The 56,714-nt window shown below is 72.4% G+C and carries 49 protein-coding genes, 1 tRNA gene, 2 pseudogenes and 1 riboswitch (1 of these 53 cut by a window edge); of the genes and pseudogenes, 22 read left to right on the plus strand and 30 right to left on the minus strand.

Annotated elements, in window-relative coordinates; translation table 11 throughout:
- A protein-coding gene (locus tag OM98_RS01610) for a DUF881 domain-containing protein (protein ID WP_245528699.1) crosses the window boundary here: on the minus strand, positions 1-386 show its 5' portion. It extends 385 nt beyond the left edge of the window; 386 of the gene's 771 nt are visible here — the first part of the coding sequence; it begins with the start codon at positions 384-386; its stop codon lies beyond the left edge, outside the window.
- A gap of 121 nt (positions 387-507) precedes the next feature.
- Here OM98_RS01610 and OM98_RS01615 point away from each other — a divergent pair, with 121 nt between their 5' ends.
- The 4 genes from OM98_RS01615 to OM98_RS15420 all read left to right on the plus strand — a co-directional run bounded on the left by OM98_RS01615 (position 508) and on the right by OM98_RS15420 (position 4,268).
- Positions 508-993, plus strand: coding sequence for a cell division protein CrgA (locus OM98_RS01615; protein ID WP_010532814.1), 486 nt, complete (start codon positions 508-510; stop codon positions 991-993).
- 228 nt (positions 994-1,221) lie between these two features.
- Positions 1,222-2,280, plus strand: coding sequence for an LppM family (lipo)protein (locus OM98_RS01620; RefSeq protein ID WP_010532815.1), 1,059 nt, complete (start codon positions 1,222-1,224; stop codon positions 2,278-2,280).
- A 135-nt stretch (positions 2,281-2,415) separates the two neighbouring features.
- Positions 2,416-2,488, plus strand: a tRNA-Arg gene (locus tag OM98_RS01625).
- Between the two features lie 472 nt (positions 2,489-2,960).
- On the plus strand, positions 2,961-4,268 hold the full coding sequence (locus OM98_RS15420) for a hypothetical protein (RefSeq protein ID WP_139017539.1): 1,308 nt from the start codon (positions 2,961-2,963) through the stop codon (positions 4,266-4,268).
- A gap of 519 nt (positions 4,269-4,787) precedes the next feature.
- Here the strand turns inward: OM98_RS15420 and OM98_RS01630 are convergent.
- The 6 genes from OM98_RS01630 to OM98_RS01655 all read right to left on the minus strand — a co-directional run bounded on the left by OM98_RS01630 (position 4,788) and on the right by OM98_RS01655 (position 11,371).
- A complete protein-coding gene (locus tag OM98_RS01630; protein WP_010532816.1) occupies positions 4,788-6,029 on the minus strand; it encodes a Gfo/Idh/MocA family protein in 1,242 nt (413 codons plus the stop codon).
- Entirely contained in the window at positions 6,019-6,810 is a 792-nt protein-coding gene (locus OM98_RS01635; RefSeq protein WP_083837666.1) for a ThuA domain-containing protein, read from the minus strand. Before OM98_RS01635 ends, OM98_RS01630 begins: the two co-directional genes overlap by 11 nt.
- A gap of 560 nt (positions 6,811-7,370) precedes the next feature.
- A complete protein-coding gene (locus OM98_RS01640; RefSeq protein WP_010532818.1) occupies positions 7,371-7,946 on the minus strand; it encodes a histidine phosphatase family protein in 576 nt (191 codons plus the stop codon).
- Positions 7,947-7,996: 50 nt separating this feature from the next.
- Positions 7,997-9,706, minus strand: coding sequence for an FAD-binding oxidoreductase (locus tag OM98_RS01645; protein ID WP_010532819.1), 1,710 nt, complete (start codon positions 9,704-9,706; stop codon positions 7,997-7,999).
- On the minus strand, positions 9,703-10,590 hold the full coding sequence (locus OM98_RS01650; protein WP_010532820.1) for a lysophospholipid acyltransferase family protein: 888 nt from the start codon (positions 10,588-10,590) through the stop codon (positions 9,703-9,705). The genes OM98_RS01645 and OM98_RS01650 overlap by 4 nt, the downstream gene beginning before the upstream one ends.
- Positions 10,591-10,594: 4 nt before the next feature.
- The gene (locus OM98_RS01655; protein WP_010532821.1) at positions 10,595-11,371 is read right to left on the minus strand and encodes an SDR family NAD(P)-dependent oxidoreductase; all 777 of its coding nucleotides are present in this window, start codon (positions 11,369-11,371) and stop codon (positions 10,595-10,597) included.
- A 206-nt stretch (positions 11,372-11,577) separates the two neighbouring features.
- Here OM98_RS01655 and OM98_RS01660 point away from each other — a divergent pair, with 206 nt between their 5' ends.
- The gene (locus tag OM98_RS01660; RefSeq protein WP_010532822.1) at positions 11,578-13,836 is read left to right on the plus strand and encodes an HAD-IB family hydrolase; all 2,259 of its coding nucleotides are present in this window, start codon (positions 11,578-11,580) and stop codon (positions 13,834-13,836) included.
- A gap of 294 nt (positions 13,837-14,130) precedes the next feature.
- A complete protein-coding gene (locus OM98_RS01665) occupies positions 14,131-14,382 on the plus strand; it encodes a hypothetical protein (protein WP_139017540.1) in 252 nt (83 codons plus the stop codon).
- Positions 14,383-14,496: 114 nt separating this feature from the next.
- Here the strand turns inward: OM98_RS01665 and OM98_RS01670 are convergent, their stop codons facing one another.
- A complete protein-coding gene (locus tag OM98_RS01670) occupies positions 14,497-15,213 on the minus strand; it encodes an ABC transporter ATP-binding protein (RefSeq protein WP_010532824.1) in 717 nt (238 codons plus the stop codon).
- Positions 15,210-16,301 (minus strand): ABC transporter permease, encoded by a 1,092-nt coding sequence (locus OM98_RS01675; protein ID WP_029362626.1) that lies wholly within the window; start codon positions 16,299-16,301, stop codon positions 15,210-15,212. The genes OM98_RS01670 and OM98_RS01675 overlap by 4 nt, the downstream gene beginning before the upstream one ends.
- A 150-nt stretch (positions 16,302-16,451) precedes the next feature.
- Between OM98_RS01675 and OM98_RS01680 the strand changes: the two genes are divergently transcribed.
- Both OM98_RS01680 and OM98_RS01685 read left to right on the plus strand, forming a co-directional pair.
- Complete coding sequence (locus tag OM98_RS01680; RefSeq protein ID WP_010532826.1) at positions 16,452-17,648, plus strand: sensor histidine kinase; 1,197 nt, start codon at positions 16,452-16,454, stop codon at positions 17,646-17,648.
- A complete protein-coding gene (locus OM98_RS01685; RefSeq protein ID WP_010532827.1) occupies positions 17,645-18,265 on the plus strand; it encodes a response regulator in 621 nt (206 codons plus the stop codon). The genes OM98_RS01680 and OM98_RS01685 overlap by 4 nt, the downstream gene beginning before the upstream one ends.
- A gap of 106 nt (positions 18,266-18,371) precedes the next feature.
- Here the strand turns inward: OM98_RS01685 and OM98_RS01690 are convergent, their stop codons facing one another.
- The 4 genes from OM98_RS01690 to OM98_RS01705 all read right to left on the minus strand — a co-directional run bounded on the left by OM98_RS01690 (position 18,372) and on the right by OM98_RS01705 (position 21,709).
- Positions 18,372-19,178 carry an amino acid ABC transporter ATP-binding protein gene (locus OM98_RS01690; protein WP_010532828.1) on the minus strand — a complete coding sequence of 269 codons (807 nt, stop codon included), beginning with the start codon at positions 19,176-19,178 and terminating at the stop codon, positions 18,372-18,374.
- A complete protein-coding gene (locus OM98_RS01695; RefSeq protein WP_010532829.1) occupies positions 19,178-20,134 on the minus strand; it encodes an amino acid ABC transporter permease in 957 nt (318 codons plus the stop codon). Before OM98_RS01695 ends, OM98_RS01690 begins: the two co-directional genes overlap by 1 nt.
- Complete coding sequence (locus tag OM98_RS01700) at positions 20,131-21,063, minus strand: transporter substrate-binding domain-containing protein (RefSeq protein WP_010532830.1); 933 nt, start codon at positions 21,061-21,063, stop codon at positions 20,131-20,133. The genes OM98_RS01695 and OM98_RS01700 overlap by 4 nt, the downstream gene beginning before the upstream one ends.
- Positions 21,064-21,172: 109 nt before the next feature.
- Positions 21,173-21,709 (minus strand): CPBP family intramembrane glutamic endopeptidase, encoded by a 537-nt coding sequence (locus tag OM98_RS01705; RefSeq protein WP_010532831.1) that lies wholly within the window; start codon positions 21,707-21,709, stop codon positions 21,173-21,175.
- 377 nt (positions 21,710-22,086) lie between these two features.
- Between OM98_RS01705 and OM98_RS01710 the strand changes: the two genes are divergently transcribed.
- Together OM98_RS01710 and OM98_RS01715 are read left to right on the plus strand one after the other, a co-directional pair.
- The gene (locus OM98_RS01710) at positions 22,087-22,740 is read left to right on the plus strand and encodes a DUF6318 family protein (protein WP_010532832.1); all 654 of its coding nucleotides are present in this window, start codon (positions 22,087-22,089) and stop codon (positions 22,738-22,740) included.
- 330 nt (positions 22,741-23,070) lie between these two features.
- Positions 23,071-24,030, plus strand: a complete 960-nt coding sequence (locus OM98_RS01715) for a hypothetical protein (protein ID WP_010532833.1) — start codon at positions 23,071-23,073, stop codon at positions 24,028-24,030.
- Between the two features lie 239 nt (positions 24,031-24,269).
- Here OM98_RS01715 and OM98_RS01720 read toward each other — a convergent pair whose 3' ends face one another.
- Positions 24,270-25,103, minus strand: coding sequence for a class I SAM-dependent methyltransferase (locus OM98_RS01720; protein WP_010532834.1), 834 nt, complete (start codon positions 25,101-25,103; stop codon positions 24,270-24,272).
- 89 nt (positions 25,104-25,192) lie between these two features.
- Positions 25,193-26,713: a helix-turn-helix transcriptional regulator gene (locus OM98_RS01725; RefSeq protein ID WP_010532835.1), complete on the minus strand. Its 1,521-nt coding sequence runs from the start codon at positions 26,711-26,713 to the stop codon at positions 25,193-25,195.
- 169 nt (positions 26,714-26,882) lie between these two features.
- Here OM98_RS01725 and aceA point away from each other — a divergent pair, with 169 nt between their 5' ends.
- Positions 26,883-28,196 (plus strand): isocitrate lyase, encoded by a 1,314-nt coding sequence (gene aceA, locus OM98_RS01730; RefSeq protein WP_010532836.1) that lies wholly within the window; start codon positions 26,883-26,885, stop codon positions 28,194-28,196.
- Positions 28,197-28,232: 36 nt separating this feature from the next.
- Positions 28,233-29,900 carry a malate synthase A gene (gene aceB / locus OM98_RS01735; RefSeq protein WP_010532837.1) on the plus strand — a complete coding sequence of 556 codons (1,668 nt, stop codon included), beginning with the start codon at positions 28,233-28,235 and terminating at the stop codon, positions 29,898-29,900.
- A gap of 105 nt (positions 29,901-30,005) precedes the next feature.
- On the opposite strand, the gene OM98_RS01740 is transcribed toward aceB, so the two are convergent.
- Entirely contained in the window at positions 30,006-31,046 is a 1,041-nt protein-coding gene (locus OM98_RS01740; protein ID WP_010532838.1) for a zinc-binding dehydrogenase, read from the minus strand.
- A gap of 182 nt (positions 31,047-31,228) precedes the next feature.
- Here OM98_RS01740 and OM98_RS01745 point away from each other — a divergent pair, with 182 nt between their 5' ends.
- On the plus strand, positions 31,229-32,104 hold the full coding sequence (locus OM98_RS01745; RefSeq protein ID WP_010532839.1) for a helix-turn-helix transcriptional regulator: 876 nt from the start codon (positions 31,229-31,231) through the stop codon (positions 32,102-32,104).
- Here the strand turns inward: OM98_RS01745 and OM98_RS01750 are convergent.
- Both OM98_RS01750 and OM98_RS01755 read right to left on the minus strand, forming a co-directional pair.
- Complete coding sequence (locus OM98_RS01750) at positions 32,091-32,603, minus strand: DUF456 domain-containing protein (RefSeq protein ID WP_010532840.1); 513 nt, start codon at positions 32,601-32,603, stop codon at positions 32,091-32,093. The two genes, OM98_RS01745 and OM98_RS01750, sit on opposite strands and share 14 nt — an antisense overlap.
- Positions 32,604-32,654: 51 nt before the next feature.
- Positions 32,655-33,620 (minus strand): beta-ketoacyl-ACP synthase III, encoded by a 966-nt coding sequence (locus tag OM98_RS01755; RefSeq protein WP_010532841.1) that lies wholly within the window; start codon positions 33,618-33,620, stop codon positions 32,655-32,657.
- Positions 33,621-33,776: 156 nt separating this feature from the next.
- On the opposite strand from OM98_RS01755, the gene OM98_RS01760 reads away from it, so the two are divergent.
- A complete protein-coding gene (locus OM98_RS01760; RefSeq protein ID WP_010532842.1) occupies positions 33,777-34,385 on the plus strand; it encodes a VanZ family protein in 609 nt (202 codons plus the stop codon).
- Positions 34,386-34,405: 20 nt separating this feature from the next.
- On the opposite strand, the gene OM98_RS01765 is transcribed toward OM98_RS01760, so the two are convergent.
- Both OM98_RS01765 and OM98_RS01770 read right to left on the minus strand, forming a co-directional pair.
- Positions 34,406-37,531, minus strand: coding sequence for an AAA family ATPase (locus tag OM98_RS01765; RefSeq protein WP_010532843.1), 3,126 nt, complete (start codon positions 37,529-37,531; stop codon positions 34,406-34,408).
- On the minus strand, positions 37,528-38,688 hold the full coding sequence (locus tag OM98_RS01770; protein WP_010532844.1) for an exonuclease SbcCD subunit D: 1,161 nt from the start codon (positions 38,686-38,688) through the stop codon (positions 37,528-37,530). Before OM98_RS01770 ends, OM98_RS01765 begins: the two co-directional genes overlap by 4 nt.
- A 109-nt stretch (positions 38,689-38,797) precedes the next feature.
- Here OM98_RS01770 and OM98_RS01775 point away from each other — a divergent pair, with 109 nt between their 5' ends.
- The gene (locus tag OM98_RS01775; protein WP_010532845.1) at positions 38,798-40,255 is read left to right on the plus strand and encodes a dihydrolipoyl dehydrogenase family protein; all 1,458 of its coding nucleotides are present in this window, start codon (positions 38,798-38,800) and stop codon (positions 40,253-40,255) included.
- 73 nt (positions 40,256-40,328) lie between these two features.
- Here the strand turns inward: OM98_RS01775 and OM98_RS01780 are convergent.
- Positions 40,329-40,886 (minus strand): annotated as a pseudogene (locus OM98_RS01780) (5'-nucleotidase C-terminal domain-containing protein); the annotation flags it as partial.
- Positions 40,887-40,946: 60 nt separating this feature from the next.
- Entirely contained in the window at positions 40,947-41,150 is a 204-nt protein-coding gene (locus OM98_RS01785; protein WP_010532847.1) for a hypothetical protein, read from the minus strand.
- A 352-nt stretch (positions 41,151-41,502) separates the two neighbouring features.
- Between OM98_RS01785 and OM98_RS01790 the strand changes: the two genes are divergently transcribed.
- Both OM98_RS01790 and OM98_RS01795 read left to right on the plus strand, forming a co-directional pair.
- Entirely contained in the window at positions 41,503-42,885 is a 1,383-nt protein-coding gene (locus OM98_RS01790; RefSeq protein WP_010532848.1) for an NAD(P)/FAD-dependent oxidoreductase, read from the plus strand.
- Between the two features lie 2 nt (positions 42,886-42,887).
- On the plus strand, positions 42,888-43,715 hold the full coding sequence (locus tag OM98_RS01795; protein ID WP_010532849.1) for a uroporphyrinogen-III synthase: 828 nt from the start codon (positions 42,888-42,890) through the stop codon (positions 43,713-43,715).
- On the opposite strand, the gene ribH is transcribed toward OM98_RS01795, so the two are convergent.
- The 6 genes from ribH to OM98_RS01830 form a co-directional block, all read right to left on the minus strand.
- Positions 43,706-44,191, minus strand: a complete 486-nt coding sequence (ribH, locus tag OM98_RS01800) for a 6,7-dimethyl-8-ribityllumazine synthase (protein WP_010532850.1) — start codon at positions 44,189-44,191, stop codon at positions 43,706-43,708. The genes OM98_RS01795 and ribH overlap by 10 nt on opposite strands.
- Positions 44,188-45,318 (minus strand): 3,4-dihydroxy-2-butanone-4-phosphate synthase, encoded by a 1,131-nt coding sequence (ribB, locus tag OM98_RS01805; protein ID WP_010532851.1) that lies wholly within the window; start codon positions 45,316-45,318, stop codon positions 44,188-44,190. Before ribB ends, ribH begins: the two co-directional genes overlap by 4 nt.
- Positions 45,315-47,009 (minus strand): bifunctional diaminohydroxyphosphoribosylaminopyrimidine deaminase/5-amino-6-(5-phosphoribosylamino)uracil reductase RibD, encoded by a 1,695-nt coding sequence (ribD, locus tag OM98_RS16050; RefSeq protein WP_245528700.1) that lies wholly within the window; start codon positions 47,007-47,009, stop codon positions 45,315-45,317. Before ribD ends, ribB begins: the two co-directional genes overlap by 4 nt.
- Positions 47,010-47,108: 99 nt before the next feature.
- A riboswitch (FMN riboswitch) is annotated at positions 47,109-47,236 on the minus strand.
- A gap of 45 nt (positions 47,237-47,281) precedes the next feature.
- Positions 47,282-47,641 carry a DUF202 domain-containing protein gene (locus OM98_RS01820; RefSeq protein WP_010532853.1) on the minus strand — a complete coding sequence of 120 codons (360 nt, stop codon included), beginning with the start codon at positions 47,639-47,641 and terminating at the stop codon, positions 47,282-47,284.
- Positions 47,638-48,000: a YidH family protein gene (locus OM98_RS01825; protein WP_010532854.1), complete on the minus strand. Its 363-nt coding sequence runs from the start codon at positions 47,998-48,000 to the stop codon at positions 47,638-47,640. Before OM98_RS01825 ends, OM98_RS01820 begins: the two co-directional genes overlap by 4 nt.
- The gene (locus OM98_RS01830) at positions 47,997-49,025 is read right to left on the minus strand and encodes a formylglycine-generating enzyme family protein (RefSeq protein WP_010532855.1); all 1,029 of its coding nucleotides are present in this window, start codon (positions 49,023-49,025) and stop codon (positions 47,997-47,999) included. Before OM98_RS01830 ends, OM98_RS01825 begins: the two co-directional genes overlap by 4 nt.
- A gap of 310 nt (positions 49,026-49,335) precedes the next feature.
- On the opposite strand from OM98_RS01830, the gene OM98_RS01835 reads away from it, so the two are divergent.
- From OM98_RS01835 to nirD, 3 genes are read left to right on the plus strand one after another with little or no spacing between them, the layout of a single operon-like run.
- Positions 49,336-50,244 carry a formate/nitrite transporter family protein gene (locus OM98_RS01835; protein WP_010532856.1) on the plus strand — a complete coding sequence of 303 codons (909 nt, stop codon included), beginning with the start codon at positions 49,336-49,338 and terminating at the stop codon, positions 50,242-50,244.
- A 48-nt stretch (positions 50,245-50,292) separates the two neighbouring features.
- Positions 50,293-52,902, plus strand: a complete 2,610-nt coding sequence (gene nirB / locus OM98_RS01840; RefSeq protein ID WP_010532857.1) for a nitrite reductase large subunit NirB — start codon at positions 50,293-50,295, stop codon at positions 52,900-52,902.
- Positions 52,899-53,348 carry a nitrite reductase small subunit NirD gene (gene nirD, locus OM98_RS01845; protein WP_010532858.1) on the plus strand — a complete coding sequence of 150 codons (450 nt, stop codon included), beginning with the start codon at positions 52,899-52,901 and terminating at the stop codon, positions 53,346-53,348. Before nirB ends, nirD begins: the two co-directional genes overlap by 4 nt.
- Before the next feature lie 223 nt (positions 53,349-53,571).
- Here the strand turns inward: nirD and OM98_RS01850 are convergent, their stop codons facing one another.
- Together OM98_RS01850 and OM98_RS16445 are read right to left on the minus strand one after the other, a co-directional pair.
- Positions 53,572-54,798: a transglutaminase-like domain-containing protein gene (locus tag OM98_RS01850; protein WP_245528735.1), complete on the minus strand. Its 1,227-nt coding sequence runs from the start codon at positions 54,796-54,798 to the stop codon at positions 53,572-53,574.
- A pseudogene (locus tag OM98_RS16445) lies at positions 54,772-55,056 on the minus strand (AAA family ATPase); the annotation flags it as partial. The gene OM98_RS01850 and the pseudogene OM98_RS16445, both read right to left, overlap by 27 nt.
- 281 nt (positions 55,057-55,337) lie before the next feature.
- Between OM98_RS16445 and OM98_RS01855 the strand changes: the two are divergent.
- Positions 55,338-55,919: an HdeD family acid-resistance protein gene (locus tag OM98_RS01855; protein ID WP_010532860.1), complete on the plus strand. Its 582-nt coding sequence runs from the start codon at positions 55,338-55,340 to the stop codon at positions 55,917-55,919.
- A 120-nt stretch (positions 55,920-56,039) separates the two neighbouring features.
- On the plus strand, positions 56,040-56,591 hold the full coding sequence (locus OM98_RS01860; protein WP_010532861.1) for a YdeI/OmpD-associated family protein: 552 nt from the start codon (positions 56,040-56,042) through the stop codon (positions 56,589-56,591).
- Positions 56,592-56,714 lie beyond the last annotated feature (123 nt).

Genomic DNA, 56,714 nt, shown 5'->3' on the forward strand with positions numbered 1-56,714 from the left:
GTGGGGGCGTCGGTGAGGGTGATGCGCAGGGCGGGGCCGCGCACCTCGCTGAGACCCACGGCGTCGGCGACCGTCTCGAGCTGCCGGCCGGTGTCGGCGTCGGCGCCCGCGGCGGTGAGCTCGTCGATCTCGCTGCGCTTGGTGGCGGCCTCCTCGTCCAGCGCGGCGATGGCCTGCTCGCGGTCGCGCAGCAGGGAGGCGACGTCCCCGGAGTCCTCGCGCAGGGAGTCCCCGCCGGCCAGGCGTGCGGTGGTCACGAACAGCACCCCGCACAGGGCCATCACGACGGCCAGTCCGAGGCGTCCGCCCCAAGGGCGGTGGGTCTCCAGGCGCTCCTCGGTGTCGGGCCCGGCGCGCTGCGCCTGCTCCTCGGTCCCCTCGTCCACCGTCACCCCTCCGGCGGCCTCGTCTCGCGTGCTCAGGCCGCCCCTATTACCCTAGGCCACGGCCCGTGTCGCGGGCCCGCGCGGCACGGCCCGCGCGCGGCGATTCGAGGAGTACCCACCCATGGCGAGCAAGAAGCGGAAGCCGACCACGCGTGCGAGGTCGAAGGCCGCCGCGCCCTCGCCCGAGGAGCTCGAGGACGACACCGCCGCCGAGGCGACCGACGCCGAGGACACGGACACCGCAGACGATGCGAAGGGCGCCGCGAAGGACAAGCGCGCCAAGCGGTCCGCGAAGGATCCCGTGCGGGCCAAGCGCGCCCCCGGCGGGGAGGTCCCCGAGAAGGCCAAGGACGCCACGCCCGCCTCGCGGCAGCGCTCGGCCGCCGCGGAGGGCGCCCGCACCGGCCGCCGCCGCGTGGCCGCCGTCGCCCCGAACCCCGCCTGGCTGGCGCCGACCGCCGTCACCCTGCTGATCCTGGGTCTGCTGTACCTGGTCGTGTACTACCTCTCGGCGGGCACCGTGCCGCTGCCCATCGGCGACTGGAACCTCGCGGTGGGCTTCGGCGTGATGCTCGCCGGCGGCGGCATGCTGATGTTCTGGAAGTAGCCGCGCCCCGCGCCCCGCGCCCTGTCGGCCCGTCGGCCGGACCGTGCCCCCCGCCACGAAGGCCCATGGTCTTCCCGCGCGCCGGACTCCTCCCGATTCCCGTGGGTACCGGCAACGATCGGGTTGCGTCATCATGGCGGATACTCGCGTGACCTGCGCCACTGGATAGGGTGAGGCGACCAGGGGGCGGGTCGTGCCCCGTGGATCACCGACACCGACGGGGGCGCCATGCACATCATCCCGGCTCGGCGGCGACGACTGGCCGCCCTGCTCCTCCTCCCCTTCCTCCTGGTGCTCGCGGGGTGCGGGCGCCTGAACGCGGACGTCGAGATCGTCGACGCCTCGACCATCAACATCTCGATGGACGTCGCCTTCGAGTCCCAGGCCCTCGAGGACGGCGGGTACACCTCGGCCGAGGACTTCTGCACCGACGCCAGCGGCGAGGAGTCCAGCAGCCTGGACTCGGCTCAGTGGGAGCCCTACGAGGAGAACGGCATGTGGGGCTGCCGCGCCGAGGGGATCGCCACCGCCGAGGACTTCGGCGCCGACCTGAACCTCACCGAGGAGGGTGGGGAACTGACCCTCAGCCTCGGCAGCGGTCTCGGCGTCTCCCAGTCCGATCTGGACCTCTACGGGACCTACTACGACACCGACGCCTTCGACTTCCGTGTCAGCTTCACCTTCCCCGGCGACGTCATCGAGGCCAGCGGCGGGGAGATCGACGGGAACACCGTGGTCTTCTCCGACCCCGTCGAGTTCAACGTCGGGGTCGAGATCACCGCCGAGGCGGGCGGGTTCCCCTGGCTGATCATCGTGATCGTCGCCGTGGTGGTGGGCCTGCTGCTGGTGGCCGTGGTCGCCGTGGCGATCTTCCTGATCGTGCGCAACCGTCGCGGGGGCGGCGGTGTCGGGCACACCCCGGGTGCCTCGCCGCAGGGCGGAAGCTGGGGCCAGGGACAGGCCGCACCGCCGTCCTCGCCCTCCAGGGGTGGGCAGCCGCCACAGGCCGGCCAGGCCTCGCCGCCGGCGCCTCAGGGCTCCGCACCCTGGGGCGGCTCCTCCGCCGCGTCGCAGGGTGCCCCGCAGCCATCGCAGGGCTCCAGGGGCTGGGGCACACCGGCGCCCGCGGACGACACTCAGCAGCCCTCGCCTCCCCTGGCCCCGCAGCCCGGCGAGCAGGGCGGGCCGGCCGCACCGCCGTCGGTGCACGGCCCGCAGAAGCCGGCGCCGCAGCCCTGGGACCACCCCGACCAGCAGCGTGGGCAGCAGCCCGGCGGACAGGGCTGAGACGCGCGGGGGGCGCCCGGACCCGCTGGGCCGGGCGCCTCCGTCCCCGCAGCCGGTGTGAGCAGCTTCATGGGTCCCTGATTGGCCCCGACCGGGCGGAACCACTAGAGTTATGCAGGTCGGTTCGGCCGACAAGCGCCCGTAGCTTAACGGATAGAGCATCTGACTACGGATCAGAAGGTTGGGGGTTCGAATCCCTCCGGGCGCACGTCTGACCAGCGGTGATGTTCGCATCCCGCTGGTTTTTCGTTGTCCGGGACCGTTCGCCGGATCCGGCTCGGGGCCGGGCACCCATCTCCGTGGTGGGTGCCCGGCCCTCAGCGTTCCGGGGGCGCTTAGTCCACGCGGCTGACCTGCTGCGGACCGGCGGCCAGGGCCTCGCGCACCGAGCCCCAGGACTCCAGCACGGCGCGCGCGGCCTCGTCCTAGGCTCCCTGGGCAGCACGCAATTCTTCAAGCGCACGCGGCCACGTCGACCACGAAGCTCAGCAAGCTCGTATGCACCTTATGCAACGGAGCCACGCCGCCGCGCAGGGACGTCGCGTATCGACGACGGGGCCATCTATCTGGTCCGGTTACGAGGCGTCCTCCGTACCGGCTCAGCACGGGCTCAAGTCCGCAAGCCGATCGTCTGTAGTATCTCTTTAGCTAGTCGAAGACAAAATCCTCCGGGAGGCTCAATGCTGACTTCTCGCGAACTGGCGACTGTGATCATTGTTATCGCCGTGCTCACCCTGGCGCTCGCACTGCCGAGCAGCCGAAAATCACTACTAACTTCTTTGCAGAGTTTGATCAAGAGTGCGTTACACCCAAAATTGCTATCTAGCTACCTCGTTATATTCGTGACGAGTGCTATCTCGACAGCAATTGCCTGGCGGATCGGATTGTGGGATTCAAGTCTACTCAAAGAAGCCATTCTGCTCACACTAACCGTTACGCTCCCAATGACTTTCCGATCAATGAACGCAAAGTCCGGTGGGAGCTTGGTCCGCAGAATCACTCGTGAGACCATCTCTCTTGCAGCCCTGATTGCATTCTACATAGACACTGTGCCACTTCCGCTTGGATGGGAAATTTTATATCAGCTGGCGGCCATCGTTCTCGTAATGATCCAAGCTGTGGGCGAGAGGTACCCGAGACATTCGCGCTTCGGCGCTTGCAGTACGCTCATCCTGATATGCATGGGGTTATCCCTCCTGGCCTGGACGACAATTTCAATGCTGCGAACACCACCCGACTGGCATTCATTCTTCCAGTCACTGTTGTTTAGCTTTTGGCTCCCCATCACTATGTTGCCATTCTTTTATCTGTTTTCGATTTTCGCGCTGGCCGGCCAGGTGTTCGCGCGGTTTCGCGCCATCAAGCGACCACCCTCAATTCAACTTAGGATCGCCGTTCTGATTGGCGCGCGGTTCCGCTTAGGACTCTTGTCTCGACTCAACGGGCGATACAATCATGTCAGCAACGCGACGGGCTTCCGCGACGGATTAGTCAAGATGCAACAGTTTCGCGCCGACCTCAAATGCAGGAGTGCCGATGAAGCTGCTCGGCTACGCGAACTGTCGGACTACGCTGGCATTTCTGGTGTTGGCGACAGCGGTCGCCACTTCGACCGCCGCGAATTTGGTGTAACGAAAGAATGTTTGGAGTGGATTTGGGTGGTCCAGAATGGTCAATACAATATTCAGGGCGGCCGCTATTGGGATCACATGACGGACTCAATACTAGATCTAGCTGAACACGACCTCCCGGCCAAACACGGCTTCTTCGTTGAAGTAACAAATAGCGGGCAGGTCTGGCGGGCATGGCGCCGAACACCTGGAGGTGCAGTCCTTGCCGTCGGCGGCCGACAGCCGAGCACTAAGTTTTATTATCAGGGTGAAAATCCGCCTGCCACGTGGCCTGGGTCCGATACTGGGGAATGGTTCAACGCTGAGCACGAATCTGGTCCCCCCGACTGGTCCTACAACGACAACACTCGAGTCTAGCGCCGGTAACATACTCCCGCCCGGGTAGACCCCCATGTGCTACCCCGGCCGCCCACCTCGGTCTTCGCTGAGCTCATGGCAACTGACCGTGCGACAACTCCGTCGAAAATAGTCCCCCACACCAGAAGCGAGAGGACTCTTCCAGCCATTCAAAGCCAGGAGACCTCGGACCCAAGGTAGATTTTCGGCCATCCCGATGGTGAACATGACTGCCTAGTTGGCTCAATCGTGCTACCGTCAGAAGTGATCATTCAAGGTGCATGCCGGAACCCGGTCCTAAGCAGCGAAGCATCCGTCTCTCACAGTCTCGACAAAAATCCCTTGACAGGCGCCCCTTGAGATCAGAGACCGAAGTCGGAACTCCAGGCTTGGAACAAGTTCCGAATGTAAAATTTGCTAGATGCTACTCAAGTCCATTTACTATCGGCAAGCGCCGAGGAACACGAAAACACGAAACCTGCAGGCCTAGAAATACGATTTGTGCGCTTGGTCGATCTTAATTTCGTCGCCCTCATTCGATCATTCCACGCGGCTGACCTGCCGCGGACCGGCGGCCAGGGCCTCGCGCACCGAGCCCCAGGACTCCAGCACGGCCCGCGCGGCCTCGTCGCGCTCGGCGGCCACGGCCTCGGTGCGCGCCTCCTCGAGCAGCTCGTCGATCTCCACCCGCACGCCGCCACGGTCGATCGAGGCGACCGCCGCCTCGACCATCGCGAAGCTCAGCACGTTCTCGTGCACCTCGCACATCGGGGCCGCGCCGCCGCGCAGGGCGGTCACGCACTCGATGAGGGAGGCGTCGATCTGGTCGGGCTCCGGGGCGTCCTCGGCGGCGATCCGGGCCGCGAGCTCCGCCGTCTCCGACTCGTCCTCGGTGCCCAGCACGGGGGCGCTCGTGCCGTCCCAGGTGGCGGTGCCGGTGCGTCCGGCGATCCGCCACTCGCTGTTCCACCAGGTCGGCAGGCCCTGCGTGTTCCAGGTGCCGTGGTAGGCGAACAGGGAGCGCTCCCCCTCGGGCCCCTCCATCTCGAAGGTGCAGCTCACCGTCGCGTCACCCGCATAAGGGCTCCAGGCGGGGTTCACCCCCTGGGCGGTGACCGCGAGCGGGTCGGTGCCGGTGATGTAGCGGGCGGTGTCGAAGGCGTGGATGCCCATGTCCCGCAGCAGCGGATGCGCCTGCTCGGCCCGGTAGCCGCCGAGATCCGTCAACAACTCGAAGAAGGCGCTGGTCAGCACCGTCGGGCCGTGCTCGGCGACGAAGCGGCGCAGCTGCCGCACCTGCGGGAAGAACCGGCGCGACTGGGAGACCATGAACGTGGTGCCCGTGACCTCCTGGTGCGCGACCAGGCTGAGCGCCTCCGGCAGCGTCTCGGTGACCGGCTTCTCCCCCAGCACCGGGATGCCCGCGTGCAGAGCCTGCACCGTCACCGGGTGGTGCGCGATCGGCACCGTCGGGTTGATCAGCAGATCCGCCCCGAGCTCTCGGGCCAGGGCCACGCCGTCGCCGCCCGCGACGACCGCGGAGGGATCGGGGGCTCCGGACTGGGCGATCGAGGCCTCGGCCATGCCGTCCGCGAGGTCGGCGACCCCGACCAGCTCGGCGACCTGGCTCTCGACCACGGTGCGGGCCCACCACTGGCCCATGCCGCCGGCCCCGACCACCACGGCCCGCAGCGGGCGGAGGTCGCGGGAGCCGGCCAGGGCGGCGTTCGGGTCGGCCACCGCACCGACGTCGACGCTGGTGGCGACGGGATCAGATGACACGCGGGGTGCCCTCCCCGTGCTCGTGGCGGAACCAGTCGCGCGGGGCGTTGGCGATCTTCACCGGCTCGGAGGGGCGCTCCTCGGGGCGTGCCCAGACGGCGGCGTTGGCCAGCACCCGCTGGATCTCCGGCTGGTGGTAGACGGGGTACTCCTGGTCACCGGGGCTGAAGTAGAACACCTTGCCCTTGCCGCGGCGGAAGGCGGCGCCGGAGCGGAACACCTCGCCGCCGGCGAAGGAGGAGACGAACACGAGCTCGTCGGGGGCGGGGATGTCGAACATCTCGCCGTACATCTCCTGGGCGGGGATCACGATCGGGTGCGGCACGCCGCGGGCGATCGGGTGGGAGCCGTTCACGGTCCACACCCGCTCCTCCTCGCCCTCGTTGCGCCACAGCAGGTTGCAGGTGGTGCCCATGAGCAGCTTGAAGGGCTTGGAGTAGTGGGCGGAGTGCAGGGGCAGCAGGCCCATGCCCTCGTGGACGCGGCGCACCACCCGCTCGGCGATGTGGTCGGGCACGTCGTCGTGGGCCATGTGCCCCCACCACGTGAGGACGTCGGTCTCCGCGAGCGCCTCCTCGGAGAGGGACTCCTCGATGTCGTCCAGCAGGGCGATCCGCACCTCGGCGTCCACGCCGTCGGCCGCGAGGGTGGCGCGCAGGCCCTCCGCGATCACGGTGTGCATGCCTTCGGGGTAGATGGCCTGGACGGAGGGATCGACCTTCTCGTGTCGGTTCTCGCCGAAGACGGCGATGCGCAATGTCGTCGGGGTTCCCAATGTCATGGATGACCTTCGTGCTCGGGGGTGGCGCCGCGGGAGGCCGCGACGATGCGGGTCTCCATCGTAGGCAGGGCGGAGCGACCAGGTCACACCGCGCAGGCACTGCCTGCCCGCCTTGCCGCCTCGACGCGGCCGGGGGGCTCCTGCCCCGGGTGCGAACACCTGCGCGCCGCCGGTCGGTGGCCGGACATGTCCGCGCACCTCGGGCAAGGTTCCTGACGCACCGTAACCATGATGTGACCGGCATCTCACGGGATCGGCGCTAGCCTCGTGCGGAGGTTCCTTCAACGGCGAGGGAACCTCTTTCTCGTTGCCCCGCTCCTCTCCCTGACGCCCCCGCCCCACTCCGCCTCGACGCCTCCTCCCCCACGCCCCGCCCCGCCCCCACCCGCGGGGGTGCGTCACGTTCGCGTTGGATAGAGGGGTCTTATCCGACATGAACGTGTCGCACCTCGGCGGAGAGCAGCACAGACGTGGCGTACGTACGCCCAGGCGGTCGGCGCTGAGTGCTCACGCCGGGGCGGTCGGCGCGACGAGGCTCAGGTCGGAGCGGACGATGCCACTCAGCGGTGGGGGCGGTGGGCGCCGAGCGCGCGCAGCTCGGCGTTGGCCAGGTGGGGCTGGCCGCGGTGGTCGTGGGGGTCCACGCCGGCGCCGAGGGCCAGGGCGATCTGCAGGACATCGCCGTGCGCCACCAGCACCACGTCCGCCTCGGGGTCCTCCTGCTCGGCGAGTACCTCCGCGACCCGCGCCGCCACCGAGGCGACGGTCTCCACGCCCTGCCCGGGGTCGCGATGGGTGGCATCGGCGGCCCACACCAGCTCGTAGGCCGAGACGGGCCCCTCCTCGTGCTCGCCGAAGCCGCGCTCCCGCAGCCGCGGCTCCCAGCGCGGCGCCGCAGCCCCGAGGGACGCGGCGAGGACCATCGCGGTCTCCCGGGCGCGGGCGAAATCGCTGCTGAGGATCCTCGTTCCCGGGCCGAGGCCCAGCGCGCGGGCCGTCTCCCCCGCCTCCGCCGCCTGGTCGCGGCCGAGGTCGGTGAGCCCCACCTCGGTGAGGGCGCGCTGCTCCGGCGCCGAGACGATCACCCCCTCGACGTTCGCGCTCGACTCGCCGTGGCGCAGCACGTAGGTGGTCATCAGCGGCTCCGTTCGTCGGGGAGGTGCCGGGCTCCCGGGCCCGGCCGGGGTCAGGGGGTGGTGACCTTGCCGGGGTTCAGGTTGCGGCCGGGGTCGTTGTCGGCGAACAGGCCCTGCACCATCCGCACCCCGACCTCGCCGATGTCCTCGGTGATCCACGGCTGGTGCTCGGTGCCCACCGCGTGGTGGTGGGAGACGGTGGAGCCGAGGTCCACGAAGGCCTGCTGCACCGCGTTCTTCGCCTCGTAGTACTGCTCCAGCGCCTGCTCCTCGGAGGAGTAGGGGAAGGCGAAGGTGAAGTACAGGCAGGCGCCGGAGTGGTAGCTGTGCGACATGTGGCAGAACATGAAGCCCGGCAGGTCCTGACGGGCCTGGGTCTCGTAGAACGCCTCGTAGACCTTCGCGTGCACCTCGTTGATGGTCGACCAGGTGGCGCCGGTGTCGCAGACGTCGCCGAAGACCTGGTAGTTCAGCAGGAAGTCGCGCAGGTACGGGGTGTCGAACTTCTTCTGGTCGTAGATCGCGCCGGGGCCGGCACCCAGGGTGATGCCGCCGGCGTTCTTCACGATCTTCTTCACGATGGCCTTCTGCGCCTCCACGGAGGCCTTCGAGCCCTCGAAGCAGACGTAGGAGATGCTCATCTCCTCACTGGTGTCCCAGCCCTGCGAGCGCAGGTAGGCGAACAGGCCGTCCTGGACCTTCGCGGCGACCTTGCCCTTGGCGGAGGTGGGCCCCTTGACCATCGCCAGGCTGAACTCGGTCTCGGGCCCGTCCGAGAGACGGGTGAAGGTGGGCGAGACGTCGGTGGAGCGGGCGATCGCGTGCATGCCGCGGATGCCGTGCTCCCAATCGGGGTACATGTAGGCGATCACCTGGCGCACCGGGGCGATGCGGTGCACCTGCACCGTCACCTCGGAGATGATGCCGAGGCGGCCCTCGCTGCCCAGGATCATCTCGTGCACGGAGGGGCCGGAGTCGCGGCCGGGGATGGCCTTGGTGCGGGCCACGCCGTCGGGGTGGACCAGGCGCAGGCCGCGCACGATCTGCTCGATGTCCCCGTACTTGTCGGACTGCATGCCGGTGGACCGGGTCGCCGCCCAGCCACCGAGGGTGGAGTAGGTGAAGGAGTCCGGGAAGTGGCCCATCGTCCAGCCCAGCTCGTTGAGCTGCTCCTCCAGGTCGGGACCGTAGACGCCGGCCTGCACCCGGGCCAGGCCCGCGGTGTCGTCGATCCCGAGCACCTCGCGCAGGCGGCCCAGGTTCATGGTGAGGATCGGGCGCTGCTCGTCGCGCGCAGGGGTCACCGAGCCGGAGATGCAGGAGCCGCCGCCGTAGGGGATCAGCACCATGTCCTTCTCCAGCACGATCCGCAGCAGCGCCGCGATCTCCTCCTCGCTGCCCGGGTAGACCACCGCGTCGACCAGCCGGCCGAAGTCGCCGGTGCGCACCCGGAACAGGTCCGGCAGGGAGCGGCCGAAGGAGTGCAGGACGCGGAACTCGTCGTCGTCCAGCACGTTCTCCTCGCCCACCACGGCGGCGAGCTCGCCGCGCAGTTCGGCGGGCAGGCGGGAGGTGGGCACCTCGAGGGCGTCCAGATCGGGCTCGACGGGGGCGTCGGCCGCTGCCAGGTCGATGCCGATCTTGTTCTTCGCCAGCGGCGCGAAGGCCGGCTTGTTGTCGAAACGGAAGGTGACGTCGTCCAGGCCCCACCCCCACCACTTGTGGCGCTTGACCTCGCGGGCGCTGAGCGGTGCGGTCATGCGGTCTCCTCCTCGCCCGGGCCGGTGGGGCCCAGGATCTTCGCGTGATGGGTGTCGTAGAGGTCCTGGACGCTGGCGCGGATGCGGCCGCTGAAGCCCACCGCCGTCTCGCCCTCCTCGGCGATCATCGGCTCCCCGAAGACCACCGCGACCGGCGGACGTCCCGGCTTGGGCCAGTTGCGGCCCTTGGGCATCGCCTCGTAGCCACCGATGATCGCGGCCGGGACGACAGGCACGCCGACGCCGATGGCCAGCGCCGCGCCGCCCGGCTTGAAGTCGCCGATACGGCCGGTGGTCTGCCGGGTGCCCTCGGGGAACACCAGGATCGGGACGCCGGAGCGCAGCAGCCGCCGGGAGGTGCCGGAGTTCTTGCGGGAGCCGTCGCGGTCGATCGGGAAGGCGTTGAACAGCAGGCGCACGAACCAGCGCTTGTAGAACGGGGTGAACCAGTAGTCGGCCGCGACCCCGGTGGAGAGGAAACGCGCCTGCGCCCAGGGCAGGCCCTGGGCGAGCAGCGGGGCGTCGACGTGGCTGGTGTGGTTCGCGACCAGCACGAAGGGGCCGCGGATGGTGCGCACCCGGCGGTGCACCTCGGTGGAGGCGGTGAGGTTCGCCCGCACCACGCCGCGGAAGACGATGCGCTGCAGCACGAAGCGGGCGGCGGCACGGCCGCGGGAGCGGTACTTGGCCAGCTCCCCCTCCGGCTTCTCCCAGCCCTCCCCGCGGGAGCGGGCCGAGAGGGACTGCAGCAGCCGCTCGGGGCGCGGCACCGAGAAGCGCGGGGAGCCCGGACCGCCGGCAGCGGCGCCGCTCGCGGGAGCGGCGGATCCGCCCGCCTCCGCGTCCTCGGGGGTGGGGGTGGATCCGCTGGTGTCGGGGCTCATGCGCTCAGCGCTCCCGGTTGCGTCGATGGGACAGGAGGGCGCTGAGGCGTGCGACGACGCCGCGCGGGGTGGTGCGCAGCACCGCGGCGATGAGCTTCCAGCGCAGGCTGGGCACGCTGACCGGCTTGCCGCGGGCGACGTCGCGCAGACACTGCTCGACCAGGAAGTCCGCGTCCAGCCACAGCGGACCCGGGATGGAGGAGCCCTTGATGCCGGCGCGCTCGTGGAACTCGGTGCGTACCCAGCCCGGCATCAGGGCGGTGACGTTCACGCCGGTGCCGGCGAGCTGCACGCCCAGGGACTCCGAGTAGTTGCCCACCCAGGCCTTGATCGCCGAGTAGTTGTTCTGCGTGACCAGCGCACTCACGGAGCCGACGTTGATGATCCAGCCGCGGCCGCGGGCGGCCATGCCGCGACCCGCGGCACCGCCCAGCTTCAGCACGGCGCGGATCATCACCTCGAAACCGAGGTCGTGCTGGGAGATGTCCTCGTCCAGCAGGGAGGCGCGCACGGAGAAGCCGGCGTTGTTGACGAACACGTCCACCGGATCGGTCGCGCTCTCGAGGCGATCGGCGACGCGCTGCTGCTCCGCACGGTCGGACAGATCGGCGGCGAGGATCTCGACCTCGACGCCGTGCTCGCGGCGGACAGTGGCGGCCGTCTCCTCCAGCCGCCGCGGGTCCCGCGCGACCAGGACGAGCGCCGTCCCGCGGGCCGCGAAGGCACGCGCGAACGCGGCTCCGATGCCCGAGGTTCCGCCGGTGATCAGGGCCCTGTGCATGGCCGCTAGGGTACACTAGGGGCGCCCTGACCTGCGCTGGAACGATGCGCGCGCGACGCCTGTGCGCCGACGTCGAGCCCGTGCCGGGCCGCGCAGGATCACCGCACCATCCGACCTGTGCGCAGGGCCGCTGCACCACCCCCGGGCCCACCCCGCGCGGGCGTCCCGTGCCGCCCGGCCACCGCCTCCGTCCATCGAGGGAATCCATGTCGACACCCACCCCCACCGCCCCCGACGCCCCCGGCGCCCAGGACGGCATGCGCCGCATCCTGCTGACCGGCGTCACCGGCTTCCTCGGCCAGGCGGTGCTGCGCTCCCTGCTCGAGACCACCGAGGACACCCACGTCACCGCGGTGGTGCGCCCCAAGGGCTCGGTCTCCGGCCGCAAGCGCCTCGAGGGGCTGCTGCGCAAGCCGGTCTTCGCCGGCTGGGTCGACCGCATCGGCAAGGAGGCCGCGCTCGAGGTCTTCGCCCGCCGTGTCGGCGTGCTCGAGGGCGACCTCACCGACCTGCCGCCGATCACCGAGCGCGTGGACGTCGTCATCCACTCCGCATCCTCGGTGTCCTTCGACCCGCCGATCGACGAGGCGTTCCGCACCAACGTCGGCGGCGCCCGCAACCTCTACCAGGCGCTGCTGGACTCCGGGCAGGACCCGCACGTCATCCACGTCTCCACCGCCTACGTGGGCGGCATCTCCAAGGGCCTGCGCCAGGAGGGGCACTTGGTGCACGACGTGGACTGGGCCGCCGAGTTCGCCGCCTCCCAGGACGCCCGCGCCCGGGTCGAGGCCGAGTCCCGCCGCCCCGAGACGCTGCGCTCCCAGATGCGCGCCGCCCGCCTGCGCGACGGCCGCATGGGCCCCAAGGCCGTGGCCGCCGCCGCCGAGGACGCCCGCCGCGCCTGGGTCGACGAGCGCCTGGTCGACTTCGGCCGCACCCGCGCCCAGTCCGTCGGCTGGACCGACATCTACACCTTCACCAAGGCGATGGCCGAGCGCGTCGCCGAGGAGATGTGGGCCGACACCGGGCACCGGGTCTCCTTCGTGCGGCCCTCCATCATCGAGTCCGCCCTGCGCAAGCCCTACCCGGGCTGGATCGACGGCTACAAGGTCGCCGACCCGCTGATCATGGCCTACGGCCGCGGCGCCCTGCCCGAGTTCCCGGGCCTGGCCGACTCGATCCTCGACATCATCCCCGTCGACTTCGTGGTCAACGTGATCGTCGCCCTGGCCACCCAGGACGTCTCGCGCCGCGGCGACGACGCCTACTTCCAGGTGGTCTCCGGCGCCAGCAACCCGCTGCCCTTCCACGAGATGGTCACCGCGGTGCGCGAGTACTTCACCGCCCAGCCCCTCGAGGACGACAAGGGCCGCCCGATCACCGTGCCCGAGTGGGACTTCCCCGCCGTGGAGATGGTCGAGCAGCGCTTCCGCGCCAAGGAGATCGCCGCGAAGGCCGGCCAGAGCGTCGTCTCCCGCCTGCCCGCCACCCGCCGCACCCGCGAGTGGACCACCTCCCTGCACAAGGCCGCCTCCGGGCTGACCACCCTGCGCAAGTACATCGAGCTGTACCGGCAGTACACGAAGACCGAGATGGTCTTCGACGACGCCAACACCAGGGCGCTGCGCGAGGAGCTCCCGGCCGACTTCCTGGCCGAGCACGACTTCGACGTGACCGCCCTGGACTGGCAGGACTACTTCCGCGACCTGCACCTTCCGGCCGTCACCGAGCTGACCAAGGCCTACTCCCGCGGCAAGGCCGCCCAGCGCAAGCGCGCCGACCGTCCGGCCCCGCCGCTGAAGGAGGCCGAGGACGCGCTCGCGGTCTTCGACCTGGACGGCACCGTGATCGCCTCGAACATCGTGCAGCAGTACCTCTCGGTGGTCCGCGCGACCAAGCCCAAGCGGGTGTGGCCCTCCGAGATCGGCGGCCTGCTGACCGCCGTGCCGGGCTACCTGCGCGCCGAGAAGCGTGACCGCTCCGAGCTGATCCGCCTGGTCAACCGCCGCTACAAGGGGTACCGCACCGAGGAGCTGCGGGCCCTGATGAGCGGGGAGCTGGGCCGGACCATCCGCGCCTCCATCCGCCCCGAGGCCCTCGACCTGATCGAGCGCCATCGCGCCGCCGGGCACCGCACCGTGCTGGTCTCGGGCGCGCTGGACGTGCTGCTCGAGCCGCTGTCGGACCTGTTCGACGAGGTCATCGCTACCCCGATGGACGAGGGCAGCGACGGCGTGCTGACCGGCTACCTCGCCACTCCACCGCTGGTGGACGAGGCCCGCGGCAACTGGCTGCGCAAGTACGCCGCCTCCCACGGCGCGGACCTGGGCAAGTCCTACGGGTACGGCGACTCCCACGCGGACGCCGCCTGGCTGGACCTGGTGGGCACCCCCACCGCGATCTCCCCCGACCTGGGCCTCTACGCCGTCGCCAAGAAGAAGCGCTGGAAGATCCTCGACTGGTGAGATCGGGCATCGCCGGGCAGCACTGAGAAAGGGATGCCGGTGTGCGATCCCACCGGGCCGACGCACCGCACCCTGGCCCCGTGCATCATCCGAGCACACTGGCCCTGCCCGCCGGCGCCCGCGTCCCGAGCAGGCCGGTCGCGCGCCGGCGCCGGATCGCTGCGACCGCCGAACACCTGGGCGTTGCCCCATGGTGCGGATCTCCGCACCTGGCCGGAGCCGGACCCGATCGCCTCGCCCGAGCTCGCTCTCCGGCATGCGCTGGGGTGCCTGGACGGGGAGTCTGCCGCGGTCGTGCTGGAGTCCGCGCTCTCCCTCCGCCTCGTGGACCCCACGGTCGCCGAGGAGACGCCGGCGATGGCCCCGGTACGGGTGCGGCGACGGGTGGGCGAGGTCTCCACCGCGAGCGAGTCCGGCTCGGAGACGCGGACGGTCCGGGCTCTGCGACGCCAGGGCTTTCGCGTGCACCAGCAGGTGTACGTGGAGGAGGTCGGCTTCATCGATGCACTGGCCGGAGGACTGCTGAAAACCTGGGAGCTCGAGTGAATATTGACCGTTTTGGCGGGAACTTCACGGTCCGAGGACCATGCGGGGTGCCCGGCACGTGAAGTTCCCACAACTTCCCGGTGCTACTTTTCTCTCATCGTTCCGCCGTCCAGCTCAGTGTGTGAGCGCGTGCCCTGAGACAGGGGTGGTGATGCGGCCGTCGATGACGGTGACGAGGTTATCCAGGGCGTCGCGATGCACGAGGTCGTGGGTGACGAGCACGGTGGCGGTGTCGCGTTCATGGGTGAGGCGGGCGATGAGCTGCATGATCTCGGCACCGCGTTCCTGATCCAAGGCGCTCGTCGGCTCGTCGACGAGCAGCACCTCGGGTTCGTGGACGAGGCCGCGGGCGATGGCCACCCGTTGCCGTTGCCCGCCAGAGAGCTGATGGGGGCGCTTGTCGGCATGCTCGGTGAGACCGACCGCGTCGAGCAGCTCCTCGACTCGGGAGTCGATCCTCCCGCGCCTGTTCCGGTTGGTGCCACCGCCGAGCCGGCCCATGACCTGGAGTTGCTCGCGCCCCGTGAGCGCCGGAAGCAGGTTCGACTGCTGGAAGACGATGCCGATGCGCTCACGGCGCAGTTCCGTGGCCTCGCGCTTCGAGAGCTGGGCGGCGTCGATCAAGTCCGACTCGTTCCCGATGAGGACGCCGCCGGAATCGGGGCGGATCAGGGTCGCGGCGACGGCCAGAATGCTGGATTTGCCCGATCCGGAGGGGCCGGTGATGCCGGTGACCGTGCCGTTGTCTCCGCGGAGGGTGACGTCATCGACGGCGGTGATGCGGTTGTCCCCGTCGGGGAAGGTGAGGGTGACGTTCTGCAGTTCGATCATCGGTTGCTCCCAAGGGCTGTCAGGGGGTCGGCTTTGGTCACGGAGCGCAGCGCGAACGCCGCTCCTGCAAGGCCCAGCACCGCCATCACGACGGCGGGGGCGAGAGTGGTCAGCGGGCTCACGACGAACGGCAGCGCCTGTCCCGCGAGCGTCCCAAGCCCGACCACGGCCACAAGGCCGACCCCGATCCCGGCGGCGAGCACGATGAAGGCTTGCCCGAGGGAGTCACGCACGAGCGACCCGGTCGTGGCCCCCAATGCTTTGAGCACGGCGATGTCGCCTGCGCGTTGCATCGTCCAGACGGTGAAGAACGCGCCGACGACGAGCGCGGAGATCCCGAAGAGCATCACGATCATGAGCCCGAGCGACCCGATCTCGGACTGGAATGCCTCCAATGCGGTCAGACTCGTCAACGGCGTTTCCGCGACCGTGACCGTGTCGGAACCAACGGCCTCCCAGTCTGCGTCGCCGGTGACGGCGAGCACCGTGGCCTCGCCGGTGCCGCCGACGCGTGTGCTGGCCTCGCTCCACGCATCCGGGTTCATGACGATGACCGGGGTGTGGCTGTACCAGAGATCCTCGCCGATAGCGGCGACGGTGAAGTCGTTGTCGGTGATCGAGATCGTGTCACCGACCTCGACACCGAGGTCGTCGGCGGCACCGGATGAGAGGCCGACCTCGGTATCGGAATCCGGGGTGAGCTCGAACAGCGGGTTCGAACCGGTGGCCGGAGCGTCCTGAGGCAGCCCGTAGAGGGCAACCCCGGTCGGGTCTTCGGTGTCGCCGGCTGAAGCCCGCGACTGGACGATCCCGATCGGTATCACCGACTCGACGCCATCTGCCTGTTCCCACGTCTGCACAGTGTCCTCGTCGAGGGAGGAGGTTGCGAAGCTCGGGTCACTGTTCTCGGGCTGCTGCAGCACGAGACGGTCTCCGGGCAGCTGCAGCACCGAGGAGATGTTCTGGGCGGCAAGTCCTCCGGTGAGGCCTGAGAGGAAGCCGACGAGCAGGGTGATCAGGGCGACGACGGCCCCGATGAGGAGGAACCGGCCGCGGGCGAACCGCAGCTCTCTCCACGCGACGAACACGATGATGCCTTTCCGCTCGAACACTCTGCCCGAGCTGCTCGTCAACCCTCCTTTCAAGGGGTGTGGTCGGGCATCGCCTGAACCGTGGGATTCGCGGTCAAACTTTCGGTTGATGGCCCGGAAACGCGGTTCGCATAGGCTTGAGCCGTCATGCCGCACTCGACCCTCGCCCCGGTGTTCACCGGCCTCCGCTTCGGCCTCCATGCTCTCCTGATCGGGCTCGCGGGCTTCGCGGTCGTACGCGCATTCGTCGTCTTCTCTCCGGTCGCACCATGGACGCTGGTCGTCGGGGTCGCATTCGTCGCGGTCTACCTCGCCGGCGCATGGGCGGCGCGTTCCGGCCGCGCAGCAGGTTCGTCCGGTCGCAGGTTCGCGGTCGTCTGGGTGGCCGCGCTGACCCTGTTGTGGGCGGTGCTGACGTGGTTGAGCCCCGAGGGGGCGTACCTGGTCTTCCCCCTGTTCTTCCTCCACCTCCATGTCCTGCCTGGCTCCGGAGGGGTCGCCGCGATCGTGATCACGACCGCGTTCTCGATCCTCGCCCTCGGGCTGCATCTCGGGTTCAGCGTCGGCGGGGTGATCGGGCCGCTCGTCGGCGCCGGTGTCGCCCTTCTGATCGGGCTCGCCTACCGCGCACTGCGGCGTGAGGCCGAGGAACGCGAACGTCTCCTGACCGAGCTGATCCATACCCGGCAGCAGCTTGCCGAGACCGAACGCGAACAAGGCGCTCTCGCGGAGCGTGCGCGCCTGGCTCGCGAGATCCACGACACCGTCGCCCAGGGCCTGTCCTCGATTCAGATGCTGCTGCGCGCCGCCGAACGCGACACCCCCGAACCCGGCGCCGCGTACCTGGAACTGGCACGCGAGACCGCCGCAGATAGCCTCTCCGAGACGAGACAGATGATCCGCGAGCTCACCCCCGCCCGGCTCGATGACGGTCTCGCCGCCGCGTTGCGCAGGCTCGGACAGGAACAGACCGACCGTGCGTCGTTGCCCGTCGAGGTGGCCGCTGAGGATCTCGATCTGCCGATGGGCACCCAGACCGCGCTGCTGCGCATCGCCCAGGGCGCGGTGTCGAACGCGATCCGCCACGCGGACGCCACCCGGATCGCCGTCGAGCTCGCATGCGAGGACGACGCAGTGTCATTGGTCGTATGCGACAACGGGCAGGGCTTCGACGTGTCCTCGGCCGTCGCCGACTCTCACGAGGCCGATTCCTTCGGACTGCAGGCTATGCGTGAGCGTGTCGAACAGCTTGACGGCGCCCTCGCCATCACCTCGGCACCCGGTGACGGCACCTCGGTCACCGCACGTCTGCCGCTCCCGACAGGAAGCGGGGCGTTCTCATGATCCGGATCGGGCTCGCGGACGACCACCCCGTCGTCCGCGCCGGGCTCCGCGCCATGCTCTCAGGTGACCCCGACCTTGACATGATCGGGGAAGCGGTAACCCCTGACGATGCCGTTGCCCTCGCAACCGATCTGACACCGGACGTGGTGCTCATGGATTTGCAGTTCGGCACCGACCAGACCGGGGCTGATGCGACCCGCCGTATTCGCGCTCTGCCGAACCCGCCAGCGGTGCTGGTGCTCACGAATTACGACACCGACAGCGACATCCTCGACGCGGTCGAGGCCGGTGCTAGCGGTTATCTCCTCAAGGACGCCCCGCCCGAGGAGCTCATCGCCGCGATTCATGCTGCTGCCTCGGGCGAGACTGCTCTCGCCCCTGCGATCGCGGGTCGCCTGCTCGCCCGGATGCGCTCCCCGCAGCCCAGCCTCAGCGCCCGCGAGACCGAAGTGCTGCGGCTCGTCGCCGACGGCGCAACGAACAACGAGATCGCGGCTCAGCTGCACATCAGCGACGCGACCGTGAAATCACACCTCGTGCACATCTACACGAAGCTCGACGTCCCCTCCCGCACCGCTGCCGTCGCGACCGCACGCGACACCGGTCTCCTGAGATAGAGGCGTACTCGGCCTTCTTGCTCTGGATTCTGTGACAGCGACCTGGGCGTAGATGCTCTCGTGTGGGTCGGCCGGTGGGAAGGGCGCCGGTGGTGCAGGAGCTCGGTCAGAGGACGGAGTTGAGGAAGCCCTGGAGGCGCTCGGACTGCGGATTGTCGATGACCTGCTCGGGGGTGCCGCGCTCGATGATGGCGCCCTGGTCCATGAACACCACCTGGTCGGCGACCTCGCGGGCGAAGCCCATCTCGTGAGTCACGACCACCATGGTCATGCCGCCCTCGGCGAGCTCCTTCAGCACGGCCAGCACCTCTGCCACCAGCTCGGGGTCCAGCGCGGAGGTGGGCTCGTCGAAGAGCATCAGCTCCGGGTCCATGGCCAGCGCCCGGGCGATCGCCACCCGCTGCTGCTGACCGCCGGAGAGCTCCGAGGGGAAGTGGCCCGCGCGATCGGCCAGGCCCACCCGCTCGAGCAGCTCCTGAGCACGCAAGCGGGCCTCGGCCTTGGGGCGGCCCAGCACCTGGACCGGTGCCTCCATCACGTTCTCCAGCGCCGTCATGTGGGGGAACAGGTCGAAGCGCTGGAACACCATGCCGATGCGCGAGCGCTGCCGGGCGATGTCCTTCGGGGCCAGCTTCTGCCAGCGGCCGTCGGGCAGCTCCTGCTCGGCGTAGCCCTGGGTGACGCCGTCGATCCGGACCTTGCCGGCGGTGGGCTCCTCCAGCTGGTTGATGCAGCGCAGCAGGGTGGACTTGCCGGAGCCGGAGGGGCCGATCAGCACGGCCACCTCCCCCGAGTGCACGGTGAGGTCGCAGTCGCGCAGCACGTGCAGCTCGCCGAAGGCCTTGTGCACGCCCTCGATGCTGATCAGCGCGGGGCCCTGCTCGGCGGCGGCGGGGGTGTCGGTCGAGGTCATCAGGACTCCACGGAGGGCATCGGGCGGGCAGGGGGGAGGATCGGGCGGCCGCCCTTGGGGGCGGTGGTGCGGCGGTCGTCGAAGCCGCGGCCGAAGTACCGCTCCAGGAAGTGCTGGCCCACCATCAGCACGCTGGTGATGGCGAGGTACCAGATGGCGGCGACCAGCAGCAGCGGGATCGGCGCGTAGAGCTTGTTGGCGATCGCGTTGGTGGCGAAGGTGAGGTCGAGCGTGAAGGGCACCGCGAGCACCAGCGAGGTGGTCTTCAGCATGCCGATGGTCTCGTTGCCCAGCGGCGGCACGATCACGCGCATGGCCTGCGGGATCACGATGCGGCGGAGGATCTTGCCGTTGCCCATGCCGAGCGCCTTGGCGGCCTCCGACTGGCCCCTGCCCACGGAGTTCAGGCCGGAGCGGATGATCTCCGCGAGGTAGGCGCCCTCGTTCAGGCCGAGGCCCACGACGGCCGCCCAGAAGGCTGGGAAGTAGTCGCGGGTCTCGAGGGCGAACAGCTCGGGACCGAAGGGCACGCCGACGGCCAGCCGCGGCACGATCACGGTGAACAGGCCCCAGAACACGAGCTGGGTGTACACGGGGGTTCCGCGGAAGACGAAGATGTACGCCCAGGAGACGCCGCGCAGCACCGGGTTCTCGCTGCGACGCATGATGGCGGCGGCGAGCGCGACGGCGGTGCCGAGGATCATCGCCAGCACGGTGATCAGCAGGGTCCAGCCGACGCCCTGGACCACCTTGATGTCCAGGATGTAGGCGGCGACGGTCGGCCAGTCGAAGACCTCGTTGGTGACCAGGAAGTTGATCAGGCCGAGGGCGAGGATCGCGACGATGACGGCGCTGATCCAGGTGCCGGGCCGGGGGCTGCGGCGGGCGCGGATCCGACCGGGGATCGGGTCCTCCTGGCCGGCGGACGTGGCGGGGGCTGCGGGTGCTGTGCTCACTGCTGGGGGTCCACTTCCGAGGTCTCGATCATGCCGTTCTCGTTGCCCCAGGCCGCGAGGATCTCGCGCAGGGTGCCGTTGTCGATCAGGTGCTGGACGGCGCCGCGGAGGGCCTCGGCGAGCTCCGGCTGGTCCTTGGCGACGACGATGCCGTTCAGGGCGGCGTCCTCGATGTCGCCGAGCTGCTCGAGGGTGCCCCGGGACTTGTCCACCGCGTAGGCCACGACCGGGGAGTCCCCGATCAGCACGTCGGCCTTGCCGCCGGCGACGGCGGTGGCGGCATCGGCGTTGCCCACGTAGGGCTGGTCGACGATGCCGGCGCCGCCGTCCTCGCGGCAGGCCGCGTCGCGCTCGACGACCACGTCGTCCATGTAGGTCCCGACCTGGTGGGCGACGCTGGCGCCGCAGAGGTCGGTGGTGACCACGTCGTAGGGGTTGCCGGAGGCGACGGCGTAGCTCATGCCGGCGGAGAAGTAGGAGACCATCGAGACCTCCTCGAGCCGCTCCGCGTTGATGGTGAAGCTGGAGATGCCGACGTCGTAGGTGGCGCCGATCGAGGGGATGATCTGCGCGAACACCGCGGACTCGGTGCGGGTGGAGAGGCCGAGGACGACCCCGATGGCGGCGAGGATGTCCATGTCGTAGCCCACGGCGCCGCCGTCGGAGCCGACGAACTCGCCGGGGGCGTAGTTCAGGGCGGCGCCGTTGACCAGCTCGCCGCGCTCGCGGATGTCCCCGGGGACGAGGTCGGCGAGCTCGGGGACCTCTTCGAGGCCGCTGAGGTCGATGTCGGGGATCGCGTTGGTCTCGGCGTCCAGGCGCTCGGAGGCGCGGGTGCACGCGCCGAGGGCCGGGGCCACGGCGGTGGCCCCGAGCGCGAGCGGCAGGGCGCGGAGGAGGGTGCGCCGTGGGGGACGGGATGCGTTCACGACTGGAAGCTTATGCAGTCCAATGCAAGGTGACAAATCCGTAGCGGGCCGAAGGGGACGTGGCTCACGCCGCACCCCCGGTCCCACGCGCGCCCGGGACCGGAGGAGCTCAGAGCACGGCGTCGATGAGCACCGTGTAGGCGTTGTCGGTGCCGTGCACGACGACGCCGGGCCGGATCGAGCCGGTGCGGCGGAACAGCAGGGCCGTGATGATGCCGACCACGAAGGCGACGGGCATGATCAGGTCGATGCCGTGGGCGACGGCGAAGATCGCGGCGCTGCCGAGCACTGCCACCCAGGCGCCGTAGCGGCCGAGCGCGTTGGCGAGCAGTCCCAGGCCGATCGAGATCGGGATCCAGCGGGGCCGGACCGCCCGCCAGCCGAGCGGACGCAGGCTGCGGGTGCGCAGCAGCGCCACCCTTCCCACGGCGACCAGCGACGCGAGACCGGAGACGAGGTACTGGACGATGCCGGCGGCCGGGGAGGAGGCGTCGGACATCGCCCAGATCACGCCGATCCCCATTCCGTAGGCCACGAGCGCCGCGAGCAGGGCGATGCCGAGCTCGATCCAGCCGATGGGCGGGCATGAAGTGCCCGCCCCGAGGCGGTCGGTGATCGGGGGCTGCGGGGCAGGGGTGGTGGTCATGGGGCTCCGGAGAGGCGGGGACGCGGGGCGTCCGAAGGGGGATCGCGCCGGGGCTCGGCCCCGAGGCCTCGGAAGGGATGGAGTGCATCACGGTGACCGCGCGGGCACGGGTGGTCTCCTGGCTCGCCGTGCTCGCCGCGGAGGGAGCCCTGCCCCGGGGAGGACCTCGAGCGCTGTGCCCGCCTGCTGCTCGTCGTGATGGACGGGCTCTCGCTGAATCTTGCCCTGTCCAGGGGGCGGCTCGACGAGGAGCAGGAGGAGAAGGAGGAGCAGGTCATCGCCGACACGGTGGCCGCGGCCCTGCACGGCTGATCCGCGAGGGAGGGACCGTGCACGGGGATCGGCCCGGATGCAGGGGCGTCCTCTACCCTGGCCGCGTGAAACGTCCGACCCAGCGCATCGTCATCATCGTCCTCGCCCTGCTGCTGATGATCCCCGTCGGGGTGATCGGCATCGGGCAGCTCGGGGGCGGCTCCTCCCAGGAGGCGCAGACCGAGGATCCCCGCCCGACTGTGAACCCCTCGGAGCAGAAGCCGCGCCCCGAGGTGGCGATGCCGGAGGCGCCGGCCGTGATGCAGGAGCAGAGCGCGGAGGGCGCCGAGGCGACCCTGACGTACATGCTCGGGTCCTACACGTACATGATGACCACGGGCGACACCTCCGTCTGGGAGGGCAGCGTCGACCAGAACTGCGCCGTGTGCACCTCCTTCCTGGAGAACGCCCAGCTGCTCAGCGACCAGGGCGGCTACCTGGTCGGCGGCGAGTTCACGGTGGACGGCACGGACTTCGAGGGCACCGGGGAGCCGCCCGCCACCGGCACCGTCACCGCGCAGTTCGCGCAGGCCGAGTCGACCCTGGTGGACGACCCGACTCGCCTGGCCTACGACCTCGACTCGGTCAGCGGCGAGCTCGCAGCGGACATGGCCTGGGACGGCGAGACCTGGCGGGTCACCGACATGAGCCTGGTGCCCGACGAGTCCGCCGCCTCCGACGCGGGCGGCGCCGCGACCTCCGACGGCGGGGCCGGCTGAGCCTCGGGTCGCTCACGCGTCGTCACCGCGCCGGGCTGATGCTCCGTCGCACCGACTCCCCGCACGCCCGCACGCCCCCACGCCCCCACGCCCCCACCGCCATCCTGCACAGGCGTGACGCTCCACGTCTGTGCCGGAATACGTCGAGATCTGTCACGTCCGTGTCGGTTGGAGGGTCGCTATCCAGCACGAACGTGACGTCCCCGCGGAGCTCGTCAGCGCGCGCCAGACGTGCTGCCGACGAGGCGACCTCGCGGAGCGGCTCCTCCCCAGTGCATTCGCTTCCACCGCGGTCCGACGACGCTGCGGCGGGCGAACCACACTGACGAGGTGTCTCGCCGTCCCGCCCCGCTCCCGGAGACCCTCCCCTGGCGGGTCTTCACGCGAGCGGAGGCGCTGGGCGCCGGCATCAGCCTCGGCAGGCTTCGCGCCTCCGACCTGGTCGGACTGCGTCCCGGACTGTTTGCGCGACGAGGGGATCGCATCGAGGAGGGCGACGCGCTCGCAGCGCTGTGCCGACACGATCCCTCCGTCGTCGGGGTCGGCCTGACCGCCGCACGCCTGCGCGACTTCCCCCTCCCCCGCGAGCACCAGTCCTGGACCATCGACACTCCCCTCCACATCGCCTCGCAGACGGGACGACGGCGCAGCGGCGGGGCACTCATCGCCCACCGACGTGCACTCCCGCATGAGCACGTCGAGTCGACCGAGTACCGGCAGGGCGGCAGCACGCTCCGATCCCCGCTCCGCGTCACCACGCCTGCCCGGACCTGGCACGACCTCGGGGCCGAGCTCGCCGAGTGGCGACTCGTCAGCATCGGCGATCACCTGGTCCGTCATCCCCGGCCAGGCCTCGAGGGGCGGTGGGAGCCCTGGTGCGAGCCTCGAGAGCTGAAGGATCTCTGCACGGGTCCGCACGCTCCCGTCCTCCGTAAAGCGACGCAGCGCATCCGCGTCGGGTCCGACTCCCCGATGGAGACCCTGCTGCGGCTGGCCTTCGAAGGCGCCGGGCTGCCCGCGCCGCTGCTGAACGTCCCCCTACGGGATGCGCAGAATCGGGGGCATCACGAGCCGGACTTCCAGTGGCCCCGCTTCGGGCTCTGCGCGGAATACGACGGGCGGACCCACGCGGCACCGACTCAGGTGTCGCGGGACATCGCCCGCTCCCTCTCAGCGGAGCGCGCAGGCTTCCGGGAGCTGCGCTTCGGCGCGGAGGACGCTGCTGGCGGTGGTCGGCGCGCGGTGGCCCGTCTCCGACAGGCGCTGCACGAGCAGGGCTGGCGGGACTGAGCACCGATGGATCAGAACGGCGGGCCACCCACGCCCACCCAGGCCACACGTGTGTCGGTATTCCGGCAGGTGCGTCACGTCTGTGCTGCATGGCGGCCCTCTATCCGACGCAAACGTGACGCACCCTGACGAGCGACGCAAGGGGCGGCAAGACGGGGCAGCATGGCGGTGGGCGGCGCGGAGTGAGGCGACGTGGAGGGGTGAGCGCGCAGCGCTCAGCACTCACGCGGGGGCGCAACTCACGCGGAGGCGCAGAGGAAGAGGTCGGTGCGGTAGGGCAGGCCGACGACGTCCCCGGGGGCGTGGCCGAGGTGCTCGTGGAGGTACCAGTCGAGGTTCCCGAGGACCCTTCCCCGGGTCTGCGCGCTCGCGGTGATCACGTAGCTGCGGGTGCGCGCGAGGTCGATCAGATCACCTGTGGGCAGGGGGTCCTCCCAGTGCACGACGTGGCGCTCGCGCACCGTGAGCCCCGCCCCGAGCGGCGGGGTGAAGTCGTCGCGCTGCACGTCGCCGGCGTGCATGATCCTCGAGAGCCGGTGCACCCAGGGCACGGTGACGTCCATCGTGTTCCACAGCAGGGCCAGCATGCCGCCGGGCCGCAGCAGCCGCCGCGCCTCACGGCTCGCGGCCTCGGTGTCGAACCAGTGCCAGGCCTGCGCGGCGGTGACGAGGTCGGCGCTGCCCTCCCCCAGGCCGGTGCGCTCGGCGGTGCCCTGCTGGGCGAGAACCGATCCCTCCCCGGGAACTTCGCCCGTCGACCGCAGCACGGCGAGCATTGACGCGGCCGGGTCGACGGCGGTCACGGCGAGGCCGCGGCCGGCGAGGGCGCGGGAGAGCTTTCCGGTCCCGGCCCCGAGGTCGACGGCTTCCCGGGCCCCGGGCACGGCGGCGAGCATCGCGTCCAGCGCCTCGTCCGGGTAGCCGGGGCGCAGCCGGTCGTAGTCCTCCCCCGCACCCTCCCCCGCCGCGGCGAAGGCCCCGGCGAGCTCGGCGCGGCGGGCCTCGCTGGAGAAGCGCGGCTGGGAGCGGCGCGAGCGCGGCGGCACCGGAGGATGCGGGTCGGCAGGGGTCACGGCCGGAATCCTCGGCGAGCAGTACGCACGGGGACGGCGGGACGGGCAGTCGTCCAGCGTCGCAGCGGGGCCCGGCGAGAGCATCTCGCTCAGGCGGGTGCGGGTCCGTCGGCCTCCGCGGGGTCGGGCGCGTGGCGCTCCAGGAACTCGAGCATCGAGACCCGGTCCACACCGGTGAAGGTGCCCGAGGGCATGGCCGCCAGCAGCGAGGCGTGCAGGTGGGCGACGGGCCAGACGGAGCCGCTCCAGCGCTCCTCGAGGGCGGCGGAGGGGCGGCGGCAGCAGGCCGGGTCGGGGCAGGTGGAGGCGTGGCGGCGGGTGGTCTCGCGGCCGCGGAACCACTTGGTGTGGTCGTAGCGGGTGCCCACCGAGATCGAGTACTCCCCACCGGAGCCGGCCTCGATGGTGGAGGTGCACCAGTAGGTGCCGCCGGGCTTGTCGGTGTACTGGTAGTACGGCGTCATCCGGTCCTCGCTCTTGAAGACCCGACGGGCGCTCCACCAGCGGCACACCTGCTGTCCTTCCACCGCCCCGAGGGCATCGGTCGGGAAGCGGACGTCGTCGTTCTGGTAGGCCTTGAGGATCGCGCCGCTGGAGTGGACCTTGAGGAAGTGGACGGGGATGTCCAGGTGGTGGGTGGCGAGGTTCGTGAAGCGGTGGGCGGCGGTCTCGTAGGTGACGGCGAACTCGTCGCGCAGGTCCTCGACGGACAGCTCCCGCTGCACCTTCGCGGCGCGCAGGAACTCCACCGCCCCCTCCTCCGGCAGCAGCAGGGCGCTGGCCAGGTAGTTCACCTCCACCCGCTGCTGCAGCAGGTCGCCGTAGTCGGCGGGCTCGTCCTTGCCCAGCACGTGGGCGGCGATGGCCTGCAGCACGGTGGCGCGGGCGTCGGAGACCCGCCGGTTCAGCGGCAGGTAGATCCGCATGTGCTCGGCGTCGGTGATGGAGCGGGTGGAGTGGGGCAGGTCCGGCACCGAGTGCAGGGTGAAGCCGAGCCGCGCGGCCAGCAGGGACACCTTGCGGTGCGAGAGGGGTCCGTCGCGGTGGTCGATGCGGGCCAGCAGGTCGCGGGCGAGGGTCTCCAGCTCGGGGTAGTAGTTGCCGGCGCGGGACTGCTCGGCGCGCATCTGGCCGTTGACCCTCCGCGCCTCCTCGGGGGTGGCGGCGCGCTGCTCGTGCAGCAGCCGCAGCTCCTGGTGGAGGCCCAGGATGGTCTGGATCGCGGCGTCGGAGAGGGTCTTGCGCACGGGCAGCTCGGGCAGGCCGAGGCTGCGGTACAGCGCCCCGGCCTGCGCTTTCTCCAGGGCGATCTCGAGGGCGGCGCGACGATCGGGGGCCTCGGCGCGCAGCAGGTCCTCTACGGCGACGCCGAGTGCCTCGGCGATCCGGGCCAGCTCGCTGAGCCGCAGCTCCCGCTTGCCGTTCTCGATCACGGAGACCTGCGAGGGGGCGCGGTCGAGCCGTTCGGCGAGCTGCTGCAGGGAGAGGCCGCGCTGCTGGCGGCGGGCGCGGATGCGGCGGCCGATGGTGAGCGCGTCGTAGCCGTGCTCGGCCGAGGGCGAGCCGGCGGGGTCCGCCGCGGGGGCGGGCGAGGGTCGATCAGGGGTCATGCGGCGAGGATGGCACGGAAAGTTCTGATCGGCAGAAGTTTGGCGAAAGTTCTTCGGAATCCCCTCTTCTGGAGCGGTTGACGCGGCCCCACAGTGGTCACACCACGGCGATTTCGCCGACTGCGGCACTCCCGCCGCGTGGTGACCGACCGGTAATAAGGAGCCGACGATGCAGCAGTTCACCCGCCCCGGAACCCCCACCACGACCGCCGAGGAGCTCGCCACCGCCTGGGAGGTCGACCCCCGCTGGGAGGGCGTGCGACGCGACCACACGGCCGAGGACGTCGTCTCCCTCGCCGGCCCGGTCCGCGAGGAGCACACCCTGGCCCGTCGCGGCGCCGAGCGGCTCTGGCAGCAGATCCAGGACAACACCACCGACCCCTCCTCCTGGGTGCGGGCGCTGGGCGCGCTGACCGGCAACCAGGCCGTGCAGCAGGTGCGCGGCGGCCTGCAGGCCATCTACCTCTCCGGCTGGCAGGTCGCCGCGGACGCGAACCTCTCCGGGCAGACCTACCCCGACCAGTCCCTCTACCCCGCCAACTCCGTGCCCTCCGTGGTCCGCCGCATCAACAACGCGCTGCTGCGGGCCGGGCAGATCGAGTTCGCCGAGACCGGCAGCACCTCCCGCGACTGGATGGCCCCGATCGTGGCCGACGCGGAGGCCGGCTTCGGCGGCCCCCTGAACGCCTACGAGCTGATGCACTCGATGATCGCGGCCGGCGCCGCGGGCGTGCACTGGGAGGACCAGCTGGCCAGCGAGAAGAAGTGCGGCCACATGGGCGGCAAGGTGCTGGTCCCGACCTCGCAGCACATCCGCACCCTGAACGCGGCGCGGCTGGCGGCGGACGTCGCCGGGGTGCCCTCGGTGATCATCGCCCGCACCGACGCCCTCGCCGCGAACCTGCTGACCAGCGACGTCGACGAGCGGGACCACGAGTTCCTCACCGGCGAGCGCACCGCGGAGGGCTTCTACGAGGTGAAGAACGGCATCGAACCGGTCATCGCCCGCGGCCTGGCCTACGCACCCTACGCGGACCTGCTGTGGGTGGAGTCCTCCACCCCGGACCTCGAGCTGGCCCGGGCCTTCGCGGAGCGGATCCACCGCGACTTCCCCGACCAGAAGCTCGCCTACAACTGCTCCCCCAGCTTCAACTGGAAGCAGCACCTGGACGACGAGCAGATCGCGAGCTTCCAGCGGGAGCTGGCCGCGATGGGCTACGCCTTCCAGTTCATCACCCTCGCCGGCTTCCACTCCCTCAACCACGGGATGTTCGAGCTGGCGCGCGACTACCAGGAGCGCCAGATGTCGGCCTACGTCGAGCTGCAGGAGGCCGAGTTCGCCTCGGCCGCGCACGGCTTCACCGCCCACAAGCACCAGGCGGAGGTCGGCACCGGCTACTTCGACCGCGTGTCCACCGCGCTGAACCCGCACAGCAGCACCCTCGCGCTGGCCGGGTCCACCGAGACCGCGCAGTTCCACTGAGATCTTCCAGCCCAGACATCGGACAGGAGTCCCGTCATGACCGTCACCGACCACGGCACCCCCCGCACCAACACCACCACCCGCCCCGCGACCCCGGGGCTGCGCGCCCCCACCGGCACCCTCGAGGTGGACGGCGAGATGGAGCACCGCTTCGAGGAGGTGCTCACCCCCGAGGCCCTGGCCTTCGTGGCCGAGCTGCACGACCGCTTCGCGCGGCGCCGCTACGAGCTGCTGACGGACCGTCGGGTGCGGCGGGACTCGATCTCCGGCGGCGGCACCTTCGACTTCCGCGCCGAGACCTGGCGGATCCGGGAGGACCCCGACTGGCGGGTCGCCGGCGCCGGGCCCGGCCTGGAGGACCGTCGGGTGGAGATCACCGGCCCCACCGACCGCAAGATGACCATCAACGCGATGAACTCGGGCGCGAAGGTCTGGCTGGCCGACCACGAGGACGCCCTGAGCCCGACCTGGCACAACCAGATCCAGGGGCAGATCAACCTGTACGACGCGATCCGTCGGCAGATCGACTTCGTCTCCGACGAGGGCAAGGAGTACCGCCTGGGCGAGGAGACGCCGACCATCGTCTTCCGTCCGCGCGGCTGGCACCTGACCGAGAAGCACCTGCGCTACACGGGACCGGGCCGCCAGCCCGGCCGGGCCATCGCCTCCCTGGTCGACGCGGGGCTGTACCTGTTCCACAACGCGCGCGAGCTGATCGCCCGCGGCCGCGGGCCGTACCTGTACCTGCCCAAGCTGGAGAGCCGACACGAGGCGCGACTGTGGGACGAGGTGTTCACCCTGGCCGAGGAGAGGCTGGGCATCGAGCACGGCACCATCCGGGCGACGGTGCTGATCGAGACCCTGCCCGCGGCCTTCGAGATGGAGGAGATCCTCTACGAGCTGCGCGACCACTGCGCGGGCCTGAACGCGGGCCGCTGGGACTACCTGTTCTCGGTGATCAAGATGTACCGGGACCGGGGCCGGCGGCACGTGCTGCCGGACCGCGGGCAGCTGACGATGACGGTCCCCTTCATGCGGGCCTACACGGAGCTGCTGGTGTCCACCTGCCACCGTCGCGGCGCCCACGCGATCGGCGGGATGAGCGCCTTCATCCCCTCGCGGCGGGACCCGGAGGTCACCGAGCACGCCCTCGCGAAGGTCTCCGAGGACAAGCGGCGGGAGGCGACCGACGGCTTCGACGGCACCTGGGTGGCCCATCCGGACCTGGTGCCGGCGGCGCGCGCCGAGTTCGAGCCCTTCCTGGGGGAGCGGCCGAACCAGCTGCACCGGCGGCGGGAGGACGTCGAGGTGCATGCCGAGGACCTGCTGGACCTGCGGGTCGAGGGCGGGAAGGTCACCGAGCAGGGGGTGCGGCAGAACATCACCGTCGCCCTGCGCTACCTGGACAGCTGGCTGCGCGGCCAGGGTGCGGCGGCCATCGACAACCTGATGGAGGACGCCGCGACCGCGGAGATCTCCCGCTCGCAGCTGTGGCAGTGGATCAACCAGGGGGTGTGCACCGATGAGGGCCGCCCGGTGACCACGGAGCGGGTCGAGTACCTGATCGACCACGCCGCCGAGGAGCTGGGCGACGCGGAGGGCTCGCGGATGCAGGACGCCGCGGAGGTGCTGAAGGACGCGGTGCTCGGCATCGACTTCCCGGCCTTCCTGACCCTGCCGGCCTACGACCGCTACCTGGGCTGAGCATCGTGGCCTGACCGTCGCGACCTGATCCCCGGCCCGCTCGTGACAGGAGCCCCCGACCCGTGACCCGGGTCGGGGGCTCCTGTACGGCGTGGAGGGGCCGGATCAGCGGGCCGGGTCCACCATCACCTTGAGGGCCTCGCGGCCGTCCATCGCGGCGTAGCCGGCGGGGACCTCGTCGAAACCGATGGTGCGGTCGAAGACCTTGCCGGGGTTGATCGTCCCGTCGAGGACCTGCTGGATGGCGTCCTCGAGGTAGGCGCGCACGGGGGCTGGGCCCCCCGCGAGGCGGGCGTTCTTGCCGAACAGCGAGCCGAAGCCGACGGGCGCGTCCTCGTACTGGGGGACGCCGACGCGGGAGATCACGCCGCCGGGGCGGATGATCTCGTAGGACTGCACGTAGGCGGGCATGTGGCCCACGGCCTCGAGGACCACGTGCACGCCGTGGCCGCCGGTGAGCTCGAGGACCTTCGCGACGCCCTCGTCGCCGCGCTCGGCGACGACGTCGGTGGCGCCGAACTCGCGGCCGAGGTCGGTGCGGTCGGTGTGGCGGCCCATCAGGATGATCTGCTCGGCGCCGAGCTGCTTCGCGGCGAGCACGGCGGACAGGCCCACGGCGCCGTCACCGACGACGGCCACGGACTGGCCGGGCTTCACGTCGGCCATGTGGGCGGCGTGGTGCCCGGTGAGATACACGTCCGACAGGGTGAGCAGGGAGGCCAGCAGCTCCTCGGAGGCGGTCTCCGGGTCGACGCCGGGGACGACGACGAGGCTGCCGTTGACCTGCGGGACGCGGGCGAACTCGGCCTGCAGGGTGGAGTGGAAGCCGCCGTGCGGGCAGGCGGTCTGGAAGCCGTCGCGGCAGATCTCGCAGGTGTTGTCGGCGTAGGCGAAGGGGGCGATGACGAAGTCGCCGGGCTTCACCTCGGTCACCTCGCTGCCGACCTCCTCGACCACGGCGATGGACTCGTGGCCCATCGGGGCGCCCTGCTCGCTGGCGGGCATCTGGTGATAGGGGTGCAGGTCGGAGCCGCAGATGCAGGTGCGCACGGTGCGCACGATGGCGTCGGTGGGCTCGACGAGGGCGGGCTTGTCGACGTCTTCGACGCGGACGTCGCCGGCGCCGTACATGAAGGTCGCCTTCACGGATTCCTCCTGGGAGTAGGTGGCGGGAGCGGTGCTCCCGTCGGGGACGGGCCCATCCTGCCAAGCCGGTCCCGGGTGCCGGGAGACCCTGCCGGTACCCCCTTCGCGGGCCTGCCCGGGCCGGCGGAGGCGGGTACCGCCAGGGCCTCCCTGACGGGTACGCGGCTGGGTAGCGTGAGCGTATGAGCTCCCGTGACGAGGTCCGCGACTTCCTGGTCTCCCGCCGTGCCAAGGTGACCCCGGCGATGGTCGGCCTGCCCACCGGCGGCACCCGTCGCGTGCCCGGGCTGCGCCGCGGCGAGGTGGCGGTGCTGGCCGGGGTGAGCGTGGAGTACTACACGAAGCTGGAGCGCGGCGACCTGCGGGGCGTGTCCGAGGAGGTGCTGGAGGCGATCGCCTCGGCGCTGCGGATGGACGAGGCCGAGCGGGAGCACCTGATGGACCTCTCCCGCACCGCGAATGTCGGCACCCGGGCCCGGCGTCCCCGCCCCGCCCGGCCGGGGGTGCGGCCCAGCCTGCTCCACCTGGTCGCGGCGATCGACGACGGCGCCGCGGTGCTGGCGAACGCCCGCGGGGAGATCGTGGCGACGAACTCGCTGGCCCGGGCGCTGTACGACCCGGTGTTCCGCTCCCAGGGCGCGACCCCCGGCTACGGCCGCTTCATCTTCCTGGACCCGGCCGCGCGACGGTTCTACCCGGACTGGGAGTGGATCGCGGACGCGAACGTGGCGAGCCTTCGCACCGTCGCGGGGCGTCGCCCCTACGACAAGTCCATCACCGACCTGGTCGGGGAGCTGTCCACCCGCTCGGAGGAGTTCCGGGTGCGCTGGGCCCGGCACGACGTGCGCCTGCACATCGAGGGGATCAAGCGGCTGCGCCATCCGCAGGTGGGTGAGCTGGAGCTGGAGTACAACGTGCTGGACCTGCCCGCCGACGAGGACCTCGACCTCACCGTCTACACGGCGGCGCCCGGGACCGGCAGCGCGGAGAAGCTGCGGCTGCTGGCGAGCTGGTGGGTCTCCGAGCAGGAGGCGGGGCAGGGCGTCAGCGCAGGCTGACGAAGTGCGTCGTCACCGCCGCCGCGAAGGCGATGGTGGAGAGCATCGCCAGCGAGAACTCGATGACGATCCCGACGCCGAGCGCCTTCACCGCCACCCAGGCGGAGCCGAGGCCCTTCCGGAGGTCCTGCAGCCGCAGCGCCTCCGCGGCGCACAGGCCGAGGACGAATCCGATGGGCAGGCCCAGGAACGGGATCACGAAGATCCCGACGATGCCCGCGGCGATGCCCACCAGCAGCGGCCAGGTGGGCACCTCATGCTGCTTCAGCTTCCGCCCGGTGAGCACATAGCTGCAGGTCATGCCCGTGATGCTGAACAGGGCGATGAGGCCGAAGGCCACCCAGGAGGGCCAGCCGCCGATGATGATCGCCCAGACCAGGGTGGAGATCAGGATGACGATGGTGCCCGGCAGGATCGGCAGGATGATGCCGGTCAGCCCCACGATGTAGGCGAGGCCAACCACGACGGTGACGATGATCTGCACGGTCAGGGAATCCACGGGGCCTCCAGGGGCAGGGTCGGGATGTTTCGGCGCCGGTGCGGTGAGGGGTCAGGGCAGGCGGACGACCTGGCCGGCGTAGGAGAAGCCGCCGCCGAAGCCGACCAGCAGCGCGGTGGCGCCGGCGGGAAGACGGCCGGCCTCGCGCAGGCGGGACAGGGCCAGCGGGATGGTCGCGGCGGAGGTGTTGCCCGAGGTGATGACGTCGTCGGCGACGACCGCGTCCTCCCGCAGGCCCAGCGAGGCGGCGAGCGGCTCGATCATCCGCAGGTTCGCCTGGTGCGGGATGAACACGTCGATGTCCTCCATGTCCAGCCCGGCGGCCTCGACGATGCCGCGGCAGATGCCGGGGGCCTCGCGCAGGGCCCAGCCGAGCACCAGGCGCCCCTGCTGGGCGAAGCGCCCGCTGGGCGGGCCGATGGTGACGGCGTCGGCGAGCTCCGCCTCGGTGCCCCACAGGGTGGGGCCGACGCCGGGCTCCTCGCTGCCCGTCAGCACCACGGCCCCGGCGCCGTCAGCGGTGAGGATGCAGGTGGTGCGGTCGGTGTAGTCGGTGACAGCGGTGAGCTTCTCGGCGCCGATCACGAGGCTGGTGGTGGTGCCGCCGGCGCGGATCGACTGGTCGGCGACGCCGACGGCGTGGCTGAAGCCGGAGCAGGCAGCCCCGAGGTCGAAGGCGGCCGGGGCGGGGATGCCCAGGGCCTGCACGACGCGGCCGGCGACGCTCGGGGAGCGCTCCTCGGAGGAGCAGGTGGCGACGATGACCTGGGTGATGGACGCGGGGTCCACGCCGGCGTCGGCGATCGCGGCGCGGGCGGCGGCGACGGCCATGTCGGCGACGGTCTCGTCCTCGGCGGCGACGTGGCGGGTCTCGATGCCGGTGCGCTGGCGGATCCACTCGTCGCTGGTCTCGACCATCTGCTCGAGGTCGGCGTTGGTGAGGATCCCTTCCGGGCGGTAGTGGCCGGTGCCGAGGATCCGGGAGCCGGCGACGGGACGGGGGGCGTGGATGCGCATGGTTCTCCTCGGGTCGGCAGGGGTGCTGCGGGCAGTGTAGGCGGCGGGGCCGGGCGTCCCCGGGGTGAACCGGGACGGCGCGCACGGCCATGGGCGCCACGTGCCGCGCGGCACAGTGCGATGCCCGATATCGGGTGCTCTGCGTAGCGTGGCCGCGTGATCGAGTTCCTGCGTCTGGCCGGGCTGGGGATCGTCGGCGGCCTGGTGGTCTTCGCGGCGATCTCCCCGCTGGTGGTGGGCCTGCAGCGGCGCCGCTTCGGGCGGGTGCGCGGGCAGCGGATCCTCGGCATCGCCGTGATCTGCATGTACACGATGCTGCTGGCGGGGATGACGGTGGCGCCCTCGGGGCAGGCGGAGGTGTGCACCGGCTCGGGGATCCTGCAGCCGGTGCCGCTGCACTCCCTGGCCGAGGTGATCGAGGTGGCCCGGCTGGGGGTGGGTCCGCTCGGCGTGCTGCTGAGCTGGCCGTCGATGCAGCTGCTGGCCAACATCGCGCTGTTCATGCCGCTGGGCGCGATCTTGCGCGGCGTGTTCCGCCTGGACACCACCACGGCGCTGGCGATGGGGGTGATGCTCTCGGTGCTGATCGAGGCCACCCAGTTCACCGGCGGGTGGGGGCTGTACCCCTGCGGCGAGCGCACCGCCGACATCGACGACGTGTTCACGAACTCCCTGGGCACCTGGCTGGGGGCGATGTGCGCCCCGATGTTGACGCGGCTCGGCACGCCGCTGTTCGGCCGCCCGGAGCCGCCGGCGCCCCGGTGAGGAACCTCCCCCGGTGCGGCTCAGGCGGTGACCGTGAGGGTGGAGGTGCGGTCGGGGCCGCGGCGGACGTGGATCTGCTCGGGGATCTGGGCGGCGAGGTCGCCGACGTGGCTGACGATGCCGATGGTGCGGCCGTGCTCGGCGAGGCGGCCGATCTCCTGGACGACGGTCTCGAGGGTCTGCGGGTCCAGGGAACCGAAGCCCTCGTCGATGAACAGGGTCTCCATCCGCACCCCACCGGCCTCCCCGGCGACGATGTCCGCCAGGCCCAGGGCGAGGGCGAGGGAGACGAAGAAGGTCTCGCCGCCGGAGAGGGTCTCGGGCACGCGCACCTGGTCGGTGCGGCGGTCCATCACCAGCAGGTCGAGGCCGGTGCGGCGGGCGCCGCGGGCGCCGGTGTCGCGCAGCAGTTCCAGGTCGGAGCCGGAGAAGGAGGCCAGGCGCACGTTGGCGGCGTCGATGACGTCCTCGAAGCGGCGCAGCAGCACGTAGCTGGACAGCTGGATGCGTTCGCCGTCGCGGGAGCGGCCGGTGGCGAGGTCGGCGATGCGCACCACCACCCCGGCCCGCTCCCCCACGGTCTCGACCTGAGCGATCACGGCGGTGAGGTGCTCTCGGGCGGCGGTGGCGCGGTCGGCGACGGCGCGGGCGCGGGTCTCGCTCGCTGCAGCCTCGCGGGAGGCCTGCTGGGCGGCGGTGTGCGTCTCGGTGGCGGCGGCGAGGGCGCGGGTGGCGGCCTCCTCGGCCTGCTTGGAGGGGTCGGCGGCGGCGACGCCCTCCTCGGCAAGACCCTGGGTGAGGCGGTCCTCGGCGACGGCGTGCCGCTGCAGCAGCGCGGTGTGGCGTTCACGGGCGGCGGACTCGAGCACCAGGGCGGCGACGCCCTCCTCGGTGGCCGGCAGCGCGGCGGCGTGCTCGTGGGCGGCGAGGGCGGCGTGCGCGGCCTCGCGGGCCTCGGTCACCTCGGCCTCGGTCTCGGCGAGGCGACGATCGGCCTGTTGGAGGGCGCGCAGGGCCTCGCGGAGGGCCTGCGCGGCGGCGGCCCGCTCGCGGTGGGCGCGGCGGCGCTCGGCGATGGAGGCGTCCTCGCCGCGGGCCTCGGCGATGCGGGCGCGGTCGGCCTCCAGGGTGGTGGTCTGCTCGGTGATCGCGGTGCTGAGCCGTTCGAGGGCCAAGGCGTCCTGCTCACGGCGACGGGCGAGGGACCGGGTCTCCTCGTCGTGGGCGGTGAGGGCCTGCTCCTGCCGGGCGGCGCGCTGCTCAGCCTCGCGGGCGGAGGCGACCTGGGCGGCGGCCTGCCGCAGGGCGGCCTCAGCGGCCTCCGTGCCGAGCTCCTGGGCCTCCTCGCGAAGGCGCTCGTGCTCACTGCGGGCGGTCCCGAGGCGGTGCTCGGCGGCCGTGTGCTCCTTCTCGGCGCGCTGACGCTCGGTCTCGGCGGCCTCCACCTGCTCGGGGGTGACGGCGTCCTCGGCGGCGCCCGCCGGGCGGGGGTGCTCGGCGGCACCGCAGACGGGGCAGGGTGTCCCCTCCTCCAGGCCGGTGGCGAGCTCCGCGGCGATGCCCGCGAAGCGGCGGCGGCGCAGCGCGGCCTCCGTCTCGGCGGCGGTGCGGGCGGTGGACACCGCGGTGCGCAGGGCATCCTCGGCGGCGGTCACGGCCTGCTGCTGGCGGGCGGCGGCGAGGGCGGCCTGGTGGCGGGTGCGGGCGGTGGTCTCGCCGAGCACGGCATCAGGGAGGGCGGCGGCCTCGGCGCGGGCGGCATCCCGCGCCGCCACCAGGGCCTCGCGCGCGGCGGGACGCGCGGCGGCGGCCTCGTCGCGCTCCTGCAGGGCGGTGCGTGCCTGCTGCTGCTCGGTGCCGCGGGCGGCGAGGGCCCGCTCCCGCTCGGGCAGCTCGGCCTCGAGGCGGGCGAGATCGGCGAGTCGGCCGGCGGCGGCGGTGGCCTCTTCGGCGGCGGCGTCGAGGGCGGTGGCGGCGGCGTGCGGGTCGGCGGGTCCGTGCTCGCCGGCGCAGGCTTCGGCGAGGTCGGCCTGAGTGGGCCGCGCGAGCTCTACCTGCTCCGCGAGCGCACTCCGCGCGGTGTCACGGCCGGTCAGGGACGCCCCGCGGCGGCGGAGGGCGGCGGCCAGGGGGCGCACGGCCTCGTCGCGGCGCAGCTCCCGCCGGGCGGACTCCACCTCGGGGCGCTCCTCGGCGAGCCGGGCGCGCAGCGCATCGAGCTCGCGGCGGCGGGCGATGAGGGCGCTCGCCGCGCGGGCGGTCTCGACGGCGGCGGCCGCGACGGTCTCGGCCTCGCGGGCCCCGATGGCAGCCTCGCGCGTGGCCTCGGCCTGTGCGGTGACCTCGGCCAGCAGCGCCTCGGCCTGTTCGGCGAGACCGTCCAGGCGCAGCGCCTCGGCCTGCGCGGCCAGGGTCTCCCGCGCCTCCTGCTCGGCGCCGGTGGCCTCGGCGAACCGCGCCAGGGCCTCTCCGAGGGCGGCGCGGGCGGCGTCGACCTCGCGCTTGGCGGCCTTGCGCATCTCCTCGAGCTGCTTCTCGACGGCCTCGTAGATCTCGGTGCCGAAGACGCGCTGCAGCACCTGCTGGCGCTCGGTGGTGCCGGCGCGCAGGAAGCGGGCGAACTCGTTCTGGGGCAGCAGCACGGTCTGGGTGAACTGCTCGCGGCTGAGCCCCACGGCGCGCTGGACCTCCCGGCCCACCTCGTCCAGGCGGGTGGCCAGGGGCTCGATGCCGTCGCCGTCCCCGTGGTGGTCGGCGATCGCGGCCGGGATCAGCTCCGGGGAGCCGATGCGCCAGAGGATCGCGCGGGCCTGCTGGCGGGTGGTGCCGGAGCCGCGCTTCTTGGCGCGCTGGTACTCGGGCTCGCGGCGGATCCGGTAGATCCCGGCGCCGGTCTCGAAGACGAGGTCCACGACGCTGGCGGCGGTGGGGTCGGCGAACTGGGAGCGGATGCGGTCGCCGCTGGTGTCGCTGCCGGCGACGGATCCGTACAGCGCGTAGACGATCGCGTCGAGCAGGGTGGACTTGCCGGAGCCGGTGGGGCCCTCCAGCAGGAAGATTCCGCCGGCGCCGAGGGCGGCGAGGTCCACCTCGACCTGTCCCGCGAAGGGTCCGATACCGGTCAGCCGCAGGTGATGGAGCTTCACGAGGCCTCCTCCCGTCGGCCGCGGACGGCGCCGAGGGCGTCCTGCAGCACCCGGTGCTCGGCGGCGGTGGGCTCGGCGGCGGTGACGTACTGGACGAAGTCGTCCATCACGGCGAGCGGGTCGGCCTCGCGGCGCACCTCGGGGGTGGCCTCGGCGGGGCGACGACCTTCGGGGGCGTAGACCGTCTCCAGCAGCTGCGGGAAGGATTCGCGCAGCCGTTCCTGCAGGTGGGCGGGACGGGCGGTGTCGGTGACGACGGCTTTCAGCCAGTCCTCGCCGTGCTCGGGGGCGCGGGCGAGGATCTCCTCGAGGGGGCCGCGCAGCTCGGTGAGGGCCCGCGGCACGGGGGCGGGCAGGCGCTCGACGGTGACCTCCCCGGGCGCGCCGAGCTCGACCAGCAGCACGGCCTTGCGGTGGGAGCGCTCGGAGAAGGAGAAGGCCAGCGGGGAGCCGGAGTACCAGGCGGGTGCGCCGACGGTGCGGCTGAGGTCCTGGCAGCCGTGGAGGTGTCCGAGGGCGAGGTAGTCGATGCCGCCGAGCACCCCGGCGGGCACGGAGTCGACGCCGCCCACCGAGAGGTCCCGTTCGGAGTCGCTGCCCTCGCCGCCGGTGACGAAGGTGTGGGCGAGCACCACCACGCGGGCTCCGGGATGCTCGGCGGCGCGGGCCCGGACCCGGTCCAGGGCGGCGCGGGTGACGGCCTCGTGGCTGCGCGCGAGCGGCTCCTCCCCGTCCGCGGCGAGCCGGTGGCGGTAGCGGTCGGGGTCGAGGTAGGGCAGGCCGAAGAACAGCACCTCACCGTGCTCATCGTCGACGGAGACGGGATGGTCGATCGCGGGCAGGTCCGTCAGCAGGTGGATGCCGGGGCGCATCAGCTCGCGGCCGAAGCCGAGTCGGTCGGCGGAGTCGTGGTTGCCGGGGGTGATGACCACGGTGGCGAGCTCGGCGAGCGCCGCGAGGGTGCGGCCCAGCAGCCGCACCGCCTGGATGGGCGGCACCGCCCGGTCGTACACGTCCCCCGGGATCACGACCACGTCCACCCCGTGCTCGCGCACCTGCTGCAGCAGCCAGTCGTGGAAGGCGGCCTGGTGCTCCTCCAGCTCGGCGCCGTGCAGGGTGCGCCCGAGGTGCCAGTCCGAGGTGTGCAGGATCTTCATGGTCCTGACCCTATGCAGATCCCCCGACAATCGAATCGCACGAGCCCTCTCCCGACCGTGTGCGCGGCGCGGCTGTCGCGTGTCGGAGGGCGCGCGTAGCGTGTCCGCAATGAGCACCGACGCCGCAGCCCCCGCCCCGCACCCCGCCGATGTCGAGCAGGTCACCGTCGACGTGGTGGTGATCGGCGGTGGCCCCGTCGGCGAGAACATCGCCCAGTACGCCACCGAGGGCACCGAGCTGACCGCCGCGATCGTCGAGGGCGAGCTGATGGGCGGTGAGTGCTCCTACTACGCCTGCATCCCCTCGAAAGCGCTGCTGCGTCCCCTCGCGCTCGCCGAGGCCTCCGCCCACATGGAGGGCGTCGCGCCCGGCTCCCTGCGCGCCGCGGAGCTGCTGCGCCGCCGCGACGAGTGGGTGCACCAGTACGACGACTCCAGCCAGGCCGACTGGGCCGAGGGCGCCGGGATCCGGGTGCTGCGCGGCCACGGCCGACTCAGCGGCGAGCGGGAGGTGACCGTCGCGGGCGAGCGCCCCGTCCGCGTCACCGCCCGGCACGCGGTGGTGCTCGCCACCGGCTCCACCCCCACGATCCCGCCGGCGCTGCAGGGCCTGGACGCGTGGACCTCCCGGGACGCCACCGGGGTGCGGGAGGTGCCCGAGCGCCTCGCGATCGTCGGCGGCGGCGTCGTCGCCACCGAGGCCGCCACCTGGATGGCGGCACTCGGCAGCACCGTGACCCTGCTGGTGCGCGGCGACCGGCTGCTGCCCGGCACCGAGCCCGCCGCCGGCCGCATCGTGCTCGACGCCCTGCGGGAGCGCGGCGTCACCGTCCACCTGGGCACCGAGGTCACCGCCGCCACCCGGGACGACGTCCAGGACACCGGGCTCGGCCGGCGCCATGGGGGCCCGCTCGCTCTGGGACTCTCCGGGGACGGCCCGGCCCGGCTGGAGGTCGACGAGCTGCTGGTCGCCACCGGCCGCCGCCCCCGCCTGGACGACCTGGCGCTGGAGACCGTGGGCCTCACCCCCGCGCAGGTGCTCGGCGGCGACCTGCCCGCGTGGCTGCTGACCGTGGGCGACGCCAGCGGCGAGGCCCCGCTGACCCACTGGGGCAAGTACCGCGCCCGCGTGCTCGGCGACCGGGTCCGCGCCGAGGCCACCGGGCAGATCCCGGAGCCGGAGCCGTCCGTGGTGCCGGTGCCGCAGGTGGTGTTCACCGAGCCACAGGTCGCCGCCGTCGGCATGACCGCCGCGCAGGCCGAGAAGGCCGGGCACCGGGTCGCCACCGCGGAGGTCGGCTACGGATCCGCGGCCGGCACCGCCCTGATCCGCGACGACGCCGACGGCACCGCGATCCTGGTGGTCGACGCCGACACCGGTATCCCCCTCGGCGCCACCCTGGTGGGCCCCGAGGCGGCCGAGCTGATCCACCCGGCGACCGTCGCGATCGTCGGCCAGGTGCCGGTGTCCGTGCTGCGCCACGCGGTGCCGAGCTTCCCCACCGCCTCCGAGCTCTGGCTGCGCCTGCTCGAGGAGCTGCCACGGGAGCTGCGCCACCGGCTCTGAGTCACGTGAGCACGACGGAGCGGGACGGCCGGGGTATGCCCGACCGTCCCGCTCTGCTGTGGAGGTGCGGTGGTCAGTTGTCGACGAACGCGATGCCCTCGTGGTCCGTGCGGTACATGAAGGCGGCCATCGCGTCGCGGTCCAGCAGACCGGTGTCGGTGACGTCGCTGCCCTCGGTGAAGACGTGGAAGTTGTCGCCGCCGGCCACGAGGAAGCTCGCGGCGACCACGGTGTAGGTGGCCTCCGGGTCGATGGCCTCGCCGTCGACGGTCACCGAGGTGATCCGCTCGCCCTCGGGAAGGGACTCGTCGAAGGTGTAGGAGACGTTGTCGGACAGGCCCAGCTGCAGGTAGGGCCGCGAGGGGACGGTGCCCTCGGCGGTGCGCTGCCACTGCTGCTCGAGCAGCGTGGTGACCTGCTCACCGGTGAGGTCGACCGTGGAGAGGTTGTCGACGAAGGGGACGATGTCGTTGGCCTCCTTGTAGGTGACCACGCCGTCGCCCTCCCCCGCGGTCTCCTCGTAGGAGAGGTTCGAGCGGACGCCACCCGGGTTCATCACGCCGATGGTGGCGCGGGTGCCGCCGTAGGAGTCCTGCTGGGTGGCCCAGACCATCGACTCGGCGAGCTCGTCGGAGAGGGCGGAGGAGCTGGCGCGGTCGTCGCCGCGGCCGTCGTACTCGTCGCTGACGGATCAGACGCCGTCCACGTACTCGGCGGAGTCCGGGGCGTAGGCGGTGGTGATGTCGGTGTCGATGTCGCCGACGGCCTCCTGCGCGGCCTCCTCGCCGGCGGCCGCGGGGGCGGCGAGGCCGGCGCCGGGCAGGCCCAGCAGCAGGCTCGAGGCACCGAGGCCGACGGCGCCTCGACACCAGGAGGAACGGGAGGAAGGCGACATGACGGGCGAACTCCAGCGTCGGGGAACGGGCGGGGGATGTGTCCTGGATCATCCAAGCCCAGGGCACCGACACACCAGCACCCTTCGCCGACCTGTTTCCCGGATCGACGCCGAACGTTCCTCGGCGATCGCCGAGCCGTCGGCGTCTGCTGCCCCACATCGTGGCGCGCACCCGCGGCCCGTCGCGCCCGATTCGATACCATCGGCACCGACCTCCCGCGGACGGGTGTCCCGCGCCCCGGTGCGGGTCCACCGTCCGCTCCGCCCCGCGCCGTCTCTCCCCCGGCGAGGGCGCCACCCGACGTGGACCGCGTCGGGTCGACGCTCGTCGTCCCCCGAAGGAGTCCCCCTCATGGTGATGCCGTTCCTGCACCGTCGACCCACCGTCCCCGCCACCGACGGCGAGAGCTGGCCGCACGTCGTGATCATCGGCGGCGGCTTCGCGGGCGCCCAGGCCGTGATGGGGCTGCGCGACACCCGGGTGCGGGTCACCCTGATCGACCGCAACGTCTACAAGACCTTCCAGCCGCTGCTGTACCAGGTGGCCACGGCCGGCCTGAACCCCGGGGACGTCACCATGTTCCTGCGCGGTCTGTCGCTGAAGGTGCCCAACATGCGCTACCGCCAGGGCGAAGTGGTGGGCGTGGACCCGGAGGAGAAGGTCGTCACCCTCGACGAGGGCCAGCGCGGCGCGCACCACCTGTCCTACGACTACCTGGTGCTCGCCAACGGCGCGACCACCAACTTCTTCGGCACCCCCGGCGCCGAGGAGCACGCGATGCCGATGTACACCCGCTCCCAGGCCCTGGCCATCCGCGAGCGGGTGTTCTCCGAGCTGGAGCGCTCCTCCCGCGACTCCACGGGCGACAAGCTGCACGTCTCCATCGTCGGCGGCGGCCCCACCGGCGTGGAGATCGCCGGGGCGCTCGCCGACTTCCGCGAGCAGGAGCTGGACATCCTCTACCCGGAGATGGACCCGGGCACCCTGCAGATCACGCTGATCCAGCGCGGCAAGGACCTGATCAAGGAGTTCCGCGAGGAGTACCGCGAGTACGCCGCCGAGGAGCTGCAGGACCGCGGCGTGGAGCTGTGCCTGGGGCACGGCGTGGACGCCGTGGGCTACGACCACGTCGAGCTCGACGGCGGCCGCATCCTCGAATCCGACATCACCATCTGGGCGGCCGGCGTCGGCATCGCCGAGACCGTCGCCGACTGGGGGCTGCCGCAGGACGACCGCGGCCGCCTCGTGGTCGACGAGACCCTGCAGGTGGAGGGCTTCCCGGGCGTCTACGCCGCCGGGGACATCGCGGGCGGCGAGCACGCTCTGCCGCAGCTGGCCCAGCCCGCCATCCAGACCGGCCAGGCCGTGGCGAAGATGATCGACGCCGACGTCACCGGCGCCACCAAAAAGCCGTTCAGCTACCTGGACTTCGGCACCATGGCGACCATCGGCCGCCACGCCGCGATCACCCAGCTGCCCGAGGTGCCCGGCCTCGGCTCCCACGGCCTGACCGGCACCGTCGGCTGGTTCTCCTGGCTCGGCGTGCACGTGGCCAAGATGATCGGCCACCGCAACCAGCGCGCCGTGGCGATGAACCTGCTGTCGCTGTACGGCGGCACCCGACGCACCCACCAGCCGAATCCGGTGGTCGGCGAGGTCGACTCGATCGCCGCGGCCCGCGAGTTCGAGAAGCAGGCGCCGCACCGCAAGTTCGGCGTCAACGCCCAGGGCTGAGCGTGGGCGAGCAGGGACGGCTGAGCGACACCCTGGCGGGACGCCGGGTGGCGGTCGCCGCCGAGCGCAAGGCCGAGGAGGCCATCGCGTCCCTGCAGCGCCACGGCGCCGAGGTCGTCCAGGCGGCGCCGCTGTCGGTGGTGCCGCACGCGGACGACGCCGAGCTGCTGGCGCGCACCCGGGAGCTGCTGGCGGCTCCCCCGCAGGTCGTGGTCGCGACCACCGGGGTGGGCTTCCGCGGCTGGCTGGCCGCGGCCGACGCCGCCGGGCTGGGCGAGTCCCTGCGCGAGGCGCTCGCCGGGGCGACGCTGCTGGCCCGCGGCACCAAGGCTCGCGGCGCGATCCGGCAGGCGGGGCTCACCACCGCCTGGGTCGCGGAGTCGGAGACCGCCGCGGAGGTCGGAGAGCACCTGCGCACCCTGGACCTCGCCGGGCAACGGGTCGCGATCCAGCACCACGGCTCCGGCGCCGACGGCCTCGACGAGCTCTGCGCGGAGCTGGGTGCCGAGGTCACCAGCCTGACCATCTACCGCTGGGGGCCTCCCGCCAACCCGGCCGCCCTGGAGCGCGCCGTGCGCGAGGCGGGCGAGGGCACCGTGGACGCGGTGCTGTTCACCTCCGCGCCCGGGGTCGTCTCCTGGCTGGAGGCCTCCCGCACCGCCGGCACCGCCGACGCCCAGCGCGAGCGCGCCGCCACGGGGTGCCTGCTGCTGGCCGCGGTCGGCCCCGTCACCGCGGCCCCCCTGCAGGAGGAGGGCTTCGCCGTGATGGTCGCCGAGCGCAGCCGCCTGGGGGCACTGCTGCGCGACGTGGTCGCCCACTACGCCTGACCGGGCAGGTCTTCCAGCGCGTCCAGCGCCTGCAGGGTCGCGACGACAGCCTCCGCCGCCTCCGCCCCCTTGTCCTCCACCGAGCCGGGCAGCCCGGCGCGGTCCCGCGCCTGCTGCTCGGTGTCGCAGGTCAGCAGCCCGAAGCCGACGGGCAGCCCGGTGCGGACGGACACCTCGGTCAGGCCCGTGGTGGCGGCCTGGCAGACGTAGTCGAAGTGCGGGGTGCCGCCGCGGATGACGACGCCCAGCGCGACCACGCCGTCAGCCACGGCGGCGGCGCGGGCTGCGGCGACGGGCAGCTCGAAGGAGCCGGGCACGCGGAGCACGGTCGGTGCGGGGGCGCCGAGCTCGGCCAGGCGGCGACGGGCCCCGGCCAGCAGGCCGTCCATCACCTCGGTGTGCCAGCTGGCGGCGACGATCACCAGGCGGCGGCCGGTGGCGTCGGGGGTCAGGGTGGGGGCGCCGTGCGCGCTCATGCGATGTCCTTCCGGGGGTGGGCGGGGGTGAGGGCGTCCGCGGGGATGCGGTGGCCCATGCGCTGCGCCTTGGTGCGCAGGTAGGTGACGTTCTCGGGGCCGACGCCGACGATCAGCGGACGCTGCGCGACCACCGCGATGCCGTGCGCGCGCAGCCCGGCGGCCTTGTCCGGGTTGTTGCCCAGCAGCTCCACCTCGGTCACGTCGAGTGCGGTGAGGATCGCGGCGGCGGCCCCGTACTCGCGGGCGTCGACGGGCCAGCCGCGGGCCCGGTTGGCCTCGACGGTGTCGTGGCCCGCGTCCTGCAGGGCGTAGGCGGCGATCTTCTCGGCCAGGCCGATGCCACGGCCCTCGTGGCCGCGCAGGTAGACCAGCACCCCGCCGTGAGCGGCGAGGTGCTCCAGGGCCGCCTCGAGCTGCGGTCCGCAGTCGCAGCGGGCCGAGCCGAGCGCCTCCCCGGTCAGGCACTCGGAGTGCACCCGCACCGGGGTGGGGGCGCCCGGGGCGACGGGTCGCTCGGCGACCAGGGCCAGGTGCTCGGCGGCGGCCAGGCGGGCGGCGGCCTCCCGGCGCAACACCGGGCCCTCGTCGTGGACCAGCTCGCCGATGACACCGACGGGGACGAGGCCGGCCGCGCGGCAGAGGTCCACGGCGGCCTCGGTGTGGCCGGGGCGCTCGTGGACCCCGCCGGGCACGGCCCGCAGCGGCAGCACGTGCCCGGGGCGGATCAGGTCGGCGGGGGCCGCGTCCGGGTCGGCGAGCACGCGCAGGGTGCGGGCGCGGTCGGCGGCGGAGATGCCGGTGGTGACGCCGTCGGCGGCATCGACGGCCACCGTGTAGGCGGTGCCGCGGGGGTCCTGGCCGCGGGGCACCATCGGCGGCAGGCCGAGGGCGTCGGCGCGGTCGGCGGGCAGCGGCGCGCAGAGGTAGCCGGAGGTGCGGCGCACCATCCAGCCGATCCAGCGCTCGCTCGCGTGCTCGGCGGCCATCACCGCGTCGACCTCGTCCTCCCGCTCGGTGCCGTCGGCGACGAGGACGGGGCGGCCCGCGCGCAGCTCGTCGAGGGCGCGGGCCAGCCGCTCGCCCGCCTCGGCAGCGGGGTGGTGGTTGTCGGTCGCGGCGCTCATCGCGCCAGCTCCCGCACGCGGCCGGTCTCGCTCCAGCGGGCGGCGTAGCGGGCCATCACGTCGACCTCGACGTTCACCCGGTCGCGCGCGGCGAGCTCCCCGAGGGTGGTGGCTGCGAGCGTGGCGGGGATGAGGGCGACGGAGAGGGTGTCCGCGGTGACCGCGGTGACGGTGAGGGAGACGCCGTCCAGAGTGATCGCGCCCTTCTCGGCGATCAGCGGGGCGAGGCTCTGATGGTCGGCCTCCCCGGGGTCGAGGGCGAACGTCAGCTCCCGCCAGCGGCCGCCGTCGACGCGGCGGACCAGGCCGGCGGTGCCGTCCACGTGGCCCTGGACGACGTGCCCGCCGAGCCGCTGGTCGGCGCGAACGGAGCGTTCGAGGTTCACCCGGACGCCGGGGGCGGCGGCGCCGAGGGTGGTGCGGCGCAGGGTCTCGGGGATGGCCTCGACGGCGAAGCGGCCCTCGCCGGGCAGCTCCACCACGGTGAGGCAGACGCCGTCCACGGCGATCGAGTCGCCGAGCCCGGCATCGGAGGCGGCGCGGGGGCCGTGCAGGACGAGGCGGGTCTCGCCGCCGGGGAGGGGGTCGAGGCGGTCGATCGTGCCGATCTCCTCGACGATGCCGGTGAACATGGGAGCTCCTTCTGGGCGGTGTGCGGAGGGTGCAGGGTCAGGCTGGGATGGCGATGAGCAGCAGGTCCTCGCCGAGCCGGCGGAGCTCGCGGGTCCGCCAGCGGGGGGCGCCGGCGAGGCCGGGGATGGCGGGGCGGCGAGCACGGGGGTGCCGGCGCCGAGGTGGAGCGGGGCGAGGTAGGCGTGCAGCTCATCGATCAGGCCCGCGGCGAGGGCGGCGGCGGACAGGCGCGGCCCGCCCTCGAGCACCGCGTGCCGCACGCCGCGGGAGGCGAGTTCGGCGAGCACGGTGGCGGGGTCGTGGGTGGGCAGGGCCAGGAAACGGCCGTCGGTTCCGCGCACGGCCGCGGCCGCGGGGAGGGGGCGGTGGCCGACGACGACGCGCCAGGGCGGGCTGCCGTCGGCGCCGGGGGTGCGGACGGTGAGGGCGGGGTCGTCGGCGAGCGCCGTGCCGGTGCCCAGGATCAGGGCGTCGGCGCGGGCGCGGACCTGGTGGGCGTGGGCGCGGGCCTCGGGGCCGGTGATCCAGCGGCTGGCCCCGTCGGCGGCGGCGACCTGCCCGTCCAGGCTGGTGGCGGTTTTCCAGACCAGGTGCACGCCCCGCGCGGCGGCGCGGGTGTACCAGGGGCGGATCAGGTCGAGGGCTGCGGCGCGCTCCAGTCCGGTGTGCACCGCGATCCCGGCCTCCCGCAGCCGCGCGGCCCCGCCGCCGCTGTCCCGGCCGGGCTCGGGCAGGGCGTGGACCACACGGGCCACGCCCGCCGCGATGAGGGCCTCGGCGCAGGGGCCGGTGCGGCCGGTGTGGGCGCAGGGTTCGAGGGTGACGACGGCGGTGGCGCCCCGGGGGTCGTGGCCGCGGGCACGGACGTCGGCGAGGGCGGCGACCTCGGCGTGGGCGGTGCCGGCGCCGCGGTGGTGCCCCTCTCCCAGGGTGCGCCCGTCGGCATCGAGGATGACGCAGCCGACCTGCGGGTTCGCATCCTGGGCGGGGCCGTGGGCGGCGAGGGTGAGGGCGTGGAGCATGGCGGCGCGCTCGGCGGGGGTGGGGTGCTCCTGCACGGTCGGCTCCCGGTGGACGGACTCGTCCCGGGGCGATGGCGCGGCGCGCACGACGTCGGGCGCGCAGACGTCGACGGATCGACGCCGCGCACGGCGACGCCACATCTCCTCCCATCCGGACTATTACCGTCGGCCCTGGAGTTCCACCAGGTCAACCGACTCCCGAGGGAGCCGGGTCGCGGACTGTCACCGCCGGTTCAGACTTTCACTGACCCCGGAGAATGTGGTTCATTCGCGGCCACCGTAGCACTGCGGTGCGAGGGCGCGGCGGCTCAGGCCGGCCCGCCGCCTAGGATCAGGTACCCGGCGCAGAGGGCCCCGACGGCGAGCACCGCGCCCGTGGCCAGCAGCATCGGCCAACCGCCGCGGGAGAGCACCCCCTGGCCGCGCAGGGAGCGGTGCGCCTGCCGGTAGCCGGTGGCTGCGAGCGCGTAGGCGAGCACCGCGAGGGCGGCCCCGACCACGCCGACCACGACCGCCGCGGGGCCCAGCTCGCTCATGGAGAACCGCATCGCGAGCAGGGAGGACACCCCGAAGGCGAGGCAGGTGCGGCGCCAGGCCAGCAGGGTCCGCTCGGGCTGCAGGCCGGGGTCGTAGACGGCATCGGGCTCGGGCCGCGGGGGCTGACTCACAGGTACAGGCCGATCCCGAGCAGCACCGCCGCGAGCACCACCCCGACGACCAGGATCCCGCCGACGGCCAGGCCCGGCAGCGGGGTGCCGCGGCGCAGGGACGTCTCGGTGGCCTTCCACCCCAGCCACGCCTGCACGGCGGCGAGGGTGCCGAGCACCATGAACACGATCGCCGCGGCGATGCGCCAGCCGGGCTCGGCGGAGATCGGCAGGGCCTCCAGCGCGAAGGCGCCCGCGTACATCGCCAGGGCGGTGCGCAGCCAGGCCAGGAAGGTGCGCTCGTTGGCGAGACTGAAACGGGGGTCGGGCTCCTCGCCCTCGCGGTAGACGGAGGCGGGGAAGCGGCGGGGCGCGCTCATGGGGTGCTCCTTCGCGGGGAGACGGTGCGGAAGCCGGCGTTGCCCATCGAGGAGTCCGGGGTGTTCCGGGACCTCGCGGCGTTGCGGTAGCGGTTGCAGTAGGAGGCGTGGCAGAGATAGCTGCCGCCCCGCAGCACCCGGGTACCGCCGCCCTCGGGACCGGTGGGATCGGTGATGGTGGTGCGCGCGGCGGCGGTGGTGCCGCGACGATAGGACTTGGGGTGGAAGCCGTCCTCGCACCACTCCCAGACGTTGCCCACGCTCTGCCACAGCCCATATCCGTTCGTCGCGAAGCTGCGCACGGGCGCGGTGGTGAGGTACCCGTCCGCGCCGGTGTCGCGACGGGGGAACTCGCCCTGCCAGACGTCGACCCGGTAGGGCGGCTGGTCGATGGGCTCCTCGCCCCAGGGGAAGGTGGCGCCCTCGATCCCACCACGGGCGGTGTACTCCCCTTCGGCCTCGGTGGGCAGGCGACGTCCCGCCCAGGAACAATAGGACTGCGCGTCGTGCCAGCTCATGTGCACGACGGGATGGTCGTCGAGACCGTCGAGGTCGGAGCGGCGACAGCCGGAATGGCGCCAGTCGGCGCCGCGGACGCCGCGCCACCAGGGGGTGCCGGCGGCGGGGCCCCTCACGTCGGCCTCCTCGGCGGCGAGCGCCAGGTGGAAGACGGCGGAGAAGCCGAAGCGCTCGGCCTCGGTGCGGTAGCCGGTGTCCTCCACGAAGCGGGCGAAGTCGGCGTTGGTGACGGTGGTGACGTCCACGTCCAGGGCGCTGATGGCGACCCGGTGCAGGGGCGTCTCCCCGTCCCCGCGGTTGCGGTGCCCGGTGGCGTCGCCCATCGTGAACTCCCCGCCCGGCACGTGCGCCTGCTCGATCCGGCGGCGCTCGGCGGTGTCGGTGGGAGGGGCGTCGTTCGGCGCAGGCGAGGCATCCCCACCGAGCGCGGAGGCGGGTGCGGCGGAAAGCTCCAGCGACTGCCGGTCGGGCGTCCCGCAGCCGCAGCCGGTCCCCTGCTCCTGCACGTCGCCTCCTGCATCCTCGCCGCGGCCCGGCGACCTCCCCGGGCGCCCTGCTCAGCCTATCCAGCAACGGGCCCCGTCACGTTCGTGCGGGTATGGGACGGGGGCGGCGGGGGCGAGGCCGGCGGCGGGGGCTCCTCGCGTATCCGCCCGCGCCGCGAGGAGGCCCACCCCTCCACGGATGGGACGGAAGGTCACGGAGAGGTCACGGCGCATCTCGGACGTAGGCACCCCGCGGCCCCGCTCCTACCGTTCCGGACAACCCGTGCGACGGAGGACGGGCTCATCCCACCCACCCCGCGAGGGAGTCTGCATGAGCTACGTCCCGCCCGCCGACCTCACCACCCGCATGATCGACGCCGGTCAGAAGAAGGTGCTGCTGCCCGCCCGGGACACCGTGATCCGGGCGATCATGGCCGGCGGCATCCTCGCCCTGGCCGCGGCCTTCGCCATCACGGTGACCACCCAGACCGGGCAGCCCCTGGCCGGGGCACTGCTGTTCCCCTGCGGCTTCGTGCTGCTGTACCTGATGGGCTTCGACCTGCTCACCGGCGTGTTCACCCTGACCCCGCTGGCGCTGCTGGACAGGCGCCCGGGCGTGACCTTCGGCGGGGTGATGCGTACCTGGGGCCTGGTGTTCCTCGGCAACCTGATCGGCGCGATCATCGTCGCGGTGCTGATGGCCATCTACGTCACCTACGGCTTCTCCACGGAGCCGAGCCCCGTCGGCCAGGCGATCGGGGAGATCGGCCACGGCCGCACCGTCGGCTACGCCGAGCACGGCGCCGCCGGGATGCTCACCCTGTTCGTGCGTGGCGTGCTGTGCAACTGGATGGTCTCCACCGGCGTGGTCGCCGCGATGATGTCGGACTCCGTGACCGGCAAGGTCATCGCGATGTGGTTGCCCATCATGCTGTTCTTCTACATGGGCTTCGAGCACTCCATCGTCAACATGTTCCTGTTCCCCTCCGGCCTGATGCTCGGCGCCGACTTCACGCTCGGCGACTACCTGGTCTGGAACGAGATCCCCACCGTGCTGGGCAACCTCGTGGGCGGCCTCGTCTTCGTCGGCCTGCCGATGTACCTCACCCACCGCCGCCGCGAGCCCGTCGCCCCGGCCGGCACCCCGGATGCGCCCGCCGCCTCCCGTCCGGCACCCGCCCCGCGCCCCGCCGAGCCGGCCCTGGCCCGCACCGCCGACGCCGCCCCCGCCGGCGCCTGAGCCCGGCCCGACACCGACCCGCACCACCGCACCGAACCCGGAGCACCCATGCCTGAGACCCTGCCCCCGCCCTACCCCTCCTCCCTGCCCGTCCCCTCCGATCGGCGGATCGTCGTGATCGGCGCCGGAATGGTCGCCCACCGCTTCGTGGAGAGCCTGACCAGCAGCAGCGAGGAGTCCTTCATCCTCACCGTGCTGGGCGAGGAGGGCCGCCACCCCTACGACCGGGTGGGCCTGACCGGCTTCTTCGAGGGCAAGGACCACGAGGAGCTGGGCCTGGACACGGCGCCCTTCGCCGACCCCCGGGTGCGCTTTCTGGCCGGCGACCCGGCCGTGCACATCGACCGCGAGGCCCGCCGCGTCACCACCGCCACCGGGCAGAGCCTCCCCTACGACACGCTCGTGCTGGCCACCGGCACCTCCGCCGTGCGCCTCAAGCTCACGGGCGCGGACCTGCCCGGCTCCTTCGTCTACCGCACCCTGGGCGACCTCGAGGAGATGCGCGCCTTCGTCGTACGCCGCAGCGCCGAGCTCGGCCGCCCCCTGGTCGGGCACGTCGTCGGCGGCGGCCTGCTGGGGCTGGAGGCCGCGGGAGCCCTACAGGGCCTCGGGGTGGATGCCACCGTGGTGCAGTCCAGCGACCGCCTGATGTCCGCGCAGCTCGACCTGCCCGCCGGGCAGGCACTCGGCCGCCTGATCGGGGCGAAGGGGATGCGGGTGCGCACCCAGTCGCGCACCTCGGCGCTGACGGCCGCGACGGACGGCGCGGTCAGCGGGATCTCCTTCCGCGGCGGCGAGCACGAGGCCAGCGACGTCGTCGTCTTCACCGTCGGAGTCTCCCCCCGCGACGAACTGGCCCGGGACGCGGGACTGGTGTGCGGGGAGCGGGGCGGCGTCGAGATCAACGCCCGCTGCCGCACCAGCGACCCGGCGATCCTCGCGATCGGCGAGGTGGCCAGCTTCGAGGGGCAGTGGGTCGGCCTGGTCGCCCCCGGCTACGCGATGGCCGAGGTCGCCGCGACCGGCCTGCTGGGCGGCGAGGGCACCTTCGACGGCTTCGACTCCTCCACCAAGCTCAAGCTGCGCGGCGTGGACGTCGCGAGCTTCGGCGACGCCTTCGCCACCACCCCGGGCGCCCTGGACGTGGTCTACTCCGACCCCGTCGCCGGGGTCTACAAGAAGCTCGTGCTCTCCGACGACGCCCAGACGCTGCTCGGCGGCATGCTGGTGGGCGACGCCTCCGCCTACGGGGCGCTGCGGCCGCTGGTCGGCGGGAGCCTCGGCGGGGACCCCGCTGCCTACCTGATGCCCGAGGGCGGGCTCGCGGCGCCCAGCGGGGACCTGCCCGACGAGGCGATCGTCTGCTCCTGCTCCTCGGTGAGCGCCGGCACCATCCGCCACGCCGTCCGCGAGGGCGGCTGCGAGGACGCGGGCGCCGTCAAGGCCTGCACGAAGGCGGGCGCCACCTGCGGCTCCTGCACCGTCATGGTCAAGGGCCTGGTCACCAAGGAGCTCGCGGCGATGGGACGCACTGTCTCCGACGCCCTCTGCGAACACTTCCCGATGTCCCGCCGCCAGCTCTACGACGCCGTGCAGGTCTCGGGCCTGGACACCTTCTCCGCCGTGTTGGAGCGCTTCGGCCGCGGGCGCGGCTGCGACACCTGCAAGCCGGCCCTGGCCAGCATCCTCGCCCTGCTCGGCGGGAAGCACGTGCTCGACGGCGGGAACGCCGCCCTGCAGGACACCAACGACCACGTGATGGCGAACCTGCAGAAGGACGGCACCTATTCGGTGGTGCCGCGGATGGCGGGCGGCGAGGTCACCCCCGCGGGCCTGATCGCCATCGGCCGCATCGCCGAGGACTACGGGCTGTACACCAAGCTCACCGGCGGCCAGCGGATCGACATGTTCGGCGCCCGCCTGGAGCAGCTGCCCGAGATCTGGGGCCGCCTGGTCGAGGCGGGCTTCGAGTCCGGCCAGGCCTACGGCAAGGCACTGCGGACCGTGAAGTCCTGCGTCGGCTCCACCTGGTGCCGCTACGGCGTGCTGGACTCGGTGGGCATGGCGGTGCGCCTCGAGCTGCGCTACCGCGGCCTGCGCTCCCCCCACAAGCTCAAGGTCGGCGTCTCCGGCTGCGCCCGCGAGTGCGCCGAGGCCCGCTCGAAGGACGTCGGCGTGATCGCCACCGAGAAGGGCTGGAACATGTACGTCGGAGGCAACGGCGGCTTCACCCCGCGCCACGCCGAGCTGCTGGCCGAGGGACTGGACGACGAGAGCCTGATCCGCGCCATCGACCGCTACTTCATGTATTACATCCGCACGGCGGACCGGCTGCAGCGGACCGCTCCCTGGTTGCAGGCCCTCGACGGCGGCATCGAGGGTCTGCGGGAGGTGGTCTTCGAGGACTCCCTGGGGATCTGCGCCGATCTGGACGCCCAGATGGCCACCCACGTGGAGGGCTACGAGGACGAATGGGCGGCCACGCTCAAGGACCCGGAGAAGCTGCGCCGCTTCGGCTCCTTCGTCAACGCCCCCACCACCCCCGACCCGACTCTCGCCTACGTCCCCGAGCGCGGCCAGGTCCGCCCCGCGAGCGCCGCCGAGCGTGCCGACGGGGGCGTCCTGATCGCCGGCACCACCCTGGAGGTCCGCCGTTGAGCACCACCGACCTGTCCCCCACCGTCGGCGCCGCCGAGGCCGCAAGGGCCACCGGCACCGAGAGGGCCGTGTTCTCCTCCCCCGGCCGAGCCCCCTCCACCGACGCCGTGGTGCGTTGGCTGCGGGTGTGCGAGCTGGGCGACCTGGAGGTGGAGCGCGGTCGCGCCGCCCTGCTGGACGACGCCCAGGTGGCACTGTTCCTGCTGGTCGACGGCACCGTGCGGGCCGTCGCGAACCTCGACCCCTTCAGCGGGGCGCAGGTGATCTCCCGCGGGATCGTCGGCAGCCGCGGGGCCGCCACCACCATCGCCTCCCCGATGTACAAGCAGATCTTCGACCTGCGCACCGGGCACTGCCTCGACGCCCAGGGCAAGGACCCCGTGCATCTGCGGGTGTGGCCGGTGCGCATCGAGGGCGAGGACGTGATGCTGGGCCTCGAGGCCTGACCCCGGCTCGCCCACCCGACGCCGCGCACGCTCCACCTCCTCACGCCCCTCGCCCCTCGCCCCTCGCCCCTCGCCAACGAGCGTCACGTCTGTGTCGCTGTTCCGGAGGAAGCGTCACGTTCGTGTCGGATAGGGCTTCTCCATCCGACACGAACGTGACGCACCCCCGCTGGCGCGGGCCGAGTGGGGGTGCGAGCGGGTTCGCGGGCGGCGCGGGAACGCCTCAGCGGACGGTGAGGACGAGGCGGCGCAACGTCTCAGAGTCCGCCCGGAGCCCTGCGAACGTTCCGTCGGGGGCGCCCGTGGCCCAATCACCACCGTCCGGCGGCGCAGCGTAGCGGGCATCGGCGACGGCGGAGGCGAGGCGGGCGGCGGCCGCGCGATGCTCCGCGGTGACCCCCGTGCGGCCGGTCGCGGACTGGTCGAGCAGCGCATCGAGCGCCGCCCGCGGTGGCAGCGCGGGATCGCGGTGCAGGTCGAGCGGGGGGCGTCCCCAGCGGCCGGTCCAGCCCAGCCAGGTCTCGGCACGGGAGCGTCGCCGCAGGGCGCCGTCGAGGTCCTCCCAGGCCAGCTCCCCGGCGGCGCGGCGGCGGCGTTCGGTTGCGGCGGACGTCGGCTCCCTCGCACCGTCCGCCGGCTCCGCCTCCAAGGCGTCCCACCGGGCGAGGCGGGCGGCCTCGCGGGCACGGCTCCGGAACACCCCCAGCGCGGCCACGGCAGCGACCAGGAGGACCGTGAGGCCGGCCAGCAGGATCCCCCGGCGCGCTCCGCTCGTGCTCGCCGAGCCCACGACCTCGTCCTCCGTGCCGGTCGGACTGCTCGTCGTGGTGCTCTCCTCCTCGGCGCTCGGCGTCTCCTCCTCCGTGGTGACCTCCGAGGTCTCCTCCTCCGCCGCCTCCGTCTCCTCGTCCTCGTCCTCGTCCTCGTCCTCGATGGTCCAGGCCGGGGTGCTGACGCCGTTGGCCGCCGCGGCGGGGGTGGGCTCGAAGCGCACCCAGCCGTGCTCGGGCCCGAACCACACCTCGGGCCAGGCGTGGACGTTGTCGGTCGTGACCACGCGGTCCTCGCCCTCGGTCTCCCCCGGGGTGAAGCCGATGGCGACCCGCGTCGGGTACCCCTGGGAGACCATCATCAGCGCGAAGGTGGCGGCGAACTGCTCGCAGTAGCCGACGCGCTCGGCGAGGAAGGAGTCGAGCGGGTCCTCCCCGGCGGGCGTCGTGGCGGTCAGCGAGTAGGCGAACTCGCTGCGGAAGTACTCCTGATAGGAAAGGGCGGTGTCGTAGGCGGTGGTGGCGCCCGCCTCGGTGGCCAGCAGCTCCGCGAGCTCGGTGGCCGTCGCGGGCACCTCCTCCGCCTCGACGTAGCCCGCCTCCAGCGGTTCGGCGAGCTCCTCCGGCTCGACCGCCCGCAGCTCCCCGGCGGTGGCGGGGTTCGCGGTCGCGACCACCATGAACGGCTCCGGCAGGGCATGGGTCTCGCCGCCCACGCTGACGCGGCGCTCCTCCATCCCCTCCAGCAGGGCGGACTGGGTCTTGGGGGAGGCGCGGTTGATCTCGTCGGCGAGCAGCACGGTCACCGCGGTGCGGGTGGCCTGCGGCGTGCCCTGCACGACGGCGGCGACGGCATCCATCACCTGCTCAGCCTCGGCGGCGATGGCTCCCGCGGTGGCGGCGTCGAGTGCGACGCCCCTCGCCTCGGGCTGCGGCACGCCGTCCGGTGGGGGTCTCGGTCAGGGGGTGGGCTACCTGCGGCTCCTCGGGGTCGGGGACGAAACGGCCGGGCGGAGGGCCCCGGGACCCGCGGCCGCCCGACCCGGTCAGGGTACGGCGTGCCCGGGCTCGTCCTGCGCCCCGCCCGCAGGCTCCTCCGGGGCCCCGGTGCGGATCCCGGCACCGCTCGTCCCGGGACAGGAGCGTCCCCGTACCTATGCTGAGGTCGACGGCGGTCTCCCGCCGTTCCCTTCCTGGTCCTCGTCAGAAAGCTCCTGACATGTCCTCCTTCGTCACCTTCGAGAAGTCGGCGCTTCGCGCGATCCGCACCATCCTCGGTGTGACCGGCGCCTTCGCCCTGATCATCGGCCTGCTGATCCTGATCTGGCCGGGCAAGACCGCCGGGGTCGTGGCCGGCATCGTCGCCGTCTACGCGGTCATCACCGGTCTGCTCTACATCACCGCCGGAGTGTTCTCCAAGGGCGCCGGCGGCTGGTCCCGCGTGGGCCACGTGGCCCTCGGCGTGCTGTTCGTGGTGGCCGGCATCCTCGCCTTCTCCAACCTCACCCTCACCACCGCGAGCCTGGCGATCTTCGTCGGCATCTTGGTCGGCCTGCTGTGGATCTTCGAGGGCGTCGTCGCCCTGACCACCGTGGGCGACTCCTCCTCCAAGGTCGTCTCGACCCTGTTCGCGATCGTGAGCATCCTGGCCGGCGTGCTGCTGCTGTTCTCCCCGCTGTTCGGCGCGGTCATCCTCTGGTGGCTGCTGGGCGTGGCCCTGGTCGTGCTCGGCGTCGTGAACATCGTGCGCGCCCTCGCCTTCGGGCGCGGCGCGGCCCGGAGCAGCCGCAACCTCTCCTGACCCCCCGGGGCCCTCGTGGCCCCTCGCACCCGACGGGGCGGCGATCCCGCAGCGGCCGGGTCGCCGCCCCGTCCGCGTCGTACCCTGATCCCGTCCCCGCCCGAGCGCGAAGGAGCCCCCATGCCGTCCCGCACCGCCGCCCCGGCCACCGTGCCCGTCCGCGCCGTTGCGCGTGAGGTCGAGGGGCGCCTGATCGCCCCACTGCCGGAGGAGTCCAGCGCCGCGCTGCCCTCGCGCGGCCAGGTCGCCGTCACCGCCGCCGTCGACGGCACCGTGCGGACCCTGGTGGTGGAGCCCGACGGCCGCAAGGGGCACTGGCTGGAGCTCGGCGCCGGGCCGCTGGCCGCCCTGGGCCTGGAGGCCGGGGACACGCTGGAGCTGGAGCTGACAACCGGGGCGGACTGGCCCGAACCGGAGGTGCCCGCGGACCTCGCCGCCGCCCTCGAGTGCGCTGAGGACGTGCAGGACACCTGGGCGGACATCACCCCGATGGCCCGCTGGGAGTGGGTGCGCTGGGTCGGCGCCACCCGCAGCGAGGACACCCGGGCCCGCCGGGTCGAGGTCTCCCTGGACAAGATGCGCCACGGGAAGCGCCGCCCCTGCTGCTTCGACCTGGCCTCCTGCACCGACCCGGAGCTGGCCCGCAGCGGGAAGCTCATCGACCCGTCCTGAGCCCGCCCCGGTCCCGCCAGGGGTCACGACTCGATCTCTTTCGTGACTTTTCAACAAGATCCGGGCTCGTTCGTCGGTTCCCCGCCCTACGGTGACACCGTCAGCAGCGCGGCGATCCCGGCT

The organism is Brachybacterium squillarum M-6-3 (assembly GCF_000225825.1).
In the GTDB taxonomy this organism is placed as follows: Bacteria; Actinomycetota; Actinomycetes; order Actinomycetales; family Dermabacteraceae; genus Brachybacterium; species Brachybacterium squillarum.

What these genes read in the sequence shown, in the direction of transcription:
- OM98_RS01785 (WP_010532847.1), bottom strand. Translation starts at nt 41,150, where the DNA reads ATGTCGCCTTCCTCCCGTTCCTCCTGGTGTCGAGGCGCCGTCGGCCTC.
- OM98_RS01770 (WP_010532844.1), bottom strand. Translation starts at nt 38,688, where the DNA reads ATGAAGATCCTGCACACCTCGGACTGGCACCTCGGGCGCACCCTGCAC.
- OM98_RS01860 (WP_010532861.1), top strand. Translation starts at nt 56,040, where the DNA reads ATGCCGTCCCGCACCGCCGCCCCGGCCACCGTGCCCGTCCGCGCCGTT.
- ribB (WP_010532851.1), bottom strand. Translation starts at nt 45,318, where the DNA reads ATGAGCGCCGCGACCGACAACCACCACCCCGCTGCCGAGGCGGGCGAG.
- nirB (WP_010532857.1), top strand. Translation starts at nt 50,293, where the DNA reads ATGCCTGAGACCCTGCCCCCGCCCTACCCCTCCTCCCTGCCCGTCCCC.
- aceB (WP_010532837.1), top strand. Translation starts at nt 28,233, where the DNA reads ATGACCGTCACCGACCACGGCACCCCCCGCACCAACACCACCACCCGC.
- OM98_RS01635 (WP_083837666.1), bottom strand. Translation starts at nt 6,810, where the DNA reads ATGACATTGGGAACCCCGACGACATTGCGCATCGCCGTCTTCGGCGAG.
- OM98_RS01755 (WP_010532841.1), bottom strand. Translation starts at nt 33,620, where the DNA reads ATGCGCATCCACGCCCCCCGTCCCGTCGCCGGCTCCCGGATCCTCGGC.
- OM98_RS01680 (WP_010532826.1), top strand. Translation starts at nt 16,452, where the DNA reads ATGCCGCACTCGACCCTCGCCCCGGTGTTCACCGGCCTCCGCTTCGGC.
- OM98_RS01850 (WP_245528735.1), bottom strand. Translation starts at nt 54,798, where the DNA reads ATGGTGGTCGCGACCGCGAACCCCGCCACCGCCGGGGAGCTGCGGGCG.
- OM98_RS01670 (WP_010532824.1), bottom strand. Translation starts at nt 15,213, where the DNA reads ATGATCGAACTGCAGAACGTCACCCTCACCTTCCCCGACGGGGACAAC.
- OM98_RS01650 (WP_010532820.1), bottom strand. Translation starts at nt 10,590, where the DNA reads ATGAGCCCCGACACCAGCGGATCCACCCCCACCCCCGAGGACGCGGAG.
- aceA (WP_010532836.1), top strand. Translation starts at nt 26,883, where the DNA reads ATGCAGCAGTTCACCCGCCCCGGAACCCCCACCACGACCGCCGAGGAG.
- OM98_RS01690 (WP_010532828.1), bottom strand. Translation starts at nt 19,178, where the DNA reads ATGACCTCGACCGACACCCCCGCCGCCGCCGAGCAGGGCCCCGCGCTG.
- OM98_RS01660 (WP_010532822.1), top strand. Translation starts at nt 11,578, where the DNA reads ATGTCGACACCCACCCCCACCGCCCCCGACGCCCCCGGCGCCCAGGAC.
- OM98_RS01825 (WP_010532854.1), bottom strand. Translation starts at nt 48,000, where the DNA reads ATGAGCGCGCCCCGCCGCTTCCCCGCCTCCGTCTACCGCGAGGGCGAG.
- OM98_RS01790 (WP_010532848.1), top strand. Translation starts at nt 41,503, where the DNA reads ATGGTGATGCCGTTCCTGCACCGTCGACCCACCGTCCCCGCCACCGAC.
- OM98_RS01745 (WP_010532839.1), top strand. Translation starts at nt 31,229, where the DNA reads ATGAGCTCCCGTGACGAGGTCCGCGACTTCCTGGTCTCCCGCCGTGCC.
- OM98_RS01620 (WP_010532815.1), top strand. Translation starts at nt 1,222, where the DNA reads ATGCACATCATCCCGGCTCGGCGGCGACGACTGGCCGCCCTGCTCCTC.
- OM98_RS01835 (WP_010532856.1), top strand. Translation starts at nt 49,336, where the DNA reads ATGAGCTACGTCCCGCCCGCCGACCTCACCACCCGCATGATCGACGCC.
- OM98_RS01655 (WP_010532821.1), bottom strand. Translation starts at nt 11,371, where the DNA reads ATGCACAGGGCCCTGATCACCGGCGGAACCTCGGGCATCGGAGCCGCG.
- OM98_RS01705 (WP_010532831.1), bottom strand. Translation starts at nt 21,709, where the DNA reads ATGACCACCACCCCTGCCCCGCAGCCCCCGATCACCGACCGCCTCGGG.
- OM98_RS01775 (WP_010532845.1), top strand. Translation starts at nt 38,798, where the DNA reads ATGAGCACCGACGCCGCAGCCCCCGCCCCGCACCCCGCCGATGTCGAG.
- OM98_RS01645 (WP_010532819.1), bottom strand. Translation starts at nt 9,706, where the DNA reads ATGACCGCACCGCTCAGCGCCCGCGAGGTCAAGCGCCACAAGTGGTGG.
- ribH (WP_010532850.1), bottom strand. Translation starts at nt 44,191, where the DNA reads ATGAGCGCGCACGGCGCCCCCACCCTGACCCCCGACGCCACCGGCCGC.
- OM98_RS01685 (WP_010532827.1), top strand. Translation starts at nt 17,645, where the DNA reads ATGATCCGGATCGGGCTCGCGGACGACCACCCCGTCGTCCGCGCCGGG.
- OM98_RS15420 (WP_139017539.1), top strand. Translation starts at nt 2,961, where the DNA reads ATGCTGACTTCTCGCGAACTGGCGACTGTGATCATTGTTATCGCCGTG.
- OM98_RS01855 (WP_010532860.1), top strand. Translation starts at nt 55,338, where the DNA reads ATGTCCTCCTTCGTCACCTTCGAGAAGTCGGCGCTTCGCGCGATCCGC.
- OM98_RS01615 (WP_010532814.1), top strand. Translation starts at nt 508, where the DNA reads ATGGCGAGCAAGAAGCGGAAGCCGACCACGCGTGCGAGGTCGAAGGCC.
- OM98_RS01725 (WP_010532835.1), bottom strand. Translation starts at nt 26,713, where the DNA reads ATGACCCCTGATCGACCCTCGCCCGCCCCCGCGGCGGACCCCGCCGGC.
- OM98_RS01640 (WP_010532818.1), bottom strand. Translation starts at nt 7,946, where the DNA reads ATGACCACCTACGTGCTGCGCCACGGCGAGTCGAGCGCGAACGTCGAG.